The 57671-nt window shown below is 51.8% G+C and carries 48 protein-coding genes (1 of these 48 running past the window's edge); 30 read left to right on the forward strand and 18 right to left on the reverse strand.

Annotated features, from left to right (window positions below; all coding sequences use genetic code 11):
- The 9 genes from SBI19_RS22310 to gyrA form a co-directional block, all read left to right on the forward strand.
- A partial coding sequence (locus SBI19_RS22310; protein ID WP_317971732.1) for a dynamin family protein occupies positions 1 to 1861 on the forward strand: 1861 nt, incomplete at its 5' end.
- A 1536-nt stretch (positions 1862 to 3397) separates the two neighbouring features.
- On the forward strand, positions 3398 to 5233 hold the full coding sequence (locus SBI19_RS22315; protein WP_317971733.1) for an ABC transporter ATP-binding protein: 1836 nt from the start codon (positions 3398 to 3400) through the stop codon (positions 5231 to 5233).
- Positions 5230 to 7095 carry an ABC transporter ATP-binding protein gene (locus SBI19_RS22320; protein ID WP_483312326.1) on the forward strand — a complete coding sequence of 622 codons (1866 nt, stop codon included), beginning with the start codon at positions 5230 to 5232 and terminating at the stop codon, positions 7093 to 7095. The genes SBI19_RS22315 and SBI19_RS22320 overlap by 4 nt, the downstream gene beginning before the upstream one ends.
- 193 nt (positions 7096 to 7288) lie before the next feature.
- The gene (purT, locus tag SBI19_RS22325; protein ID WP_317971734.1) at positions 7289 to 8479 is read left to right on the forward strand and encodes a formate-dependent phosphoribosylglycinamide formyltransferase; all 1191 of its coding nucleotides are present in this window, start codon (positions 7289 to 7291) and stop codon (positions 8477 to 8479) included.
- 292 nt (positions 8480 to 8771) lie between these two features.
- Positions 8772 to 9698 (forward strand): GDSL-type esterase/lipase family protein, encoded by a 927-nt coding sequence (locus SBI19_RS22330; RefSeq protein WP_317971735.1) that lies wholly within the window; start codon positions 8772 to 8774, stop codon positions 9696 to 9698.
- Positions 9699 to 9740: 42 nt separating this feature from the next.
- A complete protein-coding gene (locus tag SBI19_RS22335) occupies positions 9741 to 10760 on the forward strand; it encodes an ABC transporter ATP-binding protein (protein WP_317971736.1) in 1020 nt (339 codons plus the stop codon).
- Positions 10753 to 11739, forward strand: coding sequence for an ABC transporter permease (locus SBI19_RS22340; protein ID WP_317971737.1), 987 nt, complete (start codon positions 10753 to 10755; stop codon positions 11737 to 11739). The genes SBI19_RS22335 and SBI19_RS22340 overlap by 8 nt, the downstream gene beginning before the upstream one ends.
- Before the next feature lie 399 nt (positions 11740 to 12138).
- Positions 12139 to 14112, forward strand: coding sequence for a DNA topoisomerase IV subunit B (gene parE, locus SBI19_RS22345; RefSeq protein ID WP_317971738.1), 1974 nt, complete (start codon positions 12139 to 12141; stop codon positions 14110 to 14112).
- A 12-nt stretch (positions 14113 to 14124) separates the two neighbouring features.
- The gene (gene gyrA, locus SBI19_RS22350) at positions 14125 to 16575 is read left to right on the forward strand and encodes a DNA gyrase subunit A (RefSeq protein ID WP_317971739.1); all 2451 of its coding nucleotides are present in this window, start codon (positions 14125 to 14127) and stop codon (positions 16573 to 16575) included.
- Positions 16576 to 16585: 10 nt separating this feature from the next.
- On the opposite strand, the gene SBI19_RS22355 is transcribed toward gyrA, so the two are convergent.
- On the reverse strand, positions 16586 to 16753 hold the full coding sequence (locus SBI19_RS22355; RefSeq protein WP_317971740.1) for a hypothetical protein: 168 nt from the start codon (positions 16751 to 16753) through the stop codon (positions 16586 to 16588).
- A gap of 234 nt (positions 16754 to 16987) precedes the next feature.
- On the opposite strand from SBI19_RS22355, the gene SBI19_RS22360 reads away from it, so the two are divergent.
- Positions 16988 to 17422 (forward strand): MarR family winged helix-turn-helix transcriptional regulator, encoded by a 435-nt coding sequence (locus tag SBI19_RS22360; RefSeq protein ID WP_317971778.1) that lies wholly within the window; start codon positions 16988 to 16990, stop codon positions 17420 to 17422.
- Between the two features lie 116 nt (positions 17423 to 17538).
- On the opposite strand, the gene SBI19_RS22365 is transcribed toward SBI19_RS22360, so the two are convergent.
- The 3 genes from SBI19_RS22365 to SBI19_RS22375 are packed head-to-tail and all read right to left on the reverse strand — an operon-like array spanning position 17539 to position 19887.
- Positions 17539 to 18300, reverse strand: coding sequence for an RluA family pseudouridine synthase (locus SBI19_RS22365; RefSeq protein ID WP_317971741.1), 762 nt, complete (start codon positions 18298 to 18300; stop codon positions 17539 to 17541).
- A complete protein-coding gene (locus tag SBI19_RS22370; RefSeq protein ID WP_317971779.1) occupies positions 18300 to 19169 on the reverse strand; it encodes a class I SAM-dependent methyltransferase in 870 nt (289 codons plus the stop codon). Before SBI19_RS22370 ends, SBI19_RS22365 begins: the two co-directional genes overlap by 1 nt.
- Complete coding sequence (locus SBI19_RS22375) at positions 19156 to 19887, reverse strand: response regulator transcription factor (protein ID WP_317971742.1); 732 nt, start codon at positions 19885 to 19887, stop codon at positions 19156 to 19158. Before SBI19_RS22375 ends, SBI19_RS22370 begins: the two co-directional genes overlap by 14 nt.
- Before the next feature lie 47 nt (positions 19888 to 19934).
- On the opposite strand from SBI19_RS22375, the gene SBI19_RS22380 reads away from it, so the two are divergent.
- Both SBI19_RS22380 and SBI19_RS22385 read left to right on the forward strand, forming a co-directional pair.
- Positions 19935 to 22148, forward strand: a complete 2214-nt coding sequence (locus SBI19_RS22380) for an ATP-binding protein (RefSeq protein ID WP_317971743.1) — start codon at positions 19935 to 19937, stop codon at positions 22146 to 22148.
- 18 nt (positions 22149 to 22166) lie between these two features.
- A complete protein-coding gene (locus SBI19_RS22385; protein WP_317971744.1) occupies positions 22167 to 22820 on the forward strand; it encodes a phosphatase PAP2 family protein in 654 nt (217 codons plus the stop codon).
- A 27-nt stretch (positions 22821 to 22847) separates the two neighbouring features.
- On the opposite strand, the gene SBI19_RS22390 is transcribed toward SBI19_RS22385, so the two are convergent.
- Complete coding sequence (locus SBI19_RS22390; RefSeq protein WP_317971745.1) at positions 22848 to 23177, reverse strand: helix-turn-helix transcriptional regulator; 330 nt, start codon at positions 23175 to 23177, stop codon at positions 22848 to 22850.
- Between the two features lie 389 nt (positions 23178 to 23566).
- Between SBI19_RS22390 and araA the strand changes: the two genes are divergently transcribed.
- Entirely contained in the window at positions 23567 to 25060 is a 1494-nt protein-coding gene (gene araA, locus SBI19_RS22395; protein WP_317971746.1) for an L-arabinose isomerase, read from the forward strand.
- Positions 25061 to 25425: 365 nt separating this feature from the next.
- Here the strand turns inward: araA and SBI19_RS22400 are convergent, their stop codons facing one another.
- Positions 25426 to 26706 (reverse strand): methyl-accepting chemotaxis protein, encoded by a 1281-nt coding sequence (locus SBI19_RS22400; RefSeq protein ID WP_317971747.1) that lies wholly within the window; start codon positions 26704 to 26706, stop codon positions 25426 to 25428.
- Positions 26707 to 26948: 242 nt separating this feature from the next.
- Here SBI19_RS22400 and map point away from each other — a divergent pair, with 242 nt between their 5' ends.
- Positions 26949 to 27713 (forward strand): type I methionyl aminopeptidase, encoded by a 765-nt coding sequence (gene map / locus SBI19_RS22405; protein ID WP_317971748.1) that lies wholly within the window; start codon positions 26949 to 26951, stop codon positions 27711 to 27713.
- A gap of 451 nt (positions 27714 to 28164) precedes the next feature.
- Here map and SBI19_RS22410 read toward each other — a convergent pair whose 3' ends face one another.
- Together SBI19_RS22410 and SBI19_RS22415 are read right to left on the reverse strand one after the other, a co-directional pair.
- Positions 28165 to 30630, reverse strand: coding sequence for a glycoside hydrolase family 94 protein (locus tag SBI19_RS22410; protein WP_317971749.1), 2466 nt, complete (start codon positions 30628 to 30630; stop codon positions 28165 to 28167).
- A 111-nt stretch (positions 30631 to 30741) separates the two neighbouring features.
- Positions 30742 to 31788 (reverse strand): LacI family DNA-binding transcriptional regulator, encoded by a 1047-nt coding sequence (locus tag SBI19_RS22415; protein ID WP_317971750.1) that lies wholly within the window; start codon positions 31786 to 31788, stop codon positions 30742 to 30744.
- 248 nt (positions 31789 to 32036) lie between these two features.
- Here SBI19_RS22415 and SBI19_RS22420 point away from each other — a divergent pair, with 248 nt between their 5' ends.
- The 4 genes from SBI19_RS22420 (at position 32037) to SBI19_RS22435 (ending at position 33968) form a co-directional block, all read left to right on the forward strand.
- Positions 32037 to 32456: a VOC family protein gene (locus tag SBI19_RS22420; protein ID WP_317971751.1), complete on the forward strand. Its 420-nt coding sequence runs from the start codon at positions 32037 to 32039 to the stop codon at positions 32454 to 32456.
- 217 nt (positions 32457 to 32673) lie between these two features.
- The gene (locus tag SBI19_RS22425; protein ID WP_317971752.1) at positions 32674 to 33153 is read left to right on the forward strand and encodes a DUF6530 family protein; all 480 of its coding nucleotides are present in this window, start codon (positions 32674 to 32676) and stop codon (positions 33151 to 33153) included.
- Positions 33154 to 33159: 6 nt separating this feature from the next.
- On the forward strand, positions 33160 to 33522 hold the full coding sequence (locus SBI19_RS22430; RefSeq protein WP_317971753.1) for a GIY-YIG nuclease family protein: 363 nt from the start codon (positions 33160 to 33162) through the stop codon (positions 33520 to 33522).
- A 155-nt stretch (positions 33523 to 33677) separates the two neighbouring features.
- Complete coding sequence (locus SBI19_RS22435) at positions 33678 to 33968, forward strand: putative quinol monooxygenase (protein WP_317971754.1); 291 nt, start codon at positions 33678 to 33680, stop codon at positions 33966 to 33968.
- Positions 33969 to 34015: 47 nt separating this feature from the next.
- On the opposite strand, the gene SBI19_RS22440 is transcribed toward SBI19_RS22435, so the two are convergent.
- Entirely contained in the window at positions 34016 to 35038 is a 1023-nt protein-coding gene (locus SBI19_RS22440; protein WP_317971755.1) for a phosphotransferase, read from the reverse strand.
- A 17-nt stretch (positions 35039 to 35055) separates the two neighbouring features.
- Positions 35056 to 36189, reverse strand: a complete 1134-nt coding sequence (locus SBI19_RS22445) for a winged helix DNA-binding domain-containing protein (RefSeq protein ID WP_317971756.1) — start codon at positions 36187 to 36189, stop codon at positions 35056 to 35058.
- A gap of 235 nt (positions 36190 to 36424) precedes the next feature.
- Between SBI19_RS22445 and SBI19_RS22450 the strand changes: the two genes are divergently transcribed.
- Both SBI19_RS22450 and SBI19_RS22455 read left to right on the forward strand, forming a co-directional pair.
- Entirely contained in the window at positions 36425 to 37003 is a 579-nt protein-coding gene (locus tag SBI19_RS22450; RefSeq protein WP_317971757.1) for an LURP-one-related family protein, read from the forward strand.
- A gap of 109 nt (positions 37004 to 37112) precedes the next feature.
- Positions 37113 to 39200 carry a thioredoxin domain-containing protein gene (locus tag SBI19_RS22455; RefSeq protein WP_317971758.1) on the forward strand — a complete coding sequence of 696 codons (2088 nt, stop codon included), beginning with the start codon at positions 37113 to 37115 and terminating at the stop codon, positions 39198 to 39200.
- A gap of 82 nt (positions 39201 to 39282) precedes the next feature.
- On the opposite strand, the gene SBI19_RS22460 is transcribed toward SBI19_RS22455, so the two are convergent.
- On the reverse strand, positions 39283 to 41229 hold the full coding sequence (locus tag SBI19_RS22460; RefSeq protein ID WP_317971759.1) for a glycosyl hydrolase family 18 protein: 1947 nt from the start codon (positions 41227 to 41229) through the stop codon (positions 39283 to 39285).
- A 116-nt stretch (positions 41230 to 41345) separates the two neighbouring features.
- Complete coding sequence (gene hisC, locus SBI19_RS22465; protein WP_317971760.1) at positions 41346 to 42416, reverse strand: histidinol-phosphate transaminase; 1071 nt, start codon at positions 42414 to 42416, stop codon at positions 41346 to 41348.
- Positions 42417 to 42602: 186 nt separating this feature from the next.
- Here hisC and pdxR point away from each other — a divergent pair, with 186 nt between their 5' ends.
- Positions 42603 to 44096 (forward strand): MocR-like pyridoxine biosynthesis transcription factor PdxR, encoded by a 1494-nt coding sequence (gene pdxR / locus SBI19_RS22470; protein WP_317971761.1) that lies wholly within the window; start codon positions 42603 to 42605, stop codon positions 44094 to 44096.
- A gap of 289 nt (positions 44097 to 44385) precedes the next feature.
- On the opposite strand, the gene SBI19_RS22475 is transcribed toward pdxR, so the two are convergent.
- The gene (locus SBI19_RS22475) at positions 44386 to 45885 is read right to left on the reverse strand and encodes a putative glycoside hydrolase (RefSeq protein ID WP_317971780.1); all 1500 of its coding nucleotides are present in this window, start codon (positions 45883 to 45885) and stop codon (positions 44386 to 44388) included.
- Between the two features lie 287 nt (positions 45886 to 46172).
- Between SBI19_RS22475 and SBI19_RS22480 the strand changes: the two genes are divergently transcribed.
- Positions 46173 to 46763, forward strand: a complete 591-nt coding sequence (locus SBI19_RS22480) for a kinase (RefSeq protein WP_317971762.1) — start codon at positions 46173 to 46175, stop codon at positions 46761 to 46763.
- Positions 46764 to 46843: 80 nt separating this feature from the next.
- On the opposite strand, the gene SBI19_RS22485 is transcribed toward SBI19_RS22480, so the two are convergent.
- Positions 46844 to 47122 (reverse strand): YxcD family protein, encoded by a 279-nt coding sequence (locus SBI19_RS22485; protein ID WP_317971763.1) that lies wholly within the window; start codon positions 47120 to 47122, stop codon positions 46844 to 46846.
- An 8-nt stretch (positions 47123 to 47130) separates the two neighbouring features.
- Positions 47131 to 47565, reverse strand: a complete 435-nt coding sequence (locus tag SBI19_RS22490) for a hypothetical protein (RefSeq protein ID WP_317971764.1) — start codon at positions 47563 to 47565, stop codon at positions 47131 to 47133.
- A gap of 121 nt (positions 47566 to 47686) precedes the next feature.
- Between SBI19_RS22490 and SBI19_RS22495 the strand changes: the two genes are divergently transcribed.
- Positions 47687 to 48226 (forward strand): DUF309 domain-containing protein, encoded by a 540-nt coding sequence (locus SBI19_RS22495; RefSeq protein WP_317971765.1) that lies wholly within the window; start codon positions 47687 to 47689, stop codon positions 48224 to 48226.
- 43 nt (positions 48227 to 48269) lie between these two features.
- Here SBI19_RS22495 and SBI19_RS22500 read toward each other — a convergent pair whose 3' ends face one another.
- Both SBI19_RS22500 and SBI19_RS22505 read right to left on the reverse strand, forming a co-directional pair.
- Entirely contained in the window at positions 48270 to 48848 is a 579-nt protein-coding gene (locus SBI19_RS22500; protein WP_317971766.1) for a beta-class carbonic anhydrase, read from the reverse strand.
- Between the two features lie 12 nt (positions 48849 to 48860).
- Positions 48861 to 49181 (reverse strand): iron-sulfur cluster biosynthesis family protein, encoded by a 321-nt coding sequence (locus SBI19_RS22505; RefSeq protein ID WP_191203193.1) that lies wholly within the window; start codon positions 49179 to 49181, stop codon positions 48861 to 48863.
- 127 nt (positions 49182 to 49308) lie between these two features.
- Between SBI19_RS22505 and SBI19_RS22510 the strand changes: the two genes are divergently transcribed.
- Positions 49309 to 50826, forward strand: a complete 1518-nt coding sequence (locus tag SBI19_RS22510) for a carboxypeptidase M32 (RefSeq protein WP_317971767.1) — start codon at positions 49309 to 49311, stop codon at positions 50824 to 50826.
- 75 nt (positions 50827 to 50901) lie between these two features.
- Here SBI19_RS22510 and SBI19_RS22515 read toward each other — a convergent pair whose 3' ends face one another.
- Complete coding sequence (locus SBI19_RS22515; RefSeq protein ID WP_317971768.1) at positions 50902 to 52047, reverse strand: ATP-binding protein; 1146 nt, start codon at positions 52045 to 52047, stop codon at positions 50902 to 50904.
- Between the two features lie 295 nt (positions 52048 to 52342).
- Between SBI19_RS22515 and SBI19_RS22520 the strand changes: the two genes are divergently transcribed.
- The 6 genes from SBI19_RS22520 to SBI19_RS22545 form a co-directional block, all read left to right on the forward strand.
- Positions 52343 to 53359, forward strand: a complete 1017-nt coding sequence (locus SBI19_RS22520) for an ABC transporter substrate-binding protein (protein WP_317971769.1) — start codon at positions 52343 to 52345, stop codon at positions 53357 to 53359.
- 20 nt (positions 53360 to 53379) lie between these two features.
- Entirely contained in the window at positions 53380 to 54213 is an 834-nt protein-coding gene (locus SBI19_RS22525) for an ABC transporter ATP-binding protein (RefSeq protein WP_317971770.1), read from the forward strand.
- Complete coding sequence (locus SBI19_RS22530) at positions 54197 to 55042, forward strand: ABC transporter permease (RefSeq protein ID WP_317971771.1); 846 nt, start codon at positions 54197 to 54199, stop codon at positions 55040 to 55042. Before SBI19_RS22525 ends, SBI19_RS22530 begins: the two co-directional genes overlap by 17 nt.
- Positions 55043 to 55072: 30 nt before the next feature.
- Positions 55073 to 56035, forward strand: coding sequence for an aromatic acid exporter family protein (locus SBI19_RS22535; RefSeq protein WP_317971772.1), 963 nt, complete (start codon positions 55073 to 55075; stop codon positions 56033 to 56035).
- A 223-nt stretch (positions 56036 to 56258) separates the two neighbouring features.
- On the forward strand, positions 56259 to 57386 hold the full coding sequence (locus tag SBI19_RS22540; protein WP_317971773.1) for an alpha/beta hydrolase-fold protein: 1128 nt from the start codon (positions 56259 to 56261) through the stop codon (positions 57384 to 57386).
- Positions 57387 to 57479: 93 nt separating this feature from the next.
- Positions 57480 to 57671: the start of an alpha/beta hydrolase gene (locus SBI19_RS22545; protein WP_317971774.1), read on the forward strand. 786 nt of this gene lie beyond the right edge of the window; the window shows 192 of its 978 coding nt (coding positions 1-192); its start codon is at positions 57480 to 57482; the stop codon falls past the right edge of the window.

A 57671-nucleotide genomic window follows, 5' to 3' on the forward strand; every position in this document is an offset into this window, starting at 1 on the left:
GCGCAGCGCTGCTGCGCTGATGGCGCCGTACGCGACGCTCGGCGCCGCTGCTCGCGCGATGCGCGAGAAGGCTGACCGGCTGCAGAGCAGCCGGTTCACGATTGCGCTGTTCGGAGCGTTCAGCGCCGGCAAATCATCGCTCGCGAACGCGCTCATCGGCGCGTCGGCACTGCCTGTGTCGCCGAATCCGACGACGGCAGCGATCAACCGGATCGTGCCGCCGACCGATTCGCAGCCGCATGGCAGCGCGCGCGTCGTCATGAAATCGAAGGAAGGCATGCTCGACGACCTTCGCTACTCGCTCGCGCTTCTTGGCGAGACCGATCTTCCGACCGACGAGCAGGGCTTGATGCGCCGTATTGCGGCACTGCGGCCTGATGCCGTGCAAGCAGGCGGCCGCCCGCACTACAGCTTCTTGAAAGCGGCAGAGCAAGGGTGGAGCAGCCATTCGGGGAGCCTTAGCCATGTGCTGTCCGTTGACGAAAGCGAATATCGCCGATTCGTCGCGGAAGAATCCCGTTCCTGCTTCGTTGCCGAGATCGAGCTTCACTACAGCTGCCCGCTGACCGACGCAGGCATTGTACTCGTTGATACGCCGGGGGCGGATTCCGTCAATGCGCGGCATACAGGCGTAGCCTTCAACTACATCAAGAACGCGGATGCTGTCCTGTTCGTCACTTACTATAACCATGCTTTCTCGCAGGCTGACCGTCAGTTCCTGATGCAGCTTGGCCGTGTGAAGGATCAATTCGAGCTGGATAAAATGTTCTTCCTCGTCAACGCGGCGGATCTCGCCTCTTCACAGGAAGAACTGGAAGCCGTGCTCAAACACGTCTCCGACAACCTGCTGCAGCATGGCATTCGATTCCCTCGTCTATATCCGGTATCGAGTCTGCAGGCGCTTGACGCGAAGCAGGACGGCGATGAAGCGGCGCTTCAGCAATCGGGTGTTGCTGCTTTCGAGCAGTCGTTCACGACGTTCATTCGCGACGACCTTGGCCGCATGGCGGTTGAGTCTGCTGATCGCGATATTGCACGTACAGGTACGCAGGTAGCTGGCTGGATCGATTCCGCACGCGGCAGCGCCGCAGAACGTGCCCAGCAGCGTGAACAGCTGCTGGTACAGACTGAACGTGCAGCAGCTGCTGCGAAGTCTGTCAGTGAGCTAGCTGATCTCCAATTTGACCGGATGAAGCGCGAGCTTGAAGAGCTGTTGTTCTATGTGCTGCAGCGGATCGGACTTCGTTTCGGCGAGTTCTACAACAATGCCTTCAATCCATCGACGCTTCGTGATGACGGTCGTGATCTGAAGAAAGCGATCTGGACGTCATGGCTGGAGCTGGATCGTCAACTCGCAGTCGAGCTGGCGCAAGAGCTTGAAGCTACGACACTTCGTATGGACAACGCGCTGAACGCGCTTATGAAAGAGCGCTACGAACGAGCGGCGGCTGATCTTACTGAATTGCTCGCTGGTTTTGAAGCTTCGTCCTTTGTCCGCACGGAGTGGACAGCAGACAATGTCGGCAGCAGTTGGGAAGCAGGTCCCGTCGAAGCCAAATGGTTCTGGAGCCGCTTCAAGTCGCCGCGTCAGTTCTTCGAAGGCGAAGGCAAAGCCGCAATGCGCGCAGACATCGAAGCGATGCTCGCCGATCCACTGCGCAGCTGGTCCGAGAAGGCTGCAGCGAAGTGGAACGCCATCTACGAGGAACGTCTGCGTGAATCCGCAGCAGATAACAGCAGCAAGCTGGGCGAAGAATCCCGTGCCTATGCCGAAGGCCTGCTCGCGTCCCTCCAGGACGGCAGCAACCTTGACGAGCTGACAGAGCTTCACAAGTCGCTCCAATCTCTGTTGCAAACATAATCATGACCATAAAGTACCGTATCCCAAGGATGGGATGCGGTACTTTTTTTGTTTGAGCCGCTCTAACGAACCAAGTAGACGTTATTTAAGAGGCAAACCACACACCAGGTTTTTAAGAAACTCAGACGTCCTTATATCACGACTTTTCACGTTCGAGTGCTGTAATTTCACCCAATAGCGTTACTGGAGTTCATTACAATTCAAACAGGGCTAATTCGAGGATTATAGCGTCACTTGGATTCTTTACATCAGGCACTAGTCCCACAGCACCCATCATCTTATCCGAGTCCAGGCTAATCATACATTCCTCATACCAGAGTATGAAGACAACTAACCCGAGGGGCCTCTCAACTGGAAGATAGGTCAGTAGAAAATGGTGCAGCAAATCTCATTTATCTTCAATGGGCGGTGACAAGTGCCAAAAAACGAACAAGGGTTGCCGACGATGGACTGTATCTAGATCCACGCATACAAAAGTTTTGCCGCTGGAAGCAGAAAGTGCGGGCATACAATTAAAGTTAACCAAGAAAAAGTGTGAAGGCTTCCAACCAGTGGGCCGTTCTGATGGGGGATAGGTCAGTAGAAAATGGTGCAGCTAATCGAATGTATCTTCAATGGGCGGTGACAAGTGCAAAAAAAAAGAACAATGGTTGCAGACGATAGACCGTATCTAGATCCACGCGTACAGAAGCTTTGCCGCTGGAAGCGGCAAGTGCGGCATACGATTCAACTTAATCAAGAATGCTTCCTTGTGAGGAGGCCAGAGTTAAAGGTTTCCGCAAGGAAACCACATCGGGAGCGTATCTCTAAGCCTTTGGGTTCTCCACAGTAGGGGGGATTTAGTCGGTAGAAATGGTGAGCTAATCGATTGTCTCTCCATTGGGCGGTGACAGGTGCCAATAACGAACGAAGTATGCAGACGGTAGACCGTACCTAGATCCATTCGTACAAAAGCTTTGCCGCTGGAAGCGGCAAGTGCGGGCATACGTTCAACTTATCCAAGAAAGAGTCCTTGTGAGGAGTCCAGAGGTCACACGACCTTTGGGGCCCTCCCTAGCAGGGAGGGTTTGGGTGGGTAGAAAATATGGTTTAGAGGGTTTTAGGGACGCAGTCCCTGATTGAAATGTTTCAGGGTTTTAGGGACGAAGTCCCGTTTTTAAAAGTATGAGGGTTTAAGGGACGCAGTCCCTGATTCCCTCGTTTCAGGGTCCAAGGGACGCAGTCCCTTAAAAACAATCAACCTCACCGCGGTTAAGGGGGCCGGGCCCCATTATGTCATACACATTCTGATATTATGCTATGGCAAATTATGCAAATAAAAAGTTTATTCTGTGCAAAAACGAAGGAATTGTGATCATTTGGAGCGGATTCATGACGATTTGGAAGAATACCCCCCTATAAGTTCAGCTCAGCGAACCGAAGGAGGACATAAGAGGATATAGGTGCACATACTCTGTTTGAACAATCGAAAGGTTGCTGTTACGATTCATTCGTATTTCCAATTCAATAGGCTGGTACAGAGAGAGAGGGGAACGCGTGGAAGTCTTTAAGCAGTTGAAAGAGTTCTACTGGGTCGAGAAGAAGTTTTTATTATCTTCGATTTTATGTTTGATGGCAGCAACGGCGCTCGGACTCGTCTATCCGAACATGCTCCGAATTCTAATTGACGATGTCATTATGAAGAACAAATTCGAGCTCGTACCCGCATTATCGCTGTCGCTTGTAGGTGTGATAGCGCTGAAAAGCACGCTCCAGTTCTTTCACGGTTTCTTCGGCGGTCGACTCGGCAACCGGGTTGCTTATCGACTGCGCAATGCCTGTTACGACAAACTGCAATACTTAAGCTTCCGTTACTATGATAATGCGAAGACAGGCGATTTGATGTCGCGTTTAACGGCTGATTTGGAAGCGCTTCGCAACTTTATCGGCTTCGGTTTCGCCCAAATCCTTAACATGATCCTGATGGTTATATTCGGCGGCATAATGATGCTCTCGATCAACTGGCAGTTAACCTTGCTGACGCTCGTGACCATTCCGCTGTTGTCTTTCACGGCAATCCGTCTGGAGAAAAATATTCACCCGGCCTTCCGCGAAATGCGGCTTGCGATGAGCCGTCTGACGACCGCAGTGCAAGAGAATATCACAGGCGTGCGTACAGTCAAATCTTTCGCTCGCGAAGCGCACGAAGTGAACAAATTCGCAGAGAAAAGCAATGACTACCAAGAAAACCAAATCGGCGTATCGCGCGTTTGGGGACGCTTCTTCCCGTTGATGGAGCTTCTCGCGAATATGAGCGCTGTCATTCTTCTCGTTACCGGCGGTATTTTCGTCATTCATGACAAGCTGTCGATCGGTGAATTCGTTGCCTTCTTCAGCTTAACGTGGTACATCATCGGCCCGATGTGGGGCATTGGCTTCCACATTAACAACTACACGCAATCGAAAGCGTCCGGCGAACGGATGCTGGAGCTTCTGAATGAGTATGTACATGTGCGCAATACCGAGCATCCTGTCGTACTGACTAGCGATGTAATGAAAGGCCATGTGCGGTACGACAATGTATCGTTCGGCTATGGCGACGGACCGTTGGCGCTCACCAATTTCTCGCTGGATGCAGCACCGGGCAAAGTAATTGGCCTGCTCGGCGGCACTGGCTCCGGCAAGTCGACGGTTATTCAACTGCTGATGCGGGCTTACGATGTGAAACAGGGTAAAGTGACGATTGACGGCATTGATGTAAGAGAGCTCGATATCGCTTCTCTGCGCGGTGCGATCGCTCCTGTTTTTCAAGAAACATTCCTGTTCTCGGCTTCGATCCGCAATAACATCGCTTACGGGATGAAGGATGCGACGATGGAGCAGATCGTGAAGGCGGCGAAGCTGGCGAAGGCGCATGATTTCATTATGGAACTGCCGCTGGGCTACGATACCGTTGTTGGTGAACGCGGCATGGGGTTGTCCGGCGGCCAGAAGCAGCGGATATCGATCGCTCGAGCCCTCATTCGCAATCCTCGCATTCTCATTCTTGATGATGCGACAAGCGCTGTGGATATGGAGACGGAACATGAGATTCAAGCGGGCTTCCGCGAACTGATGGCGGGCCGCACGACGTTCGTTATCGCACACCGGATTTCGTCTTTGCGCCATGCAGATGAAATTATTGTATTGGACCAAGGCAAAATCGTTCAACGAGGCACCCATGAACAGCTCCTTGCGGTCAAGGGCACTTATCGCGACGTATACCGTATTCAGTATGCAGATCGCCCGGACAATGACTCGGCGGTTGCAGCTGATGCGTGGATTCCTGGCGAGCCGGAGATCGGGCAACCCGATCGGAAGCAAGTGCAAACCGAAGGGAGGCTGTACCATTGAGCCATCAACAGAATGAGTCTGCAGAACAACTTGCCAAGCGCATCAAGAAGCAGGACGCGCCTCGTAAGGAACGTTTTATCTACCAAGATGATGAATTGATCGAGAAACCGTTCAATTGGCGGCAGCTCGGCCGGCTGTTTCATTATCTGAAGCCTTATCGCAAGCAGCTGCTGCCTGTTATTCTCGTCGGGATGGTTCTGGGTACGCTGACCCGGCTCGCCATTCCTACGATCGTCATCATGTCGATCGACGAGGCGATTGATCCGAAGGATGGAGAAGCGAGCATACCGAAGCTGATCATGTTCGCAGCTATTATGCTTGCCCTATACTTTATCCAATGGGGTTCCAACATGTATCGGATCAAGCACACGAACATCGTTGGACAGAAAGTCATTCATGATTTACGCAGTCATCTTTTCTCGCACATTCAGACGCTTTCATTCCGTTTCTTCGATAAACGACCTGCGGGCTCGGTGCTCGTCCGCGTAACGAATGACGTCAATGCGCTGCAGGATTTGTTCACGAACGGCGTCGTTAACCTGCTGATGGATTGCGTGCAGCTCGTCGGTATCGTCATTATTCTGCTCGCGTGGAACTTCAAGCTGGGTCTTGCCGTCATGCTGACGGTGCCGCTTATGTTCCTCGTCTCGAGCGCCTTGCGCAAACGGATTCGTTTCGCATGGCAGGACGTACGAATCAAGCAGTCCCGCATCAACTCGCATTTGAACGAATCGATTCAAGGCATCAAAGTGACGCAGGCTTATGTGCAGGAGAAGGAGAACATTCAATTCTTCGAGTCGATGAACTCATCGAATATTAGGTCGTGGAACAAAGCGTCGGCGATGAACCAATCATTCGGCCCGATCATTGAACTTACGAGTGCGGTCGGCTCGCTCATTCTGTTCTGGTACGGCTCGTATCTCATTCAGAACGATGCGCTGACTGTCGGTATGCTCGTCGGCTTCGCGAACTACATCGGCAACTTCTGGGAGCCCATTAACCGTTTGGGCCAAATGTATTCTCAGCTGCTGATCGCGATGGCGTCGTCGGAACGGATTTTCGAGTATCTGGATGAACGTCCTGTCGTTGGCGAGATGCCGGAAGCTCGCAAGCTTGCGGAGGTTGACGGTCACGTGCTGTTCGACAACCTCGTGTTCGAATATGAAGCGGGGCGCCCAGCGCTGAAGGGTGTAACGATCGAAGCGAAGGCGGGGCAATCGATCGCGCTTGTTGGACATACGGGCTCGGGCAAAAGCACGATTATGAACCTGCTCTGCCGTTTCTATGATCCGACCGAAGGCCGCGTGCTGATCGACGGTACGGACATTCGTGACGTATCGCTGGAGAGCCTGCGTTCGCAGATCGGAATCGTGCTGCAGGACACGTTCATTTTCTCCGGTACGATACGCGATAATATCCGTTTCGGCAAGCTTAATGCGACGGATGAAGAAATCGTTGAAGCAGCGAAAGCCGTGCATGCTCATGAATTTATTATGAGTCTGAAGGACGGCTACGACACCGAGGTACAGGAGCGCGGCAACGTGTTGTCTATGGGGCAGCGTCAGCTGCTGTCGTTCGCAAGAGCGCTGCTGGCTAACCCGCGCGTTCTCATCCTGGATGAAGCGACAGCGAGCATTGATACAGAGACGGAGCTTCGTATCCAGAAGGCGCTTCAAACGTTGCTGAAGGGGCGTACTTCGTTCATCGTTGCGCACCGGCTGTCGACGATTCGCCATTCCGATAAGATCATCGTACTCGACCACGGCTCGATCGTGGAGCAGGGCTCGCATGATGAGCTGATGGCGCATCGCGGTACGTATCATGGATTAATCGAGGCGCAGTATCGTTTCTTGTCGGCGTAGAATCGATTTAACTTGATTTTCTAAGCAGCATTGTCCACAATGGAAAGAAAAAGCAATGGCGGCAGGCCAACAGCGCTTCATGCGCAGCGGTCTGCCGCCTTATGCATGCTAACAGAGGTATGTTTGCGAATTAATCTTATGCTTGTAAGATGAAAATTCAAAGAAATTAAGCAATAACTTTCAGGAGGCCATCATGTCAAACTATCGTTCACCGCTATCCCCGCATGCTAAGCGGATCGTATTGCTCGGCTCGGGCGAGCTCGGCAAGGAAGTCATTATCGAAGCGCAGCGTCTTGGAATCGAGACGATCGCAGTAGATCGTTATGCGAACGCGCCGGCGATGCAGGTTGCGCATCGTTCGCACGTGATCGATATGCTGGACGGCGAGGCGCTGCGCCGAGTAATCGAACAAGAGCAGCCCGATCTGATCGTTCCTGAGATTGAAGCGATCGCGACGGAAACATTGATCGAGCTGGAACGCGAAGGACGCACCGTCGTGCCTACGGCTCGCGCTGCTCGTCTGACGATGGACCGTGAAGGCATTCGTCGTCTTGCCGCGGAGACGCTCAAGCTGCCAACCGCGCCGTACCGTTTCGCCGATACGTTGGACGAGCTTCGCGCTGCCGTTGAAGAGCTTGGAACACCGTGCGTCATCAAGCCGATTATGAGCTCGTCTGGCAAAGGTCAAAGCGTATGCCGCTCTGAAGTCGAGATCGAGAGCTGCTGGAATTATGCGATGGAGGGCGGACGTGCGAAGAAGCAGCGCGTCATTGTAGAGGGCTTTATTCATTTTGATTCGGAAATTACGCTGCTTACGGTACGTTCGATATCAGGAACGACGTTCTGCGCGCCGATTGGACATGTCCAGAAGGATGGCGACTATATTGAGTCGTGGCAGCCTCATGCGATGACGCAGGAGCAAATTCGTGAAGCGGAGCATATCGCGCAGCAAGTAACGGATTCGCTCGGCGGATATGGCATCTATGGCGTTGAGTTGTTCCTGACGAAGGATGGGGTGTTGTTCAGCGAAGTATCGCCGCGTCCTCATGATACGGGCATGGTAACGATGATCACACAGGATTTATCTGAATTTGCGCTGCATGCGCGTGCCATTCTGGGGCTTCCGATTCCGACGATTCGACTGCTGACGCCAGGTGCGACGCATACGCTGAAGGCAGACCGCGACAGCGAATCGTTCGCGATCAGCGGGCTGGAAGAAGCGCTGTCTTTGCCGAATACGCAGGTGCGCTTGTTCGGTAAGCCAGAGACGAAGAAGGGCCGCCGGATGGCGGTAGCGCTCAGCAGCGCGAGCGATGTGGAGCAGGCGCGCGAGATCGCGCAGCAAGCGGCACAATCGCTTCGTATTGAATACGGCGAAGCTTAATAAGTCGTTCAAGCAAGGACCTCCGTTTCCACCATCATTGGAACGGGGGCCTTTTTCATAAGCGGCGGGGTCTTGTTAACGATTGTCACGACAGTTGTTTGTATGGAGCACAGAGCTGTAATTGGTGCAATATTCACAGTGTAAATCATCATATCCGTAACAATTGATACGGACAAATCGCTTTTTTGCACAGTGACAAGCCTTTTTCTGTTATGGACAATTTGCAAAAAATTTCCGTTCGATTTATCTTAGAGGATAATCCGACCGTTAATGAGGAGGGAGCATGTCTCATATGAAACGAGGCAACGGCTTGTGGCGATTGATCGGTATGACCTCTTTACTTGCGACGATTGTGTTTATATGCGGTTTCGGTTTTGCGATGAACGATATTTTGAACCCTAGACAAGCCCTAAGCTTGACCGACATTGAACCGCCGGAACTTGACTATGTGAAGGATGACGTCGTTCACGTTACAGCATTAGGAGATTCGCTGACGAAGGGAACAGGGGATTCGACCGGCGAAGGGTATGTGAAGCAGACGATCAAGCTGATGGAGGGCAAATACGACAAGCCGGTAAAGCTGTTAAACAATTTGGCCATTAACGGTCTTCGTGCTGATCAACTGGTCGATAAGCTGAAGTCGGACAAAGGGTATCGGCTTGCGATATCAGAGGCCGATATCGTTCTCCTTACGATCGGCGGAAACGATCTGTTCCGATTCGCGCGAGGCGGGAATGCGGCAGATGAACAAGATGGCGCAGATCCGGATACAAACACAGACACGGACTCAGATGCAGACACTGACATAGACCTAGACCTAGACACGGACGACAAAGTGGACAACACCTTACAGCAAGGAAGCAGTGCAGAAGAGCAGATATCGCTCGACGAAGTGAAGGTGAATATGGATCAAGGAGCGGGGCTGCTCCGTCAGACGCTGGAGCTCTTGAACAGCATCAATCCGGATGCGCGAATCGTTTATGTTGGTTTATATAATCCATTCTACGACGTGGCGGAGCTTCGCGATGGAAGCCTGCAGGTGCAGGATTGGAACCGCCGTGCTTATGATGTCATTCACCATTATCCGAATATGCTGCTTGTCCCTACATCTGACCTTTTCGAAGAAAATATTTCGCGATATATTTCGTCCGATCATTTTCACCCGAATCACGACGGCTATGCGGCAATTGCTCAGCGTATCGTTCAGGCGATTGATTAGTTGACGGCCAACATTGAGATGAGTCAAGAAAGGAGCTTGCTCATGGCATTCGCAGCGAAAGAACCAGTGGAAGCAAAGGCGGAAACCTCTTCAAATGGCAGTGCTGGAACGTCTGAAATCGTCTTGTCCGTACAAGCTGTAACCAAGAAAATCAAAGGACGTTCGATCATTCGCGGCATCAGCTTTGATATTAAAGCAGGCGAAATATTCGGCTTTCTCGGACCGAACGGATCCGGTAAGACGACGACGATTCGGATGCTGGTTGATCTCATCCGCCCGACAAGCGGGGAGATATACATATGCGGCAATAATGTGCAGCGGGAGCCAGAGGATGCGCTCCGGCATGTCGGCTGTATCGTGGAAAATCCCGAGATGTACAGCTATTTGACCGGCTGGGAGAACCTTGAACATTTTGCCCGCATGCAGCAAGGGATTGATGCGGCTCGTATCGCAGAGGTCGTCGAAATCGTCGGAATGGACAATCGGATTCATGACAAGGTCAAGACATACTCGCTCGGCATGCGGCAGCGGCTCGGGATTGCGCAGGCGCTGCTCGGACGGCCGAAACTGTTGATCCTGGATGAGCCAACGAACGGCCTTGATCCCAAAGGCATCAAGGAGCTGCGCGAGTTTATACGCACGTTGGCGGAGCAGGGGATGAGCTTGTTTATTTCGAGCCATTTGCTTAGTGAAATCCAGCTGATGTGCGATCGCGTTGCGATTATAAGCAAAGGCGAGCTGTTAGCCGTCGGCGCCGTAGAAGAGCTTTTGTCACAACGCGGTGCTTATGTGATCTGGCAGTTTGATCAACGCGAAGCGGGCGTTCGACTGCTTAGCGAAATGCATGATGTTGCAATCGTTCCTGAGCAGGAGCAGCATATCGACGAGTCGATTCTGGCTTTGCTGCCTGGAGCTGTCGTGACGTCGATGCCGCCGGAGCAGATTGCAGGAACTGTGGAGCGTATGACGAGGGCAGGAATAGGCATTACGGCGGTGCAGAAGGTAGCGCCAACGTTGGAAGAGCTGTTCATTACGATGACGGAGGGCGATGTCGTTGAGTAATCTGCTGCCGCTGGTTCGCAACGAAACGATGAAGGTGTGGAAGAAGAAGCGGTTTTTCGTCGTCATTCTCGTGCTTCTCGTCCTCATTCCGGTCTTTACCTACGCACAGATGAAGATTGCGACGAACAACCGGGATAAATTCGATGACTGGCGGCTGCAGCTTCAGCAGAAAATAACCGACTACCAGAATCAGCTATCCAGCGAGCGAATCCCAGAGGACTGGAAACGATATCGGCGAATTGCCGTCCAGCAATTGCAATATTATTTGGACCATAATGTTAATCCTGACTCCCCGAATGCCGTTACATTCAGTAGAGGTTTCGTCGAGGCGTCGATTACGATGTTCATTCCGCTGCTTGTGCTTTCTGTCGCTTCCGACCTTGTTTCAGGGGAACGTTCGACAGGGACGATCAAGATGCTGCTTACAAGACCGGTCCGAAGGTGGAAAATATTGCTCAGCAAGCTGATTGCGCTCACGCTGTATGTATCGTTGACGCTTCTAGCCACTATCTTGCTGTCCTACCTCATTTCAGGGATTTTCTTCGGTTACGGGGGATGGACGCTGCCTGTGTTCACCGGTTTCGTGATTCACGGCTCGGAAGTGGATAGTTCCGCTGTACATGCGGTGCCGCAATGGTACTATATGTTCATGGTGACCGGCTTGTCTTGGCTGTCGGCGATGACGATTGCATGTCTCGCGCTGATGGTGTCCGTGCTCGTACGGAGCACGGCGGCGAGCATCGTTACGATGATGGCTGCTATTATCGCGGGCTCCATCCTGACGAACATGGCTTCGTCGTGGCATTCGGCCAAATATATTTTCTCCGTCAACCTCGATTTAACGAATTATTTGGCAGGTTCACCGCCGCCGATTGAAGGCATGAACTTGTTATTTTCGGTTTGTGTATTAGCGGTTTGGGCGGTGGCAGCGATTATCGTTTCGTTCAGTGTCTTTACGAAACAGGATATGTTGAATTAAAATAAACGTCTGACGACAACTTTTTTAAATTGGATGAATGTACGAGGGCAATACGAATGCTGATCTCATGCATGAATATTTCGGTAAAATCGATCAGCGCATGAAGCTGTGCTTGAGTGAAGAACACTTACGTTGTAAAGACTTTATGCTTACGAAGTAAGTTTAGGTCTCGCGATGTTTCGGTACTCATCATCGATCCTAATCGAAACGCAAGCACAGCAACAACCAAGCGCATGCTTACGATGCAGTTTTTGCTGCATCATATTCCGTTTACATAACGGAATAAGCAGAGCAGACGCAAAAACTCAGTTGATGCTTACGAAGCAAGTTTTTGCTTTGTAATGTTCCGACTGGGTATCGGAACATGAAGCATCAGCAAAAACTTTTAGGAGGGCGCGTATGGCCGAGCAATTGGATCTGTTCGCGAAACATGCAGAATCCGCCGAACGGAATTACGACGCGGACGATATTCAAATTCTCGAAGGGTTGACTGCCGTACGCAAACGGCCTGGTATGTACATCGGCAGCACGAGCAACTCCGGTTTGCATCATCTTGTGTGGGAAATCGTGGATAACGCGGTCGATGAGCATTTGGCAAAGTTCTGCTCTGCGATTGACGTCACCATACATAAAGACAATGCCGTTTCCGTTAAGGATAACGGCAGGGGTATTCCGACCGGGATGCACAAGAGCGGTATTCCGACGCCACAGGTCGTTTTCACGATGCTTCACGCTGGGGGTAAGTTTGGCGGTGGAGGATACAAGAAGTCTGGCGGTTTGCACGGTGTAGGCGCTTCTGTAACGAATGCGCTGTCCGAGTGGCTGGAGGTCGAGATCTATCGTGATGGCAAAGTACACAAGCAGCGGTTCGAATATTGGGTCGACGGAGACGGCAAAGAGCATGTCGGCGAGCCATCGACCGGCTTGACGGTTGTGGGCAATACGAACCGTACGGGCACGAAAGTAACGTTCAAACCAGATGGACGCGTATTCCAGAATGGAACAACGATAAACTTCGATACGCTGTCTGAACGGCTGCAGGAAATCGCGTTTCTGAACTCCGGCTTGAAGGTAACACTCAAGGATGAGCGGAATGGCAACGAAGTCGTATTCCATTATGAGGGCGGAGCGAAGCAGTTTGTCCAATTCTTGAATGAGGACAAGACCGTACTGCACGAAGCCGTTCATTTTGCTGCGGAGAAGGACGAGATCGAAGTTGAAGTAGCGCTCCAGTATAACGATGGTTACACGGAGACGATCGCTTCCTTCGTTAACTCGATTCCGACACGCGGCGGCGGTACGCATGAAACCGGCTTCAAGACCGCGTATACGCGAATTATGAACGATTATGCACGTAAGAACGGGCTGCTCAAAGAGAAGGATAAGAACCTTGAGGGCAACGATCTGCGCGAAGGCATGATGTCTGTCATTAATATTAAAATGTCCGAGGTCGAGTTCGTCGGTCAGACGAAGGATCAACTCGGCAGTGCATCGGCACGCAGTGCCGTAGATGCTGTTGTCGCGGACAAAATGGCCGTTTTCCTCGAGGAAAACCCGCAGACCGCACAAATGCTAATGAAAAAGGCAATTCAAGCGTCAAGAGCGCGCGAAGCGGCGCGCAAGGCACGCGAAGAAATTCGCTCCGGCAAGAAGAAGAGCGAAAGCTCGAACTTGGGCGGCAAGCTGACGCCTGCGCAGTCGAAGGACACTTCTCGCAACGAGCTGTTTATCGTCGAAGGAGACTCGGCAGGCGGTTCTGCGAAGCAGGGGCGCGACTCGAAGTATCAGGCGATTCTGCCGCTGAAGGGCAAGCCGATGAACCCGGAGAAAGCGAAGCTGCTCGACATTCTGAAGAATGACGAGTACAAAGCGATTATTTCGGCTATCGGCGCCGGTGTAGGTTCAGAATTCGACGACGAAGAATGCAACTACAACAAAATCATCATAATGACCGATGCCGATACGGACGGCGCACATATTCAAGTGCTGCTGCTGACATTCTTCTACCGGTACATGAAGCCTCTAATTGACGCAGGCAAGGTGTTTATCGCACAGCCGCCGCTGTATAAGCTGACCCGCAAGTCCGGGAAGCTGGAGACGGTGCGCTATGCATGGACGGACGAGCAGCTCCAGAACTATCTGAAAGAATTCGGCAAGAACTACGAGCTTCAGCGTTATAAAGGTCTTGGCGAGATGAACCCGGAACAGCTGTGGGAGACGACGATGGACCCGGAAACCCGTACGCTGCTGCAGGTTCAAATCGAAGACGCTGCGAAGGCGGAACGGCGTGTGTCCACGCTTATGGGCGATAAGGTCGATCCGCGAAAACGGTGGATTATCGACAACGTCGATTTTACCGAATTCGAGGAGTAGGAGGAGAGCATAATGGGTATGCTGGAACAGTTTCTGCCAGCGTTTCTCGAAGAAGTCGTCGGCGATCGGTTCGGCCGATATTCCAAATACATTATTCAAGATCGTGCCATTCCTGACGTTCGCGATGGCTTGAAGCCCGTACAGCGCCGTATTCTGTACGCGATGTACGACGCAGGTAATACGCCGGACAAACCATATCGCAAGTCTGCGAAGACGGTCGGCGACGTCATGGGTAACTATCATCCGCACGGGGACTCATCGATTTATGAAGGTATGGTTAGAATGGCACAGCCGTGGAAGATGGGCCATCCGCTCATCGACGGCCACGGCAACTGGGGTTCGCAGGACGATGACCCTGCTGCAGCAATGCGTTATACCGAAGCAAGACTGTCGCAGATCGCGATGGAGCTGCTTCGTGACATAGATAAACGTACGGTGCCGTTCAAGGACAACTTCGACAACACGACGAAGGAACCGATCGTTCTGCCGTCGCGTTATCCGAACTTGCTCGTGAACGGTGTCACCGGTATCTCGGCAGGCTTCGCGACCGAAATTCCTCCGCACAACCTGCGGGAAGTAATCGATGCCTGCTTCGCGCTGATGGGCAATCCATCGATGTCGATCGACGAGTTGATGTCGATCGTCCGCGGACCGGATTTCCCGACAGGCGGTACAATCATGGGCGCCGAAGGTATCCGTGAAGCGTATACAACGGGCAAAGGGCGTATCTACGTACGCTCGAAGGCCGAGATTGAAGACCTTCGCGGCGGTAAGCAGCAGATCGTCATTACCGAAATTCCTTACCAAGTCGTGAAGGCCCGTCTCGTTACGGCAATGGAGAACATTCGTCTCGAGAAGAAGGTAGAAGGCATTGCTGAGGTGCGGGACGAAAGCGGACGCAATGGCCTTCGCATCGTCATCGAGCTGAAGAAAGATGCTGACGCACAAGGAATTCTTGCGTATCTGTTCAAGAAGACCGATCTTCAAGTCACGTATAACTTCAACATGGTCGCAATCGTGAATAAGGCGCCAAAACAGCTTGGTCTTAAAGAGATGCTGGCTGCTTACATCGATCACCAGAAGGAAGTTGTGACGAATCGGACGAAGTTCGAACTGGAGAAAGCAGAAGACCGCGCTCACGTACTCGAAGGACTCGTGAAGGCGCTCAATCTGCTGGACGAGATCATCGCGACGATCAAGGCGTCCAAGAACCGCCAAGACGCGCAGAACAATCTCGTAGCCAAGTTCCTCTTCTCAGAGCGCCAAGCAGATGCGATTCTGACCCTCCAACTGTATCGTCTGACGAACCTGGAGATTACGCAGCTTGAGAAGGAATTGGGTGAAACGCAGAAGCGTATCGCTTACCTGCGCAGCATTCTGGAGAGCGAGAAGAAGCTGCTCAGCGTTATTCGCGAGGAAATGCTCGAGATTCGAACCAAATTCGGCATCGACCGTCGATCCGACATTCGCGGCGAGGTTGAAGAGCTGAAGGTCAACCTTGAGGTTATGGTTCAATCCGAAGACGTCCTGCTGACGCTAAGCCGCGACGGATATATTAAACGGACAACGATGCTGTCGTATACGCGTTCAGGCGGTGAACTGGACAGCGCAGGCGTGAAGGAAGGCGATGTCATTCGTCATCTTCTCAGCGTGAATACGATCGATACGCTGCTGCTGTTCACGAAGAAAGGGCAATACTTCGTACTGCCTGTCCACCAGGTTCCAGAGTTCAAATGGAAAGATAACGGCACCGCAGTCGTTAATATCGTGCCGCTTCCTAAGGACGATGCGATCGTTGGCATCGTGACCGTACGCGACTTCGAGCAGATCGCCGCTAACGCTTCGCTTCTGTTCGTTACGAGACGCGGTCAGGTGAAACGGACGGAGCTCAAGGAATACAAGTCGAACCGATCTACGGCAATTGCAGCAGCCAAAGTGGCGGACGGCGACGAGATTATCGCTGTGCTGGAGAGCACTGGAACAAGCGAGCTTCTGCTTGTCAGCCGACAAGGTATGGCTATTCGTTTCGCCGAGAGCGAAGTTAACCCTATGGGCCGCGTCGCAGCGGGCGTTCGAGGCATGCAGCTGAAGGATGACGATGAGCTTGTTGGATGCTCGCTCGTTGCCGATGATGAAGGCGAAGTGCTTGTCCTCTCTGATCTTGGTTATGGCAAACGTTCGCTGTTGGCAGAATATCCGATTCAAGGCCGCGGCGGCAAAGGGATTGCAACATTCGAGTTCAAAGAAGGCAAGCGAGTTAGACCGAATGGCAATGGTCTCGTAGGCGCGGTTTACTGCCGTCAAGAGAGAGCACTTGTAGTTATGGCGGCGAGCGGTGCTTCATGGACGCTGTCGACCGACAAAACGCCGATCGATGAGCGCAGATCGGTTGGTAAACCGCTCGTCTCGCCAGAGAAGAATGACTCGATTGTAGAAATTTATACGCGCAGCGTTACGATCTAGCAGCTAGTAGTTAGTCGTAAGGCGTGTGGGGCGGCTCAAGCCGCTCCATCATTTGTACGAGCGCTTCCAAAAGGACCCACAATGGCACCGGTTCGTCCGGCTTATTCAGCCATTGTGGGTCGTTCAATATGCCGTACGCGCGGACCTTCCTTAACACCTCCGCTTTCCGGTCATCCATTGCAAATCAACCTCCTTCGTGCTTGTACAAGCTATATGGGCAACGACACCAATAACCCGCAAGCAAGCCGCTATTCGCGAATCCTCGCCACATTGTATGTCTAACGCTGTCAATATGTTCACGGCTGACGTCGATTAATGACGCAAATTATTAAGTTGATTAACCTTTTAATCGACATTTTCAAATGGTATAATGAGGAAAGCAGGAATACGGACAGGAAGCGGGGTTTAGATGATGATTTCAGAAGATTTTGCTCGATTGTGGATGAAGTTGACGAAAGAGTGGAAGTCACATTTGGAAGAAGCACTGGCACCTAGCTTGACCGAAGGGCAATTGAATGTGCTTGAACTGCTGCAGCGCTATCAGCCGATGAAGCCATCGGATTTGCTGCAATATCTAGAGACAACGCCTGCAGCGATAACGACGTTGCTGGACCGGATGGAACGCGGCGAATTGATCGTCCGTAATCGTGACGAGTCGGACCGACGTATTGTATGGGTGACGATGACGGATAAAGGTGTAGAAGAAGCGAACCGCGGGATCGAGATTCGTTCGACTTATATTCAGTCGTCTCTTGATCGCATCTCGACGCACAACCAGCAGCTGCTGGTCTATTTGCTGGGCAAAGTAACGAATGGCACTGCAGAGCCGATCAGCCGCTCATCGTAGCAGCAGGCTGCGATTACGTCTTATTTCATTAAGAAGCACCCTCTACCGATTTCCGTCATGCAGCATGGCTGCCAGAAGGGAATCCAAATAGAGGGTGCTTTGTTGTGTTTACTAGATTACGCGTCGAATCGATGCGCAGCTCGTTCCAGATCAGCCGCCTCCCACCGAGACCACTCCACAGCTTGCTGTGAAGGGAGAGAGCGGAAGGTCAGCCATTCCTTCGAGACTGGATGCGGGAAGGAGACGGAGCTTGACCAGAGCGCTACAGTGCCATGCGAGGCTGATCGCTGTCCGGAGGCCGCGCCATACTTGGCGTCGCCATACAGCGGACAGCCGATGGCTGACATCTGCGCACGAATCTGATGCGATCGTCCAGTGTGCAGCTTCACGGACACGAGAGAGAAGCCGCCGGATGATGCGATAACCGCATAATCCAGCACCGCTTCCTTCGCATCTGCTGTCGGACGATCGAACACGTCCGAAACGTTCCGTTTGCTGTCCTTGCGCATCCAATGCCGCAGCGTAGCTTGCGCTTGCTTAGGCGAGCCGTGAACGACTGCGATGTACCTCTTGCCGAACTCACGTGTACGAACCGTATCAGACAAGCGAGAAGCCGCTTTGGACGTCTTGGCGAACAGCATTGCGCCTCCGACGGGACGGTCAAGTCGATGGACCAGTCCGAGGAACACGTTGCCTGGCTTGTTGTGGCGGATCTTCAGATCCTCCTTAAGCAGCGTCAGCATATCCGGATCGCCAGATTCGTCTTCCTGCGACGGCGTTCCTGGCGGCTTGACGACGACCAGCACATGATTATCCTCGAACAGGACAGGAATCGGAGGGCGCTGAGATCCGTTAGGCTCAGCGGACGAGCCGGCCATTATTCGCCCGACTCCCAACGTCCCAGAATGCCGCAAGGCAGGTTCAATCCGGATTTCGTAATGGGCAGACCGATCTCGCCGCAATGAATTTGACCGCCGAACTTGCGGCCGACTGTCATTGTCAGAATGTTATGCAGAACCGATGGGGAGATACCGGTTGTGTATGAGTTGATCAGAACAAACAACGGCTTGTCCGATAGAATCGTCATGCACAGCTCCACGAATGGATACAGGTTTTCTTCCAGCTTCCACGTTTCACCATTCGTACCGCGTCCATAGGAAGGAGGGTCCATAATGATGGCGTCATATTGACGTTCACGGCGCTGTTCGCGTTGAACGAACTTGAAGACGTCATCCGTAATGTAGCGGATAGGCGCGTTTTGCAGCCCGGACAGCTCGGCATTCTCTTTGCACCATTGAACCATGCCTTTCGCAGCGTCAACGTGACACACCTCGGCTCCAGCTGCTGCAGCCGCAACTGTAGCGCCGCCAGTGTAGCCGAACAGATTCAAGACACGAATTGGACGGTTCGCGTTCCGAATTCGTTCCATAATCCAATCCCAGTTCACCGCTTGCTCGGGGAACAAGCCTGTATGCTTGAAGTTAGTCGGGCGAATATGGAAGGAGAGAGGACCATACGAGATCGTCCAGCGCTCCGGAAGCTTCGTGCGGAATTCCCATTGTCCGCCGCCTGAATTGCTGCGATGGTAATGGCCATCTGCAGTCTTCCATAGTCCGGTTTCATTGGTGATAGGCCAGATGATCTGCGGATCGGGGCGGCGAAGCGTATAGTTGCCCCACCGTTCGAGCTTATCCCCTTCGCCCGTATCAATAACTTCGTAATCTTTCCAATTGCTAGCGATATACATTCTGTAAGTCATTTCCTTCCTCGGTATTGAATTTATAGCCGACGCCGCGCATTGTGACGATCCAACGCGGATTCGTTGGATCAGGCTCAATCTTCTTACGCAGATTGCTCATGTGAACCATCAGCGTTCTTGTATCGCCAATGCTCTCAACACCCCATACAGCTTCATAGAGCGTTGCTAGATGAAAGGCGCGGTTAGGCTGCTTGGCAAGCAACGAAAGCAGTTCAAACTCTTTGACAGATAAAGCAACGTTCTGATTATGTACGCGAACCGTTCGAGCGGTCAGATCGATTACAAGTCCATCGAAAATCAGCAGGTTTCGATCATGCTCGCCATGATGCTGCATATTGAGCGTCTGACGACGCAGATGGGCCTTGATTCTAGCGACAAGCTGTCCTGGACTGAAAGGCTTCGTAATATAATCGTCGCCGCCTGCAGCCAAGCCGTTAATGACATCCTGATCATCACTCTTCGCGCTGACGAACAAAATCGGTACATCGATAATTTGGCGGATTTGTTGACATACATCCAGTCCGTTCAGCTGCTTGAGCAACACATCCAGCAGAATGAGATCCGGCTGAACTTGCGGGATCATACGTAGTGCATCCGGCCCATTATCAGCAGCGTACACGCTGTACCCTTCGCGCTGGAGATAGAGCGTAATGAGCTCAATGATTTCGGGTTCGTCATCTACGACCAAAATTTTGCTCACATTCATCTTCCATCCTCCTTGCTTTCTCGATTATTATAATCGAAGCGGCGCAAATGAAGCAACGACAACACGGCAGTATTCGCGGGCATACGCCTGACATTGTGCGCCAACGATCCGGGGAGGGTACGGCTATCCGCAAAAGAGTTTGGATTTTCGTCATCATGTTAATTATCGCAGTCATTCTGAATGTAGGGCTGTTCAACTCATTCAGCATGGGAGACAGTTCCGGTCACCCTAAGGCAGTAAAGGGAGAACTTGATCTAAGCGGGTGGGACTTCAAGCAGGATGGCAGTGTCAAGATGGATGGGACATGGGCATTCTATGGCGGCCAGCTGCTAGGTCCTAATGCCGATTGGAGCGATAGTTCTTTAGGGGAAAGTTTCGTTAGTGTACCTTCCTCTTGGAACAACTATGAACTAGAGCCTTCTGTCATTGATGGTCTCGGGTATGCGACGTATCGGCTCCACATTCGAGTGCCTGAGCAGCCAGGTACATTGGCGATTCGGGTGCCGAACATTATGACCGCTTATAAGCTGTGGATTAATGGAGAATTGATTGCAGAGGCGGGTCAAGTGGATGAGCTTGCGGAGAACAACAAGGCGGAGCAGTATCCGCGGGTCGTTTCTTTTGCCGCTAACAACGGTTCGGCTGAGCTCGTCATACAGGTATCCAACTACAAGCATCGCAAAGGCGGCATATGGACAAGCTTCTGGCTTGGCACGACGCAGGAGATCGCACGGCAAGAGGTGCTTGCGGTTGCAGAGCAGATGCTCATTATCGGCAGTCTGTTTATTATCGGCACCTATCATATGGGTCTTTATGCGTTTCGCAAAAGGGAACGGTTCACGCTGTCCTTCGGTTTGCTCTGCTTGTGCGTGGCGCTCCGGATGGGCGTTACGGGTGAAACGATGCTGTTCCAGCGGTTCCCAGGGGGCTCGTGGGAGCTGGGGATGCGGATTGAGTACATCGCATTCGCTCTGTGCGGTGTAACGGGATATACGTACATACACCGCATGTTCCCGCATGAAGGCTCCAAACGCACGTATTGGATCTTCAATACGATTGGGTACACGTTGTCTGTTGCGACGGCTGTACTGCCTGTGCTCACGTACACGCGCGTATTAGCGGCCTATCAGCTCTATATCGTCACTGTATGTGCAACCTGTCTGTATGTCGTCATTCGTGCTCTTATTCGCAAGCGGGAAGGAGCAGCGCTCGTACTGGCAGGCATTACGTTCTTTATCTTCACTGTCATTAATGACATTCTGTTCTACAGCGAACAACATGTATCTGTACAGCTTGTGCCGTTCGGTATTACGTTCTTCATATTGGTTCAATCCATCATTCTCTCGAATCGATTCACGCACGCCATGCAGCAAGTCGAGCTCGTATCAGACGAACTGCGCGAGTTGAATGCGAATCTAGAGCAGCGAGTAGAGCTTCGCACGAATGAGCTGAAGCAGTCGAACGAGTCTCTGGAGCTGTCGAATATCGAATTGGAGAAGCTGGAGAAATCAAGGCGGCATCTGCTGTCGAACATATCGCATGATTTGCGAACTCCGATGACGCTAGTGCAAGGTTATCTGGAGGCTATGCGGGATGGTCTGATTGAGGATAAAGACCAGCAGCAGCGTCATCTTAACATGATGCTCGGCAAGCTGTCGCGTCTCAACAGTCTGATCGATGATCTGTTCGAATTGTCCAAGCTGGAGGCGGGACAAGTCCGGTTCCACTACGAGAATGTGAGCGTGATCGGCTGGCTGGAATCGGTACAGTTCTCATTCGAGACCGATGTACAGCGGGCAGGTGGCGCACTCCGCACGATATACAACGGAACGACGCTTGCAGGCAATGAAATGTACGCAGCCGGAGCATCGTTAGGCTTAGGAATGCCAGAAATTCGGATCGACATCGCCCGCATGGAGCAGGTCATGTCAAATCTGATCTACAATGCGCTGCGTTATTTGCCAGACGTAGACAGCGAGAAGGAACGCCGAATTACGATAGAGGCAGTAGAGGAGCGAGGCACCGTAGTCATTGAAGTAACGGATACAGGCTGCGGCATCGACCCTGAAGATTTGCCTTATATCTTCGACCGTTTCTATAAGAAGGACAAGTCTCGCAATTCATCGGAAGGCGGAAGCGGGCTGGGGCTGTCTATCGTGAAAGAGATTATTCACCAGCACGGTGGATGGATCGAGGCGCGCAATACGGTGGATGAAGGAGCGTCTTTCCTCATCCGACTGCCATTGGCACTACATCGTTAAAGAAGAGGAGAGGGTAATATGGAAAGACAAGCATGGATTGCTGGAGGGGCGTTTGCCGTTAGCGCACTGCTATTCGGAGGGATTGTGCTGGCGCTGCCAGACGCAGGACCTCTTGCCGTTGATCGGCAGGCCGCAGAGGCGATTCAATCGATGGGGCAGCAGGGAGAGCAGCTGTGGGAAGCAGTAACGAATCTAGGCTCGTCCACGGTTATCGTGGCAGCAGCACTGCTATACAGCATCTGGTTCGGTCTTCACCGCCGTACTTGGGCTGCCTTATATATTCCAGCGTCTGGAATCGTCGCCTATGTCATCAATCAGCTGCTCAAGGGCTGGGTAGACCGTCCTAGACCTGCAGGTGCGTGGGGGATAGAGGTGGATGGTTCAAGCTTTCCGAGTGGCAATGCAATGCTCGCAATGGCTGTGTACGGAACGATTACGGCATCTTTCGTGCTGTACGCCTTAGCCGGCCGGGCTGCCAAGTGGATCGCATCGACCGTCGGTATAATAGGCATTGCTTGTGTTGGCTTCAGCCGGCTATTTTTCGGCGTGCATTACTTGAGCGACATTGCGGCAGGGTATGCAGCAGGTGCATTGGTTATGCTTCCCGCGCTTCATCTGATACATCATACATTGCATCGGAATCCTAGAGTGAATCGGAGTCATAGCGTCTAAATGAATAACGTTGGCATCATTCGGCAATCATTCCGACTGCCGGATGACATCAATCATTTTGTGAATCGACTGTTTGCGTTTGTCTTGATCCATATTGCTCAGCAGTCGAAAAATCTCAACGGTATCGGAGTTGATGCCGGACAATGTTTTGTCCGTTTCACCGCCGATAATGTAATCCAGCGAAACATCGAAATAGGAGGACAGCTTGATTAACGTATCATAGACCGGCTGTCTGTTGTTGATTTCATAATGGCTGTATGCCGAGCGGGTTATCCCGATTTGGCGCGCCACCTCCTCTTGTGATAAGTTTTTTCGAAGCCTCAGCTCCCTCAATCGATCTCCCATCGTCATGGTCATGTCATTGCTCCTTACGGTATACTGCAAGTTTGGACTTACGACTGCATAAAACCAGAAGTAGTCGTTTACTACTACATCCCTACCTCTTAATTTATGATACAAACTGTATCATTGTCAAGGATTAATGTTGCAACCTGTCGCAAACGTACATATTATTTTTGCTGCGTGGGAATACAAATTAACGCTTGAAAACGTTATACAGGAACGTTACAATGAGGAAGTGGAACTTGTTCGTACAAGTTGTTAAAGCGGAGAAGCCCAATTCATCTAGCACCTTGGTTATATGAATAAACCTTTGCGCGATATGGATAGGATTTGCTCGCAACATGTACATACAAGTCAAGATACGTCAATCATAATTATTCGCCACTATAAGGAGGACTCGTTCCATGCTTCAAACTAAACGTTATCAATTCTGGTTCGTAACCGGCAGCCAGCACTTGTACGGTCCTGAAACGCTGCAGCAAGTAGATGCTCATTCTTTCCAAATGGTAGAGAGCTTCAACCAAGATGCTGCGATTCCTTTCGAAATCGTATTCAAACCGGTTGTCAAGACGCCGGAAGAGATCTTCCAAGTATGTAAAGATGCAACGGCTGACGACAACTGTGCAGGTATCATCACTTGGATGCACACATTCTCTCCTTCGAAAATGTGGATCGCAGGTCTGAACGCACTCAAGAAGCCTTTGCTCCACCTGCACACGCAATTCAACCGTGACATTCCATGGGAAACGATCGACATGGACTTCATGAACTTGAACCAATCGGCACACGGCGACCGTGAGCATGGCTTCATCGGCGCTCGCATGGGCGTAGCTCGTAAAGTTGTTGTCGGCCACTGGGAAGAAGCAGGCGTTCGCGAGAAGCTCGCAGGCTGGCAGCGTACGGCTGTAGCATTCTCGGAAGGCACGAACCTGAAGGTCGCGCGCTTCGGCGATAACATGCGTCAAGTAGCGGTAACGGAAGGCGATAAAGTAGAAGCGCAAATCAAATTCGGCTGGTCGATCAACGGCTACGGCATCGGTGACCTGGTTGAGCGTGTAAACGCTGTAACAGAAGCACAAGTTGACGCGCTGATGACCGAATACCACGAATCCTATGAAATTACGGCCGAAACGCAAGCGAATGCAGCGGCTATGGACTCGATCCGTTATCAAGCTCGCATCGAGATTGCAATGAAATCGTTCCTCGAAGAGGGCGGCTTCTCGGCATTCACGACGACGTTCGAAGATCTGCACGGCATGAAGCAGCTCCCAGGTCTTGCTGTTCAACGTTTGATGGAGCAAGGCTACGGCTTCGCTGGCGAAGGCGACTGGAAGACAGCAGCTCTGACGCGCATGATGAAGATCATCGCTGAGAACAAAGATACGTCGTTCATGGAAGATTACACGTACCACTTCGAGCCAGGCAACGAGATGATTCTCGGCGCTCATATGCTCGAGGTTTGCCCGACGATCTCGGCTACGAAGCCGCGCATCGAAGTTCATCCACTCGGCATCGGCGGCAAAGAAGATCCAGCGCGTATTACGTTCGACGGCAAATCGGGCAAAGCAGTTAACGCATCGCTCATCGACATGGGCAACCGTTTCCGCCTGATCATCAGCGAAGTGGAAGCTGTACAACCTACGCAAGATCTGCCGAACCTGCCGGTAGCACGCGTTCTGTGGAAGCCAGAGCCATCCCTTGCTGTATCGGCAGAAGCATGGATCCATGCAGGCGGCGCTCACCACACGGTACTGTCGTACGCAGTTACGACGGAGCAGCTGCTTGACTGGGCTGAACTGACGAACATTGAAGTTGTCGTAATCGGCAAAGATACGACAATTCAACAGTTCCGCAACGAGCTTCGTTGGAACGACCTGTACTACCGTCTCAACCGCTAATTATAATAAAGAACGCTTCGTCATCTTGGATGACGAAGCGTTTATTTTTTTCTCTACCCACCCAAACCCTCAAAAATTTCTACCCACCCAAACCCTCCCTGCAAGGGAGGGCCCCCGGGGTTTCCAACCCCGGGACCCCGGAAGGACTGGTCTATAGACAGCGATAAAGGGGATCGTTTCGGCTGTGTCTAGGTGCGATAGAACGTCCGCATACAGTTCGACGCTATTGAGCTGGAGTGTGCTAGTGCTCGCTTTCGTCCCTATGGGACACGCTTTACGATTGGCGCTCTAGCGAGGGGAACCCTGCGGGATCTAAGGGCTTAATAGGGTAGTACTTCGCGTCTTCGACGCGACAATTGGTACATTTACACCTGGAAGTAAGCTGTGCGGCCTTTCAATTCGGCCGATTGGGCGCGCATGTATTCGGATGAGGCTGCGATTTCCTCCATGACAGCGGTTTGCTCTTGCGTGGACGAGAGGACGTCGCGTGCTTCTAAAGTGATGGCGGAAGCAGCTTTCATCACGCGTCTCGCTTCGTCAAGCAGCTTGGCTGCATCGGATGTCTGGCTCGTGCAGAAATCTGCTATACGAGTGACAGACTCGCCAACTTGTGCCGTCTCTGCGTTCATTTGGTGCAAGGCACTCGCAATCGACTCGCCGCGTTCCGATTGCTGTTTGACATCGGCGAGCTGAGCTGCGATTTTGTCGCTGACCGATTCAAAACGGATCTGAACATCTTGGACCAGCTGACGGATGTCGCCAACGGCTTCGGCGCTCTTGGTCGCCAGCTTCTTCACTTCGCCGGCAACGATCGAGAAACCAAGGCCATGCTCGCCGGCGCGTGCCGCTTCGATCGATGCATTAAGCGCTAGAAGGTGGGTCTGCTCGGCGAATTCCGCACTGACATCTGATACTTGGCTAATCTGGTGCACCTGCTGTTCGAGGGAGCGGACGGCTTGTTCAAGCTCAATGCTTTGCTCTGCCATTCGGCGCAAGTCGGTAAGCATGAATCCAATTGAAGCCGTTCCGGCTCGAGTCGTCTCCGTCATCTGTTCGGCCAACCGGCTGGTCGCTTCGGCTTCTGTCTCATTGTGGGAAGCGTATTGAACGAGACGGTCGATCGATTTGGCCATGACGGTCGATGAACGTTCTTGACTGTCTGCATCGGCTGCGATTCGTTCTACCGCGGTAGCGATTCGTTCGATATGATGGGCCGCTTGTTCGATAGCGAGCTTTAATTCATCTGCGCTTGCATCAGCCGAATTCGCATTGCTAGTCAAGCCTGCGACAATCGTGCGCCAGTCCGTCAGCATGCGATGGAAGGAAGTGGACAGCTGCTGCAGTTCGTCGCCAGTGCCTCTTGCTTGGACATCGACGAGCAGATTGCCTTCTGCTGCTTCGTCAGCGGCTCGAGTCAACTGCACGAGCGGCTTGATCAGCCAGGCGGCGGTCAGCCAGCCTAGAATGCCTGTCCAGATGATGCCAAGGCTTAAAGTCCCGATGCTGAAGGCCCAATCCGGTATGGAGGATGGCATCCAATTCTTCAAGACGAGGATGAAAAATGCGCTAGTACCATATGTAACGATGGAGACAGCTGTGATGCCGAGTACCATTTTTCGAACAAGGCCGAAGTTTCGCTCTTTCATTGGTCGTTTTCCCTCACTTTTTGTCGAAGTATGAATGATTGGAATAATTGTACTATACATGCTTATCAGAGGGCGTCAGGGAATTCCCTGATTGTGATATTTATCATTTTGGACAATTGTTCGAACGGGTTAGCGATGGTAACAAAGCGTAGGATGGAGTATACTTTTATATAGAAGATAGGCATAGCAATAAGGGATTACCGTTTACTTGTTAGCGGATTGAGAAAGGATGTAGTAACGTCATGATCGTAAAGACAGAAGAGGAATGGCAAGGATTACGCGAGATTGGAGCAATTGTTGCCCATGTACGCGATACGCTGATCGCACAAGTGCGAGAGGGAATCACGACGCTTGAGCTGGACCAGATGGGCGGCGAGCTGCTGGCTAAATATGGGGCGGAATCAGCACCGATCAAAATGTACGAGTTTCCGGGACATACTTGCATCAGCGTGAATGAAACGGTGGCGCATGGCATTCCAGGCGATCTCGTGTTGAAAGTCGGCGATATCGTCAATGTGGACGTATCGGCGTATAAGAACGGTTTCTATGCAGACACAGGCGCGACAACGGTTGTACAACCGGATTCGTCTCCGATCAAGCAGCGTCTGCTCGAAGCTGCGGAGTACGCGGTTGACGTGTCGATCAAGAAGGCGCGCGCAGGCGCGAAGCTGAACAGCATCGGCGCTGCCGTATTCCGCGAGACGCGCAAGCGCGGCTTCCACATCGTGCAGAACCTGACGGGCCACGGCATCGGACGTTCGCTGCATGAGGAGCCGGAGCATATTGTAAGCTATTACGATCCAGACGATAAAACGATTCTCGAGGACGGCCAAGTCATCGCGCTCGAGACGTTCGTATCGACAGGCGCAGACCACGTCATTCAAGGCTCGGACGGCTGGGCGCTTATGACGACGGACGGCAGCCTGGTGGCTCAATTCGAGCACACGGTTGTGGTAACAAAGGACAAAGCAGTTATTCTGACGCTGGGCGGCCAGCTGGAAGACTAACGTGAAACGGGCTCTACGAGTGTTTAAAAAACACCTTGTAGAGCCCGTTGTTGTGTAAAGGGAGCAGGGTAGGGGATTGTGTAGGTGCATCGTGCACCTACTGGAGTAGCTGGCGCTGATGGAGCGAATAAGGTGCAGGAATGCACCACATGAGGTATAGCTGGCGCTGATGGAGCGAATAAGGTGCAGAAATGCACCATGTGAGGAGCAACTGGCGCTGATGGAGCGAATAAGGTGCAGAAATGCACCATGTGAGGAGCAATTGGCGCTGGTGGAGCGAATAAGGTGCAGAAGTGCACCACATGAGGTATAGCTGGCGCTGGTGGAGCGAATAAGGCGCAGGAATGCACCACGTACGGGGTGCGACATCTGCAGCTCGAGCCTAATCCTACATACTCATCAAAAAAAGGGACTGACCCTCGCGACGGCGAAGGTGCAGTCCCTTCATCATTTACGCTTGCACTGCCTCTTGTGCGATCGACTCGCCGAGTACGACTTCGACGAGGTGTTCGCGGCCGTCGCCGAATGCAGGCACGACAGCGTTCTCGAGCTGCTGGCCGTTCACGGATACGCGTGCTACGCCTTTGCTCACATGATCCGGATTCGTAATAACGATCCGATAGGTGTCGCCGCGGAATACGCGCGTAATCTCGAGGCGATCCCATGCTTGCGGGATACATGGATTGATGCGTAGACCGTCGAAGTCCGGTTGGATACCGAGAATCGCTTGCGTAATCGCGATATAGTTCCACGCTGCCGTACCTGTCAGCCACGAGTTTTTCGCTTCTCCGTGACGTACAGCATCTTTGCCTGCGATCATCTGGGCATAAACGTATGGCTCCATGCGGTGAATCTCGCTAATATCTTCAAGGTACGCAGGGGCAATTTTCTTGTACAAGTCGAATGCTCGGTCGCCGCGGCCAAGAACCGTCTCCGCCATCATGATCCACGGATTGTTGTGGCAGAAAATGCCCGCATTTTCTTTGTAACCCGGAGGGTAGGAGGAGATTTCTCCCAGGTTCAAATAGTACTCCGAATATGGCGGCTGCTGCAGCACGATTCCGTAATCCGTCTCCAGATGCTCCTTAACCGATTCCAGTGCTCGAAGTGCACGGCCATCCTCTACGCCGATGCCCGCCATAACGCAGAAGCCTTGCGGTTCGATGAAAATACGGCCTTCATCGTTCGTATGGCTGCCGATCGGGTTACCGAAGTGGTCGTATGCGCGGAGGAACCAATCGCCGTCATACCCATGCTCCAGCGTAACTTCACGCATTTGATCGATGTATGCTTGTGCTTCAGCTGCTTCTTGATCCAGACCGCGGCGTTTACACAGCTCAACGTAATCAGGACCTACGAATACGAACAAGCCTGCGATGAAGACGGATTCTGCGATGCGGCCTTCGATGTTCTGGGTCGTCTGGAACGATTCGCCTGGTTCCTTGGAGAAGCAGTTCAGGTTCAAGCAGTCGTTCCAGTCTGCGCGGCCGATGAGCGGGAGACCGTGCGGTCCAAGGTTGTTGATCACATGGAAGAACGAACGTTTCAAATGCTCGAACAGCGTTGCCGTGTTGTCTGGATTGCAGTCGAACGGCACTTGTTCGTCGAGAATGGACATGTCGCCTGTTTCCTTGATATACGCAGCCGTACCGAGAATGAGCCAGAGGGGATCGTCGTTGAAGCCGCTGCCGACTTCGTTGTTGCCTTTCTTCGTGAGCGGCTGGTATTGGTGATACGCAGAACCATCCTCGAATTGCGTGGAAGCAATGTCGATGATCCGCTCGCGAGCGCGCTCAGGGATTTGATGCACGAAGCCAAGCAGGTCTTGGTTCGAATCGCGGAAGCCCATGCCGCGGCCGATACCCGATTCAAAATACGAAGCGGAGCGGGACATGTTGAACGTAACCATACATTGATACGGGTTCCAGATGTTGACCATACGGTCAAGCTTCTCGTCGCCGGATGCAATCGTGTACTTGCTGAGCAGTCGCTCCCAGTACGCTTCAAGGTCGAACATCGCTTGCTGCACGTCTGCTTTCGTTGCGAAACGCTGGATCATTTCGTAAGCACGCGATTTGTTGATGACGCCTGGAGCGGACCATTTTTCTTCTTCCGGATTCTCCACGTAACCAAGGACGAAGTTGAACGAACGCTCTTCGCCTGGCTCCAGCGTAATGTTCAGCTGGTGGGAAGCGATTGGCGACCAGCCGCTTGCTTTAGAGTTGGATGCATGACCAATTGTCACCGCATGAGGAGCGTCAAGGCCGTTATAAGCGCCGAGGAACGATTCGCGGTCCGTGTCGTAACCATCGATTGGCGAGTTGACCGAATAGAAGGAGAAATGATCGCGGCGCTCGCGGTATTCTGTTTTGTGATAAATAACCGAATCTTCGATTTCAACTTCGCCCGTGCTCAGGTTGCGTTGGAAGTTCGTCATGTCGTCATTCGCATTCCATAAGCAAAATTCTACGAACGAGAACAACTTCACCGATTTCGTCGTATTCGATTTGTTCGTTACCGTAACTTGGTGCACTTCGCCCGTATACGACAGCGGTACGAGCGACAGCTGCGTAACGCTGATGCCATTGCGTTCGCCTGTAATCGACGTATAGCCGAGGCCGTGACGGCATTCGTAGCGGTCAAGCTTCTTCTTCACCGGCATCCAGCCCGGCGTCCAGATGTCGCCTTCGTCGTTAACGTAGAAGTAACGACCGCCATTATCGACAGGGATGTTGTTGTAGCGGTAACGCGTCAAGCGGCGAAGACGAGCGTCACGGTAGAAGCAATAGCCGCCGGCCGTGTTGGAGATCAGTCCGAAGAAGGTTTCATTGCCGAGATAGTTGATCCAAGGGTAAGGCGTCTGCGGCGTCGTGATGACATATTCCTTGTTCACATCATCGAAGTAACCGAATTTCATTGGATAAAGCAGCTCCTCTCGAAATGGGAATTAGTTATATTCAACTAACTTGTTATGAACTAACTAACGCGCGTTAGCTCACGCCAAAAAGAAGTGAACCTTGGGATAGGTTCACAGACGCTTGCAGGAATCTCGGATGATAAGTTCGGTAGGAAAAGATGAGGAAAGAGGTGATGAGGTGCCACTGCTGCACATGCCGACAATCTGATTGACCGCTTCCTTCGACATATCGTAGATCGGCAGGCGAACCGTACTGAGGCTCGGGATGTATTGCGATGCGATCGGAATGTCGTCGAAACCGATAATCGAGATGTCATCGGGTACCCGTATGCCGTTGTCGTGAAACGCTTGAATGGCGGCGAGCGCCATATCGTCGTTGGCGGAAAATAAGGCTGTCGGCATATGGTCCAGCTTTAGCATGCGAACAATTTGCTCATAGGCGGCGTCTTTCAGAAAATCGCCATCGACGATATCACGATCATCATAAGGAAGGCCATACTCATTCATAATCGTCTCGTACGCAAGAAAACGTTGGCGGCCGGAATACGTATTCATCCTGCCTCGGATATGGCCGATCCTGCGATGGCCAAGCCGAATGAGATGACGCATCGCTTCGCAAGCCCCTTCGAAATCATCCGAGTTAATGATCGACATCGGATGCTGGTCCAAGGCCTGGTCCGTCAATTCGCTTGTGTCATAGTCGATTAGAACGAACGGTTTGCCGAGACGAGCAATATCCGTGATACACTCAGTATCTTTCTGTGTACCGACGATAATGCCGCCGTCGATTCGCCGCTGCTGATAGGCTTGCTTGATTTTCAAGTAATCGTCCTGCGTGTAAACGGTGTGAACGAGCACATAATAGCCGGCTGCGTTGGCCGTGTCGATAACGGTATCGACGATAGGCGCGAAGTAGTGATTCTGGTAGATACGATTGCCGGTTAGGCGCTCAGCCATGCTGACAACGAACAGTCCGATCGTATCCGTCCCTTTGCCGGCTAGCGCTCGGGCGGATGTATTCGGCTCGTAATGATACTGTTCGATGATTCGCAGAACCTTCTCGCGTGTCCGCTGCGGGATGTCGGGGTAGTTGTTAAGAACACGGGATACGGTGCTGCGAGATACGCCTGCCAGCTTGGCAATGTCTTCACTTCGCATGATTTGCTCCCTTCTGGACGCGCGTTAGTGCCATTATATACCGGAAAAGGGAATGCGGCAATCGGTACTTGGGAAACAAAATGGATCAAACTAAAGTCCTAAAATGGAAAATTGTCTAAAATAGAACCATTATGTGCTATGTTGTAGACGGTTCGAAGGCTATAATAGAGGAGGACATGTGCGGACAAGCCTTAGAAGGCTGTAGTTTGTACGTTCAATCGCGATATTAGAAGGAGCGAACCTCATTCATGTCAATCAATGTGTATTTGAATTTCAACGGGAACACCCGCGAAGCAGTCGAATTCTACGCGCAAGTATTCAACACGGAGATTGTCACGATTTCTACGTTTGGCGAATCGCCGCAAAGCCCGGATTTCCCACTGCCTGAAGAGGCGAAGAATCTGATCATGCACGCGATGATCAACGTTGGCTCCTCGCCGATGATGTTCTCGGATACGTTCCCAGGCATGCCATTCACGCTAGGTAATAACATCACGTTGTCCTACCAAGGCAGCAGCGAGGACGAGCTTCGCTCCATCTTCAATAAGCTGTCGGATGGAGGCACTGTAGGCATGGAGCTTCAAGAAACGTTCTGGAGCAAATGCTACGGTCAAGTAACGGATAAGTTCGATATTAATTGGCAGTTGAATCTGCCTCCACAACAATAAGCAAGGCTGTAAGATTGGCCGGCGCGTCTCATGACGAGATGCGCCGGTTTTTATTTTGTCATCGTATTGGAAAGTTTAACGTTCATAGACGAAGGGGCATCCATACGAGTCTCGAATTTTCCGCTGAAGGCTTCATTGACAGGAGGGAGCAGATCGAGCTATGATGGAGAAGTCGATTTAGTAATTTAGTAAATTAGTAAATGGAGATGATCCCTACATGAACATTCCTACATCATTAAAACATAAGCCGGTCATTGTATCGGAGAACTATGAGCAGGTCGATGGACGTTTCGCAGGCAAGACGGACGCGAAGGGACTGTCGCTTGGGCTTGCGCAATGGAACGATAGAGGCAAAGTCGATATTTCGGCCAAAGTGTGGCGTTATACAGGCGAGAAATGGTCGAGACAGTCGGAGGAGCTGCCGCTTCACCGCGTGCTTGACCTTGCGATTCTGATATCGCGGTCGATGTCCCATTTTCGCGAGGCATACCGGTATGAGAATTTGTATGACCCGGCGAACCCAACCATCGATCGGGTTGGTCTGCAAGGCGATGCGATGACGGTGTCTGTATGCACGGACAATGATCGAATTAACGAAGACATTAAGCTGTTCAATCAAGCGTTGAGTGATGACGGCGAGCTAATCGGCGAAAGGCTGCGCGTGCTGTCGAGTATTTTGAAGGATATGGGGTATTAAGGCGCTATGGATAAAAGCAGACGCAAGGAGCTGCAGGAGCAGTTCAAGGAAATAAAGACGTTCATGGGCATTACGCAGATTACGAATAAGGTGAACGGGAAGATCTTCATCGACAGTCATCTGAATCTGAAGAACAAATGGCTTACGCTTCAAATGCAGCTTGATATGGGCCGATTTGCGAACCTGGAGCTGCAGAAGGACTGGAAAGAGTTCGGCAAGGAAGCGTTTACGTACGAAGTGCTGGAACAGAAGGATACGGAGAAAATCGCCGACGTGAAGTGGGAGCTCAAGATGCTCGAGAAGCAGTGGCTTGAGAAGCTACAGCCATACGGGGATAAGGGCTATAACAAGCCGCCTAGACAGTCATAAATGAAACGCACTTATGGATTGCCCCTTAATCTGCAACGAATATCCAATCTGGATGTTCTCTGCAGGCTAAGGGGTATTTGTGCTAAGTTAGCGTGTCGAAGGAAATAATGAGAAGAAACGCGCCAAGGGCGTATTTGATTGCGGAGGTTGATTCCATGCTTATCGTTCATGCTCATCTACAAATCATTCCGGACCAAGAGGAAGTATTCCTTGAGGCAGTCCATGTCCTGCTCCCAGCGAGTCGAGCGGAGGAAGGAAATATCGCTTACGATTTGCTGAAAAGCACAGAACAGGAGCATCGCTACACGATGGTAGAGTTGTGGCGGGATCAAGCTGCGATTGCTCTCCACAACGCGAGCGAGCATTTTCAATCGTTCGTCAAACAAGCGTCTGCATTCATGGCTGCGCCGATGGATCTGCAAGTGTTTAACGGCGAGCGGGTGTAAGTATCGTTATTAACGAAGGAGCCGCTTCACATGGAAGCAGCTCCTTCTTAATTGCTTGCGATTGAACGAAGCCACGTCTCGATTTTCTCGATTTGTTCCTCGTAATGACATAGTGCTTGCAGTGTAGCCATTACTTGTTCCGTACCAAGCTGCTGCTCCGCAGCATCATTGCTTTCAATTCCAAGCGAGCGTCTAAGATTATAGGCTAGCCAGCCGAGCTTGCCGGTGAAACCGCTTGACAATACGATTCGCCAATCTGTCGCCAGAGGCCCTGTCTTGGCTTGATAGGCATGAATGAAAGCTAGAAAACGCTTCTGATCTGCATTGCCGGCACGATCCGTCGCCCAATACAGCGCTGTCTCGATTAAGTCCTGCATCGGATTAATAAAGCCCGCGCATTCCCAATCAATAATGGTTGGGATCCTATTGTCCCAAAGCACATTTTTCGGATCGAGATCATTATGGCTGATGACGGTATGAACGGAAAGTTTAATGACAGCTTCGTTAGCTTCGGCATCCCATATGTATAGTTTATCGATGATATCGCGCAGCTGTTCGATCCAACAGAGCATTCTGTCTTCGCCTAGTTTCAAATATTCATTCCAATCTATCGTTTGCTCACCGTTTGCTGCATTTGGCGGTTCAATCGATAAGGTCGAGAAATCGGCGAGATGGAGGTCCGCCAATATCGCTCCGATTGTTGTGCAGTGATTAATGGATATGTCGTCTGGCTTCAAAACGACGCCTTCAACCCAATTGAAGGCTTGCAAATAGTAGTGGCCAAGCTTATGCAGCGTTACTCCATCAAATTGAATCGCAGGGGCAGCAGGCACGACTTTCGCGGCTATGTTGGCAATTCGCTCGGAACGAACAAAATTCGTTATCGCCGTTGGGCGCTGCATGATGAATGAATTTAGCACTTTGATTGCGAATCTGCCTTGTGTAGTCTTGATTCCATACATATGATGCAAATATCCGCCAGACAAAGGCAGTGGTTCGCCTTGCAGTTGGCCAAGCGAAAGAACGGAGCAAAGGTGTTGGAAGGGTATAGTCGTCATTGATTCGGTCATTAATTTCCTATTCCTCTCTAGTCATTTGCCTGGTCTGCAAACGATATGTCAAATTGCAATGCGCCATCGGTTGCGAAACGAAGCAGCCGCTCTCCTTCATCCTTAAGCAATTGTCGCTGTTCGGATGTCAGTGAATGGAACGGTTCAATATTCAGCACGGCTGTGTTCCCTCGCTCTTGAATCGTCCATAAGCCGGCAACAAATCCGTCGACAAGAATGGAAGCTTTCACAAGACCATTGTTCGTAATGATGCGGCGGCGATCGGAATCATCGATGATTCTGGTTCGATCCGCATGCGACAGCAGAATATGATCGAATTCCCCTAGAAAGCGAGGCGCAGCCTCAGTAGATGAATCAGGACGCGGAGCATCCGGCAGATCGAACAGTTCTTCGCCTTGTTCATTCTGAAACAGAATAAGTCTCGGGCGCATATGCTCGAACAGATCACGGAGCTTCGTCAATCCGGACCACGCTTGAAAATCTTTCACTGCAGCAGGTCCGTACGCCTGCAAATACCGCACCAACAAAGCTTCAGCAACGGTTCCAAGCGAGAGGGACTGACCCAGCCAAGCTTCGATCGTCGTATGCAGAGCTTGTCCGCTTACACCCCATAACCCGCGCGGAGGCACTTGGACAAGCGGCACCGAATTACGAACGGCTGCTCCAAGCGCATCGTGATCCACTGTAGGCCACTGTTCATTTAAACGCTTACCTAGGTCGCTTAAGGTCATGGGTCCCGCAGTCTCGAGTATCTCACGACCAGCAGCAGCTGCTGCTTGAAGATCGACACCAGCGATATGTTTGCCGTAGGCGCCTTTCAGCGCGCGATCAAGAACGGGCTGGATCCAAGGACGAAGCGCAAGCGCATCGCGTGTCGATACGAGATGAATAGTAGAGCGCATTAACGCGATACGAACCACTTGCTTATGGATAATTAATTCGGCCAAATGTTCCTGTTGGAAGTTCTCAAGCCTATTCCATAACGCGTAATAAGGTGGATTCACAGCTTGTGCTTGCAGACCGATAAATCGTTCGATGGCTTCCATAGACGATATATTCTCACGCTGCAGCAGCATTTGCCGAGCCAGCAATGCACGATTAAGCTCACGTTGATTAATCACGGGAAGTGATGAATCGTTATTTGATTTCATGCAGTAATCTCCTTATTTCTATTGGGGAGGTTAATCGGAATTAATTTCCATACTATTGCGGAGAGATAGGCGCGTCAACTGTTTGCAACTACTCGAAATAAAACGGTGCTCCTAAAGGAACCCTTAGGTGGATGGAAGAGGGAGGATTTTGCTGCCTCATGTCGAATTTTATTTATAGAAGTTATGAGAATTCTGTCGAAATTGCTAGACGCATACATAATGGGGAGGCTTGGCAATGAACTCGAAATTCGCAAATACGAAGTATTTGGTCAGAAAGCAAATATTATCACTGTTGGGCGCTAAATTTGAGATTTTCGATGAGAATGAACAAGTAGTCATGTTCTCGCAGATGAAGGCGTTCAAGCTGAAGGAAGATATTCGGCTGTATAGCGACGAATCCATGCAGCAAGAGCTGATTACGATTCAAGCGCGCAGCGTTATCGATTTCTCAGCTACTTATGATGTCGTGGACGCAGTGACAGGTGAGAACCTCGGATCGCTCCGCAGGAAAGGCATGAAGTCGATTCTGAAGGATGAATGGGTCATTCTCAATGCTTCCGAAGAAGAGGTTGGCCTCATTCAAGAGGACAGTGTAATGATGGCGCTGCTCAGAAGATTCTTGACGAATCTGATTCCACAGAAGTTCAGCGTATCGCTTCGCGGCAATAAAGTGACGGAGTTTAAGCAGAACTTCAATCCTTTCGTCAGCAAGCTGAATGTCGATTTCTCGCTGGATACGAATAATGAGCTGGATCGCCGCTTAGGGCTTGCCGCTGCCATTCTAATGGTTGCGATCGAAGGCAAACAAGGATAACGAACGATTCGCAATCGTGCTCGAAGGACACGAATCCGAAAGGGTTTGTGTCCTTTTTGCCGCATATTTGGTAAGATTGTGGTGAAACTTACCCGCGGAGGTGCAGCTAGTGCAAGGAACGGAACGTAAACCTAACCGATTGATTAATGAGAAATCCCCATATCTGCTACAACATGCCCATAACCCGGTCGATTGGTATCCGTGGGGCAGAGAAGCATTCGACAAAGCAAAGAAGGAGAATAAGCCGATCTTCCTATCGATTGGTTATTCAACCTGCCACTACTGTCATGTCATGGAGCGGGAATCGTTCGAGGACGATGAAATAGCTGCGCTGCTGAATAAAGATTTTGTAGCGGTCAAAGTGGACCGCGAGGAGCGCCCGGACATCGATTCGCTGTATATGGCAGCATGCCAGGCGATGACAGGAGGCGGCGGCTGGCCGCTTACGATACTCATGACGCCGAAGCAGGAGCCGTTCTTCGCAGGCACATATATTCCGAAGGAACGCACAGCAGGTCGACATGGGTTGAATGAACTGCTGACGCAGATTTCGAATAAGTGGCGTAATGGCCGCTCGGAAGTAAACGGAATCGCAACTAAAATCCGCGCGGAACTGGACAAGCACCGCTCAACCGCATCCAAAGGAAAATGGGACCCTTCGATGGCGGAGCAGGCCTATAATACGTACACGCAAATTTTCGATGAAGAGGACGGCGGATTCGGCAGCGAGCAGAAGTTCCCAATGCCGCACAATTGGTCGTTAATGTTGGCTTATGATGCGAAGGTTGATCAGCCGAATGCGCTTCGAATGACAGAAGAGACGCTGGACGCGATGTGGCGCGGCGGTATCTTTGACCATATCGGATATGGGTTCTCTCGTTATTCGACGGATTCCCGCTGGTTGGTTCCGCATTTTGAGAAAATGCTGTGCGACAACGCTCAGCTTGCGATCCTATATACAGAGGCGTATCAAAGAACCGGCAATCCGTTGTATCGGACGATTACGGAGCAGATCTTCACTTATGTAGAGCGCGAGATGACGGATGCGAACGGCGGCTTCTACTCGGCTGAAGATGCCGATTCGGAAGGTGTTGAAGGGAAGTTCTATGTCTGGACGCCGCAGGAAGTGGAGGCTGTGCTCGGCGCAGAAGCTGCTCAGCGTTTCAATCGGGTGTATGATATCACCGAAGAGGGCAACTACAAGGGCAGCAGCATTCCGAACCTGATTAACACGGCGATTGGAGAAATAGCTGCTGAATTGGGACTTACGGTTGAAGCGCTGGAGGCTGAGCTGGATGCCGGCCGCACCAAATTGTATGAAGCACGGAAGAATCGCGTTCGTCCGTATAAGGACGACAAAATCCTTACCGGATGGAACGGGCTGATGATTGCCGCTCTGGCATTCGGCGCTAAAGCTTTCGGTGAATCGGTCTACGCAGAGCGTGCAGAGCGCGCAGCTCGCTTCTTGAAGGACAAGCTTGTGCGAGAGGATGGCAGACTGCTTGCGCGTTATCGGGACGGAGATGCCGCCATTCCAGCCTTCCTCGACGATCATGCTTATCTGCTGTGGGGGTTGAACGAGTTGTACGAAGCGACGTTCAATCCGGAGTGGCTGGAATGGGCACAGACCGTAGCCGATCAAATGATTCGTCTGTTCGGCGACCGTGCTTACGGCGCGTTCTTCTTCACAGCGTCGGACGCGGAGAAGCTCATCATCCGTCTGAAAGAAACGATGGACGGCGCACAGCCATCCGGCAATAGCGTGGCAGCAAGACAGCTGCACAAGCTGTTTCGGTTGACGGGCGAAATCCATTACCGCGATTGGGCAGTCGGAACGCTTGATGGCCTGTCCGATGCGGTCAGCAAGTTCCCGAGTGCGCATGCGATGATCCTGCTTGCTGGACTCGCTGCGGAATCGGCTGGCCCGGATGTGGTCATCACGGGCGATCGCGCTGACTCCGAGACGGCAGCTATGATTGCAGCCGCTCAACAGGCTTACGCACCGCATGGTACGATTGTATTCGTTCCAGCGGGAGACGAGGGGGCGGCAATGCGGGAGAAGTGGCCGCATGTAGCTGACAAAGGGCTAGTTGATGGCAAGCCGGCAGCGTATGTATGCCGGGACTTCACATGCCAAGCGCCTGTGACCAGCAGCGCAGCGCTGAAGGAACAGCTTGGCGGTGTTCGTTTGCAGTAACAGGAAGAAGCCAGTTGGCAGAGATGCCAACTGGCTTTTTTTGGTGAACGCCTATGAATTGGATAAGTTCTCGAACGTTTTCTTATTTCTTCTGCAGCAAAGAAGTCCACAGGGATGAGTCCTCATAGCCGAGGCGCCAGAAGGCAACGCCTGCGAGGTCATACTTATTAGCGATATCGACTCGCTTCAAGACGGAAGCGGAAGTCTCCGCCCAGAATACGTAGGTGTAGCCGCCTTCCGTGTACTTGTATTTCGTTTGACCCGACACAGGGTCGTAGGTGCCAACCGCTTGCTTATCGGCAATGACCTTCGACAGCTGATTCATGAAGATAGCACGCGACACGTAGGCGCCATTCGTATCCTTCACGATGTTGCCCTGCGCGTCCAGCTTCCATTCGCGCACATAGAACGGAATGCCAAGCATCACTTTCGAGCGTGGAATGCCATAATTCAAATATTGCTGAACGCCTTGCTCGACCCAGCCGAGCTCAGCGACGGAACCTGGCGTATCGCTGCCCTTCCAGTGCTGATCATAGGCCATCATGACAACCGTATCGACAATCTCGCCAATCGCGGCGAAGTCGTAGGCGGTCTTATCATTCCATGCCACATCACCGCGGATAAGATCAATCGAAACCTTCAGCTTACTCGCGTGTGCTGCAGTCGTCAGCTCCTTCACGAACGAGGTGAACGCTGCACGATCTGATGCGGCGAGTCCCTCAAAGTCAAGGTTGATGCCTTCCGCGCCAAGCTCATACGCTCTGCCTACGAGCTTCTTGATGAACGACTGCCGAGCGGTCGAGTTCGCAAGGAAAGCGGTCGTCAACTTGGCATCAAAATTGTTATGAACAAGCGGCCAGAGCTTAATGCCTTGGGACTGGATTGAAGCGGCCAGCTCATTAGTAGAGCGGTCTGTCAGCGTTCCTGACGAATCAGACAACTCGAACCAAGTCGGCGAATCGATATCGAGGCCTTGCGTACCCGCTAGCTGACCAAGCACAGAGTTGGCATCTGAGGTGCCGTTCCAGCCGAGGTACAGCAGTTTTTGTTCGTTAGACCAGATCGTATGTCCGTCAGCGGTCTGAACAGATGCATCGGCATAAGTTGCCGCATAGGAGACAGCTGCTGCGCGCGTATGGAAGGAAGTCAGCTTCCTATCGTTCTGATAGGCCGTTAGGAACGGCGTATTCGTCCACCATTCTTTGCCGTCTGCAATGACCTGCGTATTCGCGAAACGCTTCGCGTATTTGATAGCCGACTGCAAATCCAAGAGCGGATTGCCGATCGCACGGCCATTCTGGAATACTTGATAATGCGGCGCATTCGAGTGAGCGACAAAGCCCGTCGAAGTGTTGACCACTTCACTGTTCGGAATAGACGCAGCATAGTGCACGGCGTCCGTCAGAGCAGCGTACATGTTGTTGTCAGCAGGCGCACCATCCACGATGATCTGATAAACTGCAGCGCCTGCACGCTGCTGAGTCAGCTGCGCCGCAGTAATGTTGTTCCATACCCATTTGGTCGACGTAATATCGACGATATGGACATTTGACCACTTCTTCGCTTCTTTCTTCGCTTCGTCCAGCGTCATGAAAGACCAGGCTGGTTTGGTCTTGTCCCCTTGATAAAGCTGGTAAACCGCATAGCGGCTGTAGAGCCAGCCCGGCTGTTCGAGGTCGCGAACATGGGCATTTGTTAATGTCTTTGCTAGTTTCAACGCTTCTTCATATGTACGGAATTGTCGTGCTGCGTTGGTTTCTCCATTCTGGTAGACGACATATCTTGGAAAATTGTCCCACATCCACGTATGCGATGCGATTTTCTCCACATGGGAGTATGCGAAGGATTGCGCATATTTGACGGCGTCTGCATAGACCGCGAACTCTTTCAACGCTTTATCGTTCTGATAAACGCGGTATTGCGTCATCTTGGCTGCTTGTGCGGCATCGACATGTCCGCCAGTCCATATTCCTGCACCTGTCTGAAGCGCGACCAGCAGCGCTGTTGCAGCTAACCATTGGCGTTTCATAATGCTATCTCTCACTCTCCCTAATTATGGTCTACTCTATTAGACGCTCATAGATAGGGAGAGGTTGCGCGGAAAAATAGCCCATTTTGTCGATGGGTGTCGAGATGTGTGATGTGCTATGCGTAAGGATAGAAGCTTCGGAGCAGGCTGGTTAGTTCAGTCATTTGTTCATCTGTTCCGATTGAAATTCGAACCTTATCTTGCAGTCGTGCCGCATTGAAATATCTTATCGCAATGCCGTTGTCCGCGAGCAGCCGCACGAGCTGCGGAGCATTCGGGCAGCCTTCACGGGCGGGAGGAGTGCAAAGAATGAAATTCGTTTGTGACGGCACCACATCGAAGCCGATCTTGATAAGCTCAGCGATGAAACGATCGCGCGTGGCGCATATAGCAGCAACAGTAGTCAGCATGTGCGATTGATCCAACATGGCTTGAGCAGCCAGCGCCATGCTGATGCTGCTCACGTTGTAGACCGTCTTCGTTTTCTCGAAGGCCTTAATGATAGCAGGGGAGCCGATCGCATAACCGATTCGGGCGCCGCTGAGCGCATAGGCTTTGGAGAACGTACGCAGCACGACAAGATTGTCATACTGCTGTGTCAAAGGGATGGCAGAATGCTCCTCGCCTGCGAAATCCATATACGCTTCATCGATGCATACGAGTCCCCGAGCGCGTCTAACGATGGCTTCAATTTGATCTCGGGTTAGCAAACGACCTGTCGGCGCGTTTGGATTAACGAGGGCGATGACAGCTGCGTCGGCGTTCAGAAGAGCCTCGGTGTCGATCGTATAATCGTCACGAGTAGGGATGAAGGACATCGATGCGTTCGCTGCTTCCGCTGCGACTTGATACAACGCGAAGGTCGGATAAGGCATGACGGCCGATCGCCTCTGATCGACGAATGTTCGGAATAAAGCAGTAATAAGCTCGCTCGAACCGCTGCCTATGACGATGCAATCGCGCGACAGGCAATAATGTGCGGCGATCGTATCACGTAATCGTCCAGCTGCCGCGTCAGGATATTGGCGCATGACTTGTTCGCCTAGATTAGCCATCAGATGGATGACTTGTTGCGATGGCGGGAAGGGGCTCTCATTTTGATCCAGTTTGATCATCGAACCGTCAAGCGAAGCTTCGGTTACGGGATAAGGTGTAATTTGCTCAATGTGCGGAAGCGCGTAAGTCATCGCGGAATCCTCCTCGTTATGTTGAATTTAAATAAAGCGTAAACGATAACTGTCATTTGTAAAATGTACAGAAATTATGATTTGAAAATGACAGATCTACTCGGCAGGTGCATAATGGGGATAAATGAAATCCAAATCGTTGAGATGAATGGATTTGGCGGCAGAAGCAAGAGGGGAGGACGGAACATGATAGAATTGACACCATCCATAGATGAACATTCGAATGATCCGATCTATGTACAGCTGTACCGATATATCCGGCAGGAGATGTCTGAGGGGAGAATAGCTGCAGGCGCGAAGCTGCCTTCGGTTCGACTGCTTGCGGCGAGGCTTGGAATAAGCCGAACGCCAGTGGCGCTTGCTTATGATCAGCTGCAGGCGGAAGGTTATGTGCGAAGCGTGCCGCGAAGCGGACTGTACACGGAGACGCTGCTTGCTGGAGGAATGGACAAGCAGACGATGAGTCGGCGAGGTAGTCAGACTCAAGTTGATCAAGGACAGAAGCACCGTTCAGCAGAAGTACCTGAGGGTTTGGTTATAGAAGCGGATCCACGAATAGACATCGATTTCGGCTATGGCGCGGTGGATTGGTCACGTTTCCCGGCGGCAGCATGGAAGAAGCAGCTAAATCGTTGCCTGCAGCCGGACGATGGACGATTGTTTCGTTATGGCGAACCGGCAGGAGAGCTTGAGCTTCGTGAACAAATCGCTTCTTATTTGCATCGAACGAGAGGGGTTCGCTGTCATCCTGATTCGATCGTAATTGGGGCGGGGACGTATCAATCGCTGGATCTCGTGCTGCAGCTTGTAAGTGAGGCTGATAAGCCGCTTCGCATTGCCTCGGAAGAGGCCGTCAACGAAGGCGTGAAGCGGTTGTTCGATCGACATCGAGCGGTAGTGACGCCAATCGGGCTGGACAGTGACGGGATAAGCACGGAAGGGCTGCACGATACACAAGCACAGGCAATCTATGTGACGCCGTCGCATCAGTTTCCAGTCGGGATGACGTTGTCCGCGCCGAAGCGGATGAAGCTGCTGCAATGGGCGTCGTCGTGCGGAGCGTTCATCATCGAGAACGACTATGATGGAGAGTTCAGATACACAGGGAGGCCGATCCCCGCGCTTCAGGCGATGGATGACAACGGACGTGTTGCGTATATCGGCACGTTCTCGAGGGCGCTAACCCCTTCTTTTCGTCTCAGTTATGCCGTGCTTCCACCGCTGCTGATGGAGCGTTTCCTGCTCGGAAGACACAGCTATGACCAGCTCGCCTCGCCGCTGCTGCAGCAGGCGATGGGACTGTTTATGGAGAGCGGGGGATTCGGTTCGCATATGCGAGCGATGCGAGCGCTGTATCAACGGAAGCGGGATATATTGCTGCAATCGCTTCGCGAAAGCTTCGATATTGGCGGGCAGGTGAAGTTGATCGGCGAGCAATCGGGGCTGCACCTGCTGCTATCTTTTGACCATGAGAAGTCTGTTGAAGGTTCGTGTTCGGAGGAGACGTTAATCGCACAAGCTGCTCAAGCGGGCATACGCGTCTATCCGGTATCTCGTTACTGGTTCCGTGAAGAGGATGCGCCACGATCGACGGTCATGCTTGGTTTCGGAGGATTGTCCGAGCAAGAAATTGCAGAAGGGGTTAGACGGCTTGGTGAGGCGTGGACTAGCAATTGTTGATTGGTATTTCACATGTTTGCAGCCTAAAGGCTGCAATGATGCTTATCACGCGATAATCGCTCCATTAGCGAGTGTAACGGTTGCAGAAGTGCTTAACAGGCCGGTTATCTGGTCAAAATGCCGCTGTTCGCTCGAATAGCCGCAATAGCATCCGTTAGGCGCGCCGATTCAACGTTTACTACGTCATAGCCACAATAGCGACCGTTACAACTTCGACGACGACAATGCTTAGCTGGCGAGCTCAAACAAAAAAAGAACCGCGCCATCGCGCGGTTCTTCCCAACTCGTATTATGGCGTGTATACCACTCCTGCTGAGTAACGATTATTCGCATTCCATATGAGATACTCATGAATGCCGGCATCCTTCAGCGCTAGAATCTGTGCATCGACTTGATCCTTACCGTACTTAATATAGCTGCCTTTGGCCAGCCAGGAGGCGGTGAAGTCTTGGATCCATGGCCGCGAAATTGGCGGGGCGGCAAGCGCGGTAAGCTTCTCTTTCTCCCGCTTCGCATACTCCTGCACAAGTCGATAGGGCTCAGTGTCAGGATGCTTGATGCCGAAGTAGCCGTCGCTCCAGTGACTTGGATAAATCATGGAGGAGATGACGTCCACATTCGATGAAATCCGGCTGAAGTTCTGCCCGATGCCCGGTGCTTCAGGTAAAGTCGCGGAGTAGCCGAAGATGTCTACCGACACTTTAACGCCGTATGGCTTCAACTGCTCCCGCGCGAATTGAACGAAGTCTGTGACAGCATCAACGCGAAGCTGCGTGTACCGCGCTTTCTCGCTGAAGTCCGGCGCTTTGGACTCCGTCTTCTTATAGTCGCTCAGCGCCTTCTTGGCGTCATCCAACGCTTTCTTGGTCTCGTCAGTCTTGCTGGTTTCGTAATCGGCTGAAGCCTGATCAAACGCAGCCTGCAGCGGCGTCAAACCTTCCTTGTACTTCGCAGTTGCTTCCGCATATTCTTTCTCCTGCTCAACGAACTTCGTTGGTTTCTTGTCTTTGTATTCGCCCATCGAATATTGAAGGATTTTATCTCGGCTTTCGAATCCTTCGGGGAATCGGACATAGTCGAACTGGATTTCTTGAAAGCCAAGCTTAGCGGCAAGTATCGCGGCATCGACGTTATGCTGCCAGTTCTCTTTCAAGAACGGATTGATGAACCCGTCTCCGTTGCCGTTGCGCCATACTTTGCCGTCGAGCACATAGGACAGTTCCGGGCGTTTCTTCGCCAAGACGCTATCCTTGAAGGCGACGATGCGGGCAATCGGATAAATATGATGCTCTTGCAAGGTCTTCAGCAGCGCTTCGGGGTCTCGTATATACGGCTGCCCGAATTCCGCCAGGTCGCCTTCAGGCTTGAAAGTTATATAGCCGTCGTCATCCTTGATATCGATGACCATCGCATTCAATTCCGTATCGTCCAGCAGCTTCAGCAGCGTCTGCATACGCTCGCCGCCGGCGGACCAGCCGGTCACATAGACGCCGCGAACCGCATCGGGATACTCGAAGCCTGGTGGTACAGGTGGTGCAGCCGGCGTGTCAGGTGTTGGTGTTGCAGCTGGGCCATCGGTGGAAGGTTCATCCGTTGGTGCCGTTGTATCGACTTGTTCGTCGGGCGGGTTGGTCGTTGTTGGTCCTTCTGGATCAGCGGCAGGGTTGTCTGTGTCTGTGTTGTCTGGCGTTGAGACTGCTGGCGTGTCGGACGGCGTAGTTGATGAATCGGACGAGCTGCAAGAGGCGGTAAACAACAACAGTGCGCTAAGCAAACCTAAGACGATCATTTTTTTCACAGCAGTGCTCCCCTTTAACAGTTGCTGGTGTGACAGGTTCACCATAACTATATGGTGGGGGAGTCCAATACATGATACCGGATCAACGGGACAAGCAGGGGACCTAATAGGGGATAGGCTGTAAATGAACGTATGCGATGCTGCTCATCGTGGTAACAGGAAATCGACAGAGGAGGAGTATCGTACATGTGGAAACATTTTGAATTGATCTAACGTTATTAACAATTGAATACATGCAGAGCGGCTATCATTGACTCGAACGGAGGTTTATTAGATAGATGTATGATTTAGATGAAGTAACCGAAATCATTATGAATCAATGCAAGAAGGACCGATTCATTCTTGGAATTGATGGACTAAGTCGTGCAGGAAAAACGACGTTGGTTAATGATTTGCAACAAAAACTAATTGCACGACAAAAGCCAGTTTGCATCTTTCATATTGACGATCACATCGTGGAACGCAATAAAAGATACGACACAGGTTTTGAACAATGGTACGAGTATTATTACCTTCAATGGGATGTAGCGTTTATACAGCAACAGTTCTTATCAAAGTTAAGCCATGCACAAGAAATAAGCATCCCCTACTACAACTCTGAACTGGATAAGGTAGAAATGAAGACGGTTACGATGAACAGCAACTGCATTATTATTATTGAGGGTGTATTTCTTCAACGTTCACCGTGGCGAGAGTACTTCGATTTCATTATTTATTTGGAATGTGCACGGGAGAAACGATTCGACCGTGAAACCGCAAGTTCAAAGCATAATCTTGATAAGTTTAAATTAAGATACTGGAAAGCTGAAGACTATTATTTGAATACGGTACAACCTCGAACACATGCCGATATGGTGATCTTTTCCTAACCTTAAGTATAGATTTATTCCTTGCATTAGCATAAAAAAGCAGCACAGGAACAATCCCTGCACTGCTCATTCACAATGAACTAAATGGCGATATCCGCCCAGAACTCTTCGTCTGCATCCAGCGTAATCTGCGATCGGAACACGCGCATCTGGTACTGCTCCAGCATATACCGCTCAATGGCCTCTAACAGATTCGCCTCGACGAGGTACTGGCTGCGCCCCTCGACCCATACTTCAGCCGTAAAACCGTATTCTTCATCCCACGACAGCTGCACCTCGACCTCTGTAGGTGAAATGCCCTTGCGGCGTCCGATGTTCAAGCAGACGGCATTAATAATCTCGTCCGTGAATATACGCATCGCGATCCTTATCTCCTTCTGTTATAAGAATGGCGTCGATCTCTGAAGTAACGAATGCCGAAACGCACCAACGCGATCAGCGCGACGATGGCCATAATGTTCATGAGCAGACCAATCAGGTTGCCGAGGAAGCCCATATTCGAGAACAGTCCGCCGAACAACAGTCCTGCAATACCGCCAATCATTAGACCCTTCATGAAGCTGCCGCCGCTGAAGAAGCCGCGATTCGCTGTTGTCTTGCCAGTCGTACCGGTAGTCGTACCAGTCTTCGTACCGGGATTCGTCTGACTTACATTATTATCGGTCTTCGGTGTTGTAGGCGTCTGCGTGTAGCTCTTCTTCGGCGATTTGATCGAACCGCGCGGCTTGGCGTCTGCCGTCTGATTCACGAGCACGAACAACAAGGTGAAAGCCATGAATACTGCAACAAACTTCTTAAACAAAACAATCTCCTCCTGTAGTTAGCCCTTAAGAAAGGCTCTCGTTGCGATATTGTCCTAATACGGCTACAATGGACGGTGGTTTCATTTATTGCGTAATTTACATAAAGAGGAGGGGATGGTCATGCAGATGGCAGCATCTTATCCGCTATCATATATATCCTATTTGTCCGAATTTCATGCAACACGCGATTATTTCGAATGCCATGAATTGCTGGAGGAGTATTGGAAGGCGCACCAAGGCGAGGAACTGACGAATACATGGCACGGTCTCATTCAAGTGGCGGTTGGGCTGTATCATCATCGGAGAGGCAATACGGCCGGTGCGGTCAAAATGTGGTCGTCGGCGCTCACTCGCCTCACCACCGATAAGCTGGAGCAGCTTGGATTGGATGCCGAAGCGATGCTGCGCGATCTGGCGCAGCGGCGCGATGCTTTAGCTTCGGACGCGAGTTATCCCTACACGGATATGGAGCTCCCGATCATCGACCCGCACCTGCGGGAGACGTGCTTGAAGCAGTGCGCGGAGCGCGGCTGGCGATGGGGGACGCCAAGCTCGGACATTGATGAAGCGGTCATTCAGCGGCATCTGACACGCGACCGAAGCGAGGTCATCGCTGCGCGTCGACAAGCGGTTTTGAACAAACAAAAGGAACGTTCCTAAGCCAACGGGCTCGGAACGTTCCTTTTGTTACTCTAACTATTCATTAAGCATTCGTTGTTGCAATCTCATAGCCTGCCGTTACAAGGTCAAGCTTGCCTGTCTCTGGATCGATGATCAAACCGTGAACAGGCGTTCCCGGCGGGAGCAACGGATGGTTGCGAATGATGTTAACGCTGTTCTCGACGGACGAGTGCACGTTGTCGAAGCCGCGCAGCCAGCGCATCAGGTCGAGGCCGGAGTTTTTGAGCGTCGTAATCGTGTTATCCGCTACGCCGCGGTCGACCATTTTGCCAACCGTAGATTCAGGGTTGATGCCTGTCATGCCGCAGTCGTGGTGACCGATGACCATGACTTCGCTTGCGCCAAGCTCATAAAGCGCGACGAGAACGGAACGCATAATGTTGCCGAAAGGCTGGGTGATGATTGCGCCTGCGTTTTTGATCGTCTTCACATCGCCGTTATGGATATTCAACGCTTTGGGCAGCAGCTCCGTCAGACGCGTATCCATACACGTGACGACGACCATCTTCTTATTCGGAAACTTGCTTGTCATGTAAGGCTCGTACTGTTTCTCTTCTACGAATTTCTCGTTAAACGCAATAATCTCTTGAAGTTGTGTCATTGTCATTACCTCCTATAATTGCACGAAGCTTAAGTGGTTTGTGTAGATCTGACTGTCGCTCGTCAGGCTGTAAGCATAACGGCTCTCGTCGTAGTGAATGCGCATCTTCGGCTCGAAGAATACTTCAAACCTTGGCTCGTACCAGAATGCGAACGGATCGCCTTCTGCCAGCGCATCGCCGTCCAGGCCGTTCTCAACGACTTGAAGCTGGGGAACACCGCTGACCACGCAACCGCAGCCCTCTGTGTCATAATGCAGCTTCAGTTGATGTTTGCCGTCGGCCAGATAGGGGGCGAGCGCCGCCTGCGCCGAAGGGGTAAACGTGATGTGCATGCGTTTCTCCTCCCGCCAAAATTTTATCTCTTTATTTGCATCTTTATTATGGCATTAAAGTTGATTATAAATTGTTCAAAAAGTATGATCAAGTAGAATGGATGATCAAGGAAAGGTGGAATGTTCGATGACGACCGCTTACGAGCAAACACTGCAGACGTTTAAAGACAAAATCAAGGAGATCAAGAGCTACGAGGAGGCGCTCGCCGTTCTGTATTGGGACATGCGTACAGGCGCCCCGCGCAAAGGGCTGAACACTCGCTCGGAAGCGATTGGCGTCTTGTCAGGCGAGAGCTTCAAGCTTGCGACCTCAAGCGAGCTTGGCGAACTGCTGACGCGTTTGGAAGAGAAGGATGCTAACGCTCAGCTTAACGATCTCGATCGCCGTTTAGTCGCAGAGACGCGCAAGGATTACGATCGAAGCGTGAAAATTCCGCCGAAGCTGTATCAGGAATATGTCGTGCTTACTTCGCAGTCGGAGTCGGCATGGGAAGAAGCGAAAGAGAAGGGCAACTACGAGGAATTCGAGCCTTATCTAGATAAAATTATTACATACACGAATCAATTCATCGACCTCTGGGGCGTGAAAGCGACTCGTTACGATACGCTGCTGGATCAGTATGAGCCAGGCATGACCGTTGCCGAGCTCGACCGTGTATTCGGCGGGCTGCGCGATAAGCTTGTGCCTTTGGCGTCAGCCATTGCAGCCTCGCCGCATGAGCCGAGCACGGGATTCCTGCGTCAGCAATATGCGAAGGATGCGCAGAAGTCGTTCTCTCTGTTCATCCTGGAGCAGATGGGCTTTGATTTCCAAGCGGGCCGTTTAGACGAAAGCGTGCATCCTTTTGCCACGGGACTTAACACAGGCGACGTTCGCATCACGACACGCTATTTGACGGACGACGTGACGAGTGCGCTGTTCGGTACGATTCACGAAGGCGGTCACGCGCTGTACGAACAGAACCTGATGGAGGAGCTGACGGGCACAACGCTTGCAACGGGCACTTCGATGGGCATTCACGAGTCGCAGTCCCGCTTCTGGGAAAATGTGATCGGCCGCAGCCGTCCGTTCTGGGAACGCTACTACGGCGATCTGCGCAGCCGATTCCCTGGCCAATTCGACCAAGTGCCCGTGGAAGATTTCTATCGGGCGACGAACGTCGTTCAGCCTTCCCTCATTCGGATCGAAGCTGATGAACTGACGTACAATCTGCACATCATTATCCGTTATGAGATCGAGAAGCTGATTTTCAATGAAGGCGTGAAAGCGAAGGATCTGCCTGCGATCTGGAATGAGAAGTACCGTGAGTATCTTGGCGTTGTGCCAAGCAACAATAGCGAAGGAGTGCTGCAGGACGTCCACTGGTCGGGCGGCGCGTTCGGTTACTTCCCTTCGTACTCGCTCGGCAACATGTATGCCGCGCAAATCGCTGACACGCTGGAGCGGGAGCTTCCGAACTTCTGGCAGCTTGTAGGCGAAGGCAACCTCATTCCGATCAAGCAATGGCTGACGGAGCGGGTGTACAAGTGGGGCAAGGCTCGCACGCCGTCGGAGATTATCGTCGGCACGACCGGCAAGCCGCTTGATCCATCGCATCTCGTGACATACTTGGAGCGGAAGTATAAAGAAATTTACAAGCTGTAAGAATGGGAAAAGGCACCATGCTGCGCGCATGGTGCCTTTTTTTGTATGCGTGAATATAAGTGATCAGCCGACCAATTAACGATTTGCACTAACCTGAATGGCTAACGTAGGATTCGCTTCTTGCAGCTCAGCCGTGTATCGGGAAATGACTTCAAGATCGAATGTAGAACCGAATAGATCGGCAGCTGGACGGAAGGTGAGGCTTGTTCCACTTTCTTCCGTTATACCGATCGTCAGCAGTTCGGTCTGAGGAATGCCGTAGCGATAGTCCTGGCGATATACACGATTGTCATTCCGAATCTCAAGCGATAGCGTCTGGGAGAATGCATTAACGCTTGGAATATCGATGCCTTCTTCAGCACCAGGAGCTAGATGAGCAGCGCTTGGTCGAAGCCTGACCTCGCTCATGTCGGTCATGACTGTCTGTGCTATCGACCTGCCGGAACATTCATATTCCTGAATCGGGATTCCACGCCCATTATCGGACACCGTTACGCTGCCGTCCTTGTGAAGGAAGATATCGATTCTGGAACAATAGCCAGCCTTGTGCTCCAGAACGGCATTGGCAATGACGGCATACAGCAGATGATGCGGGTCGTAGCTGTCTTCTGTCTTGTTGAATAATTGAGATGCTTGCGAACGCAGCTCGGTCATCGCCAGGTAGTCGCTCGTATCCAGCAGATCGGAGGAAGCGGCGAGCAGCAGCAGCAGTGGAAGCTTACGATGGGCAGGGACGAAATAGGCGCCGCCGCGTTCATCCTGACGTAGAAGATCAGCTCCCGTTAATGCTTTGGTGTGATGATAGAGCTGACCAGTTGTGCCCATCTGGAGAAGCTCAACGAGCTCCGGTCCGGTCATTGGCTTGGCCAATACGGCTTTCATAATGTCGAGACGCTGTTTGTGGCCGAGTGCGCCGATGATTTTTGATGATTTGTCGGAATCAAGGTCGAGCAGCTGATTAATGCTGCGACGCTGCGGCGTCCATACGGTTGTTCCTTCGGCGGAAGCGTACCGGCCAGCATAGTGCAACTCGCTGTCTTGGCCGTCATGTTGCGGTTGTGTACAGGATAATTGCTCTTCAGTACGTTTGTTATGACTTGTTATGTTTGCTGATAGTGGATTGCTGCGTGAGTCGTGCAGGCTAAGAACTAGTTGTTTGAGCTCGCGAAACTCATTGTGCAACTGGTCCAGCTCCTGCTCGAAATTACGGGGCTGACTCATTCATCCACACCTCTTTTTATTTAATTTCGTAATTACGTAACTCAATATTACAATGGAATTCATCGATTGTAAATAAAAGGTTTGTGAACCGGCGTTCATTAAAAAAAGGTATCCCTGCAATCATTTCGAGCCGTTGAGGCGCTGTCATTGTGGATTTTGCTGCCCTTCATCAGCTATTTCGGATTATCGCGTTTGCATGGCAATCTGATGATCCATAGGCAGATGGCACCTCCGCACCTGCCCATGCATAGGTTGGAGTACAACATATTGCATCGAATACGCGGAGGGATTAGGGATGAAGGTGAAATTTAGGAGGAGCTGGCTGTCGGCTGCGCTTGCCGTCGTCATGGCGGTGTCGCTGCTCGCAGCGTGCGGCAAGTCAAATGGCGATTTGACGAAGGTGACGATCGGGGAAGTTACACGCTCGTTGTTCTATGCACCGGAGTACGTGGCGATTGCGAACGGTTATTTTGAAGACGAAGGCATCGACATTGAATTGACGACGACGCCTGGCGGCGACAAAACAATGACAGCGCTGCTGTCCGGCACGATTGATGTTGCGCTCGTCGGTTCGGAAACTTCGATTTATGTGTACCAGCAAGGCTCGGATGATCCCGTTATTAACTTCGCACAGCTGACGCAGACGGACGGTACATTCCTCGTGGCGCGCAAGCCGATCGACAACTTCGACTGGCAGTCGCTCAAAGGGGTGGATTTCCTCGGGCAGCGCAAGGGCGGCATGCCGCAGATGGCAGGCGAATTCACGCTCAAGAAACATGGCATCGATCCGCAGAAGGATTTGAATCTCATTCAGAACGTCGACTTCGCTAACATTCCGGCTGCTTTCCTGTCGGGTACCGGCGAATATGTACAGCTGTTCGAGCCGCAGGCATCGATCGTCGAGAAAGAAGGCAAAGGCTACGTTGTTGCTTCGTTCGGCGTTGAGAGCGGACATCTGCCATATACGGTGTTCATGACGAAATCGAGCTATATCAATAAGAATAAGGATGTTGTGCAAAAGTTTACGAACGCCATTCACCGCGCGCAGCTCTGGGTAGCCTCGCACTCCGCTGAAGAAATCGCTGACGTTGTGCTGCCTTACTTCGAGAATACGGATCGTGCGATCGCGATCAGCGCGATCGACCGTTATAAACAGCAAGGGTCCTATGCATCCGATCCGATCGTCGACGAGACGGAATGGAACAATCTGCTCGACGTGATGACTTCCGCTGGCGAACTGAAGGAGCGCGCTCCGTACGATAAGCTCGTTACGACGACTTATGCAGATGAAGCGATCAAGTCAGTCAAATAGTGAATGAGGGGGCGGCGGGGATGCCGGACATTGGCAAGCTTCGTCTACACAACGTCACGCATGTGTATGTGAACGACGGCGGCGCATCGCTCGCCGTCGAATCGCTCAACCTGACCGTAGGCCAGGGCGAATTCGTCAGTCTGGTCGGTCCGAGCGGCTGCGGCAAGACGACCGTGCTGCATCTGATCGCAGGGCTGCTGCGGCCGACGAGAGGGGAAGTCACAATAGGGGGTGCTCCTGTCAAGGGGCCTTCTGCCTCCGTCGGTTATATGCTGCAGCAGGATTATTTGTTCCCTTGGCGCAACATTCAAGACAATGCCGCGATCGGGCTTGCGATTAACGGCAAGCTCACGTCTGAATCGAAGAGCAGGGTACGGGGACTGCTGCAGGAGCTTGAGCTAAGCGGGACCGAGCTGCGCTATCCGCGCGAGCTTTCCGGCGGGATGCGGCAGCGCGTCGCGCTTGCGCGAACGCTTGCAACCGAGCCGGATGTCATGCTGCTCGATGAGCCATTCTCGGCGCTCGACATGCACATCAAGCTGCAATTGGAAGATTTGGTGTGGGATACGATACGGCGCCGCGGTCAGACCGCTGTGCTGGTGACGCATGATCTCGCCGAGGCAGCGGCGATGAGCGACCGCATTATCGTGCTCGGCCGCAACCCCGGCCGCATTCGGCTTGCGCTGGAGGTGCCTGAGGAGCTTCGGCGCACGTCACCGATGGAGGCACGCCGCCATCCATCGTTCCAACCGCTGTTCGAGCAGCTGTGGGAAGAGATGGATGTGGAAGAAGCTGCGGCATCGTCCGTCGATGTCCGGAAGGAGTGGAACGGTCACCATGACGAGAAAGTCTAACGCAGCGTCACGGGAAACGAATTCGGAATGGCTGACAGGGCTATATGCCTTGCATAAATCCCGCTCCAGACGGCGAACGATTGCGGTCATGCTTGTCAGAGCAGTCATCCTTATTTTGTTCATCGGATTATGGGAAGCGGCGGGGCGCAACAAGTGGATCGATCCGCTGCTGTTCAGCTTTCCTTCGCGAATCGGGAATTTACTGCTCGATATGATACGGGACGGCTCGATCTGGTCTCACGTAGGAATGACAGTCGGAGAGACGGTCGTTGGCTTTGTGCTTGGCACGTTGATAGGCACGTTAATTGCTGCGCTGCTCTGGTGGTTTCCTTTTGTCTCGCGCGTGCTTGATCCGTATCTGGTCGTATTGAATAGTATGCCGAAAGTCGCGCTAGGCCCGATCTTCATCGTGGCGCTAGGCCCTGGATTTACGTCGATCGTGGTAACGACGCTGTCTGTCACCGTCATTATTACGACGCTTAACATATACAACCAGTTTCGGGAAGTGGAGGAGGGACTGGTGAAGGTCGTTCGCCTGTTCGGCGCATCGCGTCTCCAGACGTTCTGGTACGTCATCATTCCCGCTTCCTTCCCCGTCATCATCTCGACGCTTAAGGTAAATGTCGGTCTGTCTTGGGTTGGCGTAATGGTTGGCGAATTTCTCGTTGCGAAGCTTGGCCTCGGTTACCTCATTATCTATGGCTTCCAAGTGTTTAACTTCACGCTTGTGCTGGCAAGTCTTGTGATCATTGCGATCGTTGCTACGGTAATGTATCAGCTTGTCACGATACTGGAGCGCAGGTTGACGGGCGGCAGGCGGGAGCGGTAGGATAGGAGGAAAATAGAGGGTGGTAAGGCAATGGGTATTCGTGTCGTGAAGACAGCGCTAGCCGCATTGGCTGCGATATATACAGCAGCATACTTGGAGCTGAGCCCGCCCTTATCGGCGGGCATTCTTGCGATCTTAGGCGTTGAAGTTACCCGCATGCGCGGCGTTCAATTGCCTTTTGTTCGATTTGTCGCTTCTGTGCTTGGACTTTTCTTTGCATCTATCTTATTCGAAACACTCGGCTTTCATATTTGGGTAGTCGCCATCTTCATTATGCTGACGTTTCCGATTCTGTCGCGATTCCATCTCAAGGATGGCATCGTCACATCGTCCGTTATCGTCTTTCATGTCTTTGGTGCCGGTGAAGTTACGACGACTCTGATCGGGAACGAAATCATGCTGTTGATAACCGGCCTAGGTTGGGCGACGGTTATTAATCTCATCTACATGCCGACGGAGGAGAAAAGGCTGCTGCGATTGCGCGCTGACACCGAGCAGGCATTCGCGGGCATTTTCATCCACATGGCTATGACGCTTCGCAATCCTGCTCACGTATGGGACGGGCAGGAGCTGCTCGATGTGCACAATGCGATCAGGATGGGTGCGGCCCGTGCGACAGTAGGACGAGAAAATCGGTTTGGCCGCGGCGAGAATTATTGGGAAGTTTACTTTCGCATGCGGAAGGAGCAGCTCGATTCGATCCAACATATGCTCGTCCTGCTTGCTTTCGTTTATGAGTCTGTGCCGCAAGGCGAACAGATCGCCGAGGTGCTGGAAGGGCTCGTTGATGACGTGAAGAGCGATGTGTATGTCGGAGAAGCCGAACGGCGGCTGGCTCGCCTAAGAGAAGATTTTCGCGCAATGGAGCTGCCTAAGACAAGGCAGGAGTTCGAGGTTCGCGCCTCGCTGCTGGAGCTGTGCCGAGAGCTGGACCGCTACTTGATCGCAGCGAAGCAGATGAAGAAGAAACAAGCTGTTGTTATGCCATCATAGCTCTAACGTTGGATTCCCGTCAGCTGTTCATGTCTGTTGTTCAGTTGATTTGATCGAACCATGTACCTTAGGGTGCATGGTTTTTTCAAGTTGAAAACCACATATCGTAAGGTTGTCGCTGGAATGAAGTGGTTTATAGTTGATTTAAGGCGTCACACCTTTTTTATGATTTTATATGGATTGAAACCATTTATGCGAATGACGATAGGAGGTAGTTTCAAAGATGAATCAGGCACTTTACTCCCATGCTTTGTTTTTTGATCCGCTGGACCGAAAGGTCGAATGGTCAAAGATTGACCGTAATTTGAATCGGATTCCTTATGCGAAGGAGGAAAAGGGCGCTCAGGCGCTCGAAGACGGTGGAATCCGATTTCACTTCTTCGCTCCTGCAGCCAATGCAGTGAAGGTAGCCGGTTTAATGGGGCGGGAGTATGACATGCATCGAAGAGAGGACGGGTATTGGACGGTTGACGTTCATGATATTCCGCCAGGCTTCCATTACCATCATTACGTGGTGGATGGCGTCTCTACGACGAACCCTTTAACCGCTTACGGATATGGCGGTTTTCAGCCTGTCAATTTCCTGGAGGTGCCGGATCCTTCTTTCGATGCGTATTTGCTGCGAGAGGTTCCTCATGGATCGATTCGTATGGAGCATTACGAGTCGAAGGTAACAGGCAGAACGCGCTGCTGCTGGGTGTATACACCGCCGGGCTATGATTCAAATATACAAAAGCGCTATCCCGTTCTTTATCTGCAGCATGGCGGAGGCGAGAACGAAACCGGCTGGATATGGCAGGGGAAAATCAACTATTTGATCGATAATCTGCTCGCTGAAGGCAAGTGCAAGGAAATGATTGTTGTCATGAACAGCGGTTATGCGTTTAAAGATGAAGAGACTAGCGATTTTCTTCCAGGCGATTTTGACAGCGTTCTCACGCAGGACTGTATTCCGTTTATCGAGCGGCAATTTCGCGTGTTGACTGACCGTGATTCGCGGGCAATGGCAGGGTTATCGATGGGAGCGTACCAGACGCTGCACACAGCATTCAAACACTTGGAGTTGTTTGCCTGGATAGGGATGTTCAGCGGCAGCATGGAACACAAGGGCCACGGCTTGTTCGATCACCGAGAACGTTTCGCCGATGGCGAAGCTTTCAACTCGCAGGTGAAACTGCTGTTCCTTGCAATGGGAGAGCAAGAGGGCGGTTATGAGCCGATCGTAAGGCAATATGAGGAGCTTCGGACATTAGGTATTGCATGCACCCTGTATACATGCCCGGGCTATCATGATTGGACGGTATGGCGCAAGAGCGCATATGAATTGCTGCAGCGCTTGTTTCAAGCATAAGCTGCCAATGGAATAGGTGAGCACATGCATTTGAAGAGAATATACGGAGCGGCAGCAGTCGCAATCCTAATAATCATAGGAGTGATCGTCGTAATGAAATGGAATGGAAACTCGGAAGGGCTGCAGGAGCAGGAGTCCTCCCAATCCGAACAGAAGGTCCAATCCCAGGTGAATGATTCCTCGGATAAAACGGCAGACGCGAGTACTGCCGAGGCTGCCGATGATCGTGTTCAAGCGTCTGCCAACGCAAGCGAATCGAACGATCTGCAGCAAGGTTCGGTCGGG

The organism is Paenibacillus sp. CCS19, assembly GCF_033239625.1.
Classification (GTDB): Bacteria; Bacillota; Bacilli; order Paenibacillales; family Paenibacillaceae; genus Paenibacillus_T.

Coding starts and splice junctions, on each gene's coding strand:
- SBI19_RS22450 (WP_317971757.1), top strand. CDS start 36,425: ATGAACTCGAAATTCGCAAATACGAAGTATTTGGTCAGAAAGCAAATA.
- SBI19_RS22375 (WP_317971742.1), bottom strand. CDS start 19,887: ATGAATGTGAGCAAAATTTTGGTCGTAGATGACGAACCCGAAATCATT.
- SBI19_RS22420 (WP_317971751.1), top strand. CDS start 32,037: ATGTCAATCAATGTGTATTTGAATTTCAACGGGAACACCCGCGAAGCA.
- SBI19_RS22510 (WP_317971767.1), top strand. CDS start 49,309: ATGACGACCGCTTACGAGCAAACACTGCAGACGTTTAAAGACAAAATC.
- SBI19_RS22540 (WP_317971773.1), top strand. CDS start 56,259: ATGAATCAGGCACTTTACTCCCATGCTTTGTTTTTTGATCCGCTGGAC.
- SBI19_RS22365 (WP_317971741.1), bottom strand. CDS start 18,300: ATGGCCGGCTCGTCCGCTGAGCCTAACGGATCTCAGCGCCCTCCGATT.
- SBI19_RS22355 (WP_317971740.1), bottom strand. CDS start 16,753: ATGGATGACCGGAAAGCGGAGGTGTTAAGGAAGGTCCGCGCGTACGGC.
- SBI19_RS22445 (WP_317971756.1), bottom strand. CDS start 36,189: ATGAAATCAAATAACGATTCATCACTTCCCGTGATTAATCAACGTGAG.
- hisC (WP_317971760.1), bottom strand. CDS start 42,416: ATGACTTACGCGCTTCCGCACATTGAGCAAATTACACCTTATCCCGTA.
- SBI19_RS22515 (WP_317971768.1), bottom strand. CDS start 52,047: ATGAGTCAGCCCCGTAATTTCGAGCAGGAGCTGGACCAGTTGCACAAT.
- SBI19_RS22370 (WP_317971779.1), bottom strand. CDS start 19,169: ATGTATATCGCTAGCAATTGGAAAGATTACGAAGTTATTGATACGGGC.
- SBI19_RS22435 (WP_317971754.1), top strand. CDS start 33,678: ATGCTTATCGTTCATGCTCATCTACAAATCATTCCGGACCAAGAGGAA.
- SBI19_RS22460 (WP_317971759.1), bottom strand. CDS start 41,229: ATGAAACGCCAATGGTTAGCTGCAACAGCGCTGCTGGTCGCGCTTCAG.
- pdxR (WP_317971761.1), top strand. CDS start 42,603: ATGATAGAATTGACACCATCCATAGATGAACATTCGAATGATCCGATC.
- SBI19_RS22360 (WP_317971778.1), top strand. CDS start 16,988: ATGATTTCAGAAGATTTTGCTCGATTGTGGATGAAGTTGACGAAAGAG.
- SBI19_RS22480 (WP_317971762.1), top strand. CDS start 46,173: ATGTATGATTTAGATGAAGTAACCGAAATCATTATGAATCAATGCAAG.
- SBI19_RS22380 (WP_317971743.1), top strand. CDS start 19,935: ATGAAGCAACGACAACACGGCAGTATTCGCGGGCATACGCCTGACATT.
- SBI19_RS22495 (WP_317971765.1), top strand. CDS start 47,687: ATGCAGATGGCAGCATCTTATCCGCTATCATATATATCCTATTTGTCC.
- SBI19_RS22520 (WP_317971769.1), top strand. CDS start 52,343: ATGAAGGTGAAATTTAGGAGGAGCTGGCTGTCGGCTGCGCTTGCCGTC.
- SBI19_RS22330 (WP_317971735.1), top strand. CDS start 8,772: ATGAAACGAGGCAACGGCTTGTGGCGATTGATCGGTATGACCTCTTTA.
- SBI19_RS22425 (WP_317971752.1), top strand. CDS start 32,674: ATGAACATTCCTACATCATTAAAACATAAGCCGGTCATTGTATCGGAG.
- SBI19_RS22505 (WP_191203193.1), bottom strand. CDS start 49,181: ATGCACATCACGTTTACCCCTTCGGCGCAGGCGGCGCTCGCCCCCTAT.
- parE (WP_317971738.1), top strand. CDS start 12,139: ATGGCCGAGCAATTGGATCTGTTCGCGAAACATGCAGAATCCGCCGAA.
- SBI19_RS22415 (WP_317971750.1), bottom strand. CDS start 31,788: ATGCGAAGTGAAGACATTGCCAAGCTGGCAGGCGTATCTCGCAGCACC.
- gyrA (WP_317971739.1), top strand. CDS start 14,125: ATGGGTATGCTGGAACAGTTTCTGCCAGCGTTTCTCGAAGAAGTCGTC.
- SBI19_RS22440 (WP_317971755.1), bottom strand. CDS start 35,038: ATGACCGAATCAATGACGACTATACCCTTCCAACACCTTTGCTCCGTT.
- SBI19_RS22475 (WP_317971780.1), bottom strand. CDS start 45,885: ATGATCGTCTTAGGTTTGCTTAGCGCACTGTTGTTGTTTACCGCCTCT.
- SBI19_RS22500 (WP_317971766.1), bottom strand. CDS start 48,848: ATGACACAACTTCAAGAGATTATTGCGTTTAACGAGAAATTCGTAGAA.
- SBI19_RS22410 (WP_317971749.1), bottom strand. CDS start 30,630: ATGAAATTCGGTTACTTCGATGATGTGAACAAGGAATATGTCATCACG.
- SBI19_RS22535 (WP_317971772.1), top strand. CDS start 55,073: ATGGGTATTCGTGTCGTGAAGACAGCGCTAGCCGCATTGGCTGCGATA.
- purT (WP_317971734.1), top strand. CDS start 7,289: ATGTCAAACTATCGTTCACCGCTATCCCCGCATGCTAAGCGGATCGTA.
- SBI19_RS22430 (WP_317971753.1), top strand. CDS start 33,160: ATGGATAAAAGCAGACGCAAGGAGCTGCAGGAGCAGTTCAAGGAAATA.
- map (WP_317971748.1), top strand. CDS start 26,949: ATGATCGTAAAGACAGAAGAGGAATGGCAAGGATTACGCGAGATTGGA.
- SBI19_RS22400 (WP_317971747.1), bottom strand. CDS start 26,706: ATGAAAGAGCGAAACTTCGGCCTTGTTCGAAAAATGGTACTCGGCATC.
- SBI19_RS22485 (WP_317971763.1), bottom strand. CDS start 47,122: ATGCGTATATTCACGGACGAGATTATTAATGCCGTCTGCTTGAACATC.
- SBI19_RS22530 (WP_317971771.1), top strand. CDS start 54,197: ATGACGAGAAAGTCTAACGCAGCGTCACGGGAAACGAATTCGGAATGG.
- araA (WP_317971746.1), top strand. CDS start 23,567: ATGCTTCAAACTAAACGTTATCAATTCTGGTTCGTAACCGGCAGCCAG.
- SBI19_RS22385 (WP_317971744.1), top strand. CDS start 22,167: ATGGAAAGACAAGCATGGATTGCTGGAGGGGCGTTTGCCGTTAGCGCA.
- SBI19_RS22525 (WP_317971770.1), top strand. CDS start 53,380: ATGCCGGACATTGGCAAGCTTCGTCTACACAACGTCACGCATGTGTAT.
- SBI19_RS22390 (WP_317971745.1), bottom strand. CDS start 23,177: ATGACCATGACGATGGGAGATCGATTGAGGGAGCTGAGGCTTCGAAAA.
- SBI19_RS22335 (WP_317971736.1), top strand. CDS start 9,741: ATGGCATTCGCAGCGAAAGAACCAGTGGAAGCAAAGGCGGAAACCTCT.